Origin of the sequence: Rubrobacter aplysinae, assembly GCF_001029505.1 — a bacterium.
In the GTDB taxonomy this organism is placed as follows: Bacteria; Actinomycetota; Rubrobacteria; order Rubrobacterales; family Rubrobacteraceae; genus Rubrobacter_A; species Rubrobacter_A aplysinae.
Window position 1 is genome coordinate 228,996 of the sequence record NZ_LEKH01000003.1, and the last position, 55,347, is coordinate 284,342.

The following is a 55,347-nucleotide window of genomic DNA, read 5'->3' on the forward strand; positions in this document are numbered from 1 at the left end:
ATAAGGAGCTCCCGGGAGAGGAGACGTCTTATCTCGCGCGGACCACTCTCCTCGTCCCCGGCGGGCTCTACGACTCCACCCTCTATGGCGCGGCGCAGCTCCGCGGCCGAGGCCCGACTCAGGGCGGGGAGCGAGGCGTCGGACTCCTCCACCCCGCCTCCGGCGGTCTCCACCCGCAACTCCACGACGCCGAAGATGCGCTGCACGACGCCCCGCACCGTATCCACGGACTGGACGTGATCCAGCGGTATAGTCCGCTCGCTTTTCTGCAAGACGCCGCGGCGCAGGTAGAAGGCCGGGCCCGAGACGCTGTAGGTCGTGGCGCGCCAGGATAAAAACCCCCAGGCTCCCGCCCCGACCACCAGCACGGCGACCCCGAGCATCACCAGCAACAGGGTGGTGGGCCGGAGCCCGCCGCTAAACAGCGCCGCCACGCCCGGTATCGCGGCGGCCCCGGCCCACTGACGGGCGGATCTCAAGGCGGAGATGATCATGGCCGCCGGGTGCAGGCGGGAGGGCCCGACCGAGACCTCTGCGCCGCTCTCTACACCGGATACACCGCCGGGCTCCGGGCCGGAATCCGGGTCCGCCTCGTGGGGCTCCTCCCTCTCCGGGTGGCTCTCCGGATCAGAGCTCATCCTGCTCCCGGGCAAGCTCTGCTATGCGGTCGCGCACCTCTCCGGCCACGGGCGCGGAGAGCTCCGGAATCTGGTTCGGGCCGGCCGCCGTATAGAACACGACCGTCGCGAGCCCGAGCCCGCGCTCCAGCGGCCCCGTGCGGGTGTCCACGTGCTGGATGCGGGCGAGCGGCACCAGGGTCCGGCTCACCCACACGATGCCGCGCTGCAGGTCCACCTCGTCCGACCGGATCTCGTACCGCCACCGCCGCCACCTGAGGGTCGGTATGGCGACCACCAGGGTAAGTACCGCGAGGGCGGTAAGGGCGGCGGGGATCGTCCACAGGTACAAAGGCGCGCCCGCACCGAAGAAGAGCCCCCCGATAACACCACCGGAGAGCAGCACGATAAGAAGCGTCTGGACCGCGCCCGTGATCCGCCACAGAAGCCGGGCGCGGTGATCTAGCCGCTCGGAGGGCGCGTCCTTCAACCCCCGCCCGAACCTCCCGAGCCTACCGAACCGCCGGAACCGACAGAGGCCCCCGGAGACAGCGCGACCCCGAGGCCCACCTGCTCCAGATCCCCCATCCCCTTGGCCGCGAGCTGGCCGCAGGCGGCGTCTATGTCCTCGCCCCGGCTCGGGCGCAGCGTGGCCGAGAGCCCGAGCTCCTTGGCGCGCCCGAGAAAGGCGCGGGCACCGGCGCGGGAGGTCGCGGCGTACCCGGTATCCGTCCAGTTGAAGCGCAAGAGGTTCAGATGATACAGCGGGTGATCCAGAAGCTCCGCCAGCGCCGTGGCGTGCTTCATGGAGTCGTTCACCCCTTCGAGCAGCGTGTACTCGAAGAACAGCTTGCGGCGGGTCTCGTCCACGAAGTAGCGGGCGGCGTCCATCACCTCCGGGATGGAGTGGCGGGAGGCGACGGGCATGATCCTCTTCCGCTCCTCCTCGAAGGGGGTGTGGAGCGAGATCGCGAGGTGAAACTGCTCGGGCTCGTCGGTGTAGCGTCTTATCTTGTCCACCAGCCCGCTGGTCGAGACGGCGATGGAGCGCGCCGCGAGGTTAAGTCCACCGGAGTCGTTCAGGACCCGCAGCGACTCTATGAGCTCGTTGTAGTTCAGGAACGGCTCACCCATGCCCATGACCACGACGTTCGACACCCGCTCGGGCGCGATGTCGCGGGAGACGGTCAGGACCTGCTCGGCGATCTCACGCCGCTTGAGGTTGCGGCTGATCCCGAGCAGCCCCGTGGCGCAGAAGGTGCAGGCCATCGGGCAGCCGATCTGGGTGGAGATACACACCGTGTGACGGCCCCCTTCCGGGATCATGACCGTCTCTATGGAGTGGCCGTCGTGGGTCTCGAAGAGGTACTTGCGGGTGCCGTCGGTGGCCCGGGCCACGCCCTTTAGCGAGAGCACGGTCGCCGGCGCCTCCTCGTTTAGCGCGGCGCGCAGGTCCTTTGGGAGGTCCGTGGCCTCCTCCCAGTCCCGCGCCAGCCCGACAGTCAGCGCCCGGTACGCCTGTCCGAGCCGGAAGCCGGGCTCCCCTCTCTCGGACAGCACCTCTCCTACCTCCGGCAGAAACTCTTCGATCCTCGATGAGACCTTCGACACGTCTGAAACACGCTCCTCGGCGCCCGGCCCGGGGATCTTTCGAACCCCCCGGCGGCGCGGCCTACGATATTAGATACATTCCGACATTCCAGGCACATCCGGCCACCCGCAAGCGAAACGGGCCCGGCACGTCCTGCAGTTCCGCGCGACTCCGCGCAATCCTACAGTTCAATTATAAAGGCGGGGCCAAAAGTGTGGCGATCCAGGCGTGGGCCGCCAGGACTTTAGGGGTTAGAATTCGCTCCCCCGGATATAACGGATGTGGATAACGGAGCTGACGGAGTAGACTCCGGCCGGGGGCCGTTGGAGAACGAGACGAAAGGCCGGCGAGCCACGGGCCAGTTGCCGCAGATCCCGCTAAACCTGAATACGCTCGACCTGTTCATAATCCTGTTCGCGGTCCTGCTGGTGATACGCGGCGCCCGCACCGGGTTCCTGGCGGGGGCGTTCTCGCTCGCCGGGGTCGCGCTCGGGGCGATACTGGGCTCCCGGCTCGCGCCGATGCTGCTCTCGGAGACGGAGGACCCGCTTTTCAGGGCCGCGATCACGCTCGCCTGCATCCTGGCTTTCGCGGTGCTCGGGGACGCGCTGGCGCGCTCGGCCGGACGCTTCGTGCGCGCCCGGCTCACCGGCCCGACCACCTCTGCAGCCGACGGCGCGGGCGGGGCCGCGCTCGGGCTCGCGCTCTCGCTGGTGCTCGTCTGGGTCGGGGGGCTCTTCGCCCTACAGTTGCCGCCGCTGGCGACCCTCCAGCCCTCGATAGAACGCTCCCAGATCCTCCAGACCCTCAATCAGCGCATGCCCTCTCAGGTGGTGGCCCAGGCCGTCGCCCAGTTCGACCCGCTGCCGGAGCTGCAGGGCCCGCACGCGAACGTACCGGACCCGGCGGCGGGCATCGCCCGCGACCCCCAGGTTCTCCAGGCCGCGGACAGCACCGTGCGGGTGACCGGGGTCGCCTGCGGCTACGGAGTCGGGGGCTCGGGCTGGGTCGCCGCCCCGGAGACCGTGGTTACCAACGCCCACGTCGTGGCCGGTGAGAGCGTCACCCGCGTGCAGGTGGCGGGCTCGGGCCCGAGCCTGTCCGCCGAGGTCCGGGAGTTCGACCGCAGAAACGACATAGCGATACTCCACGTCGAGGGGCTGGACGCCGCCCCGCTGCGGACCGCCGTCCCGCGCCCCGGCGAGTCCGCGGCGGTCATAGGCTTCCCCGAGAACGGGCCGCTCGACGTGCAGCCCGGACGTACCGGCGACACCCGGCGGGTACTCTCGGGCAACGCCTACAACCAGGGGCCAGTAGAGCGCGACGTTACCAGCTTCCGGGTAAACGTCCGATCCGGCAACTCCGGAGGACCGGTGGTGAACGGCGAGGGCGAGGTGGTCTCGACCATCTTCGCCAGCCGCGCCGACTCGGGCGAGTCCGGCTACGGCATCCCGCCGAGCATAGTCAACAGCCGGCTACAGGAGGCAGATAACCGCTCCGGCCCCGTCTCCACCGGCCCCTGCGCCGCGTAAAAGCGGTCAGCCGCAACGGTCAGCCGTCGGCGGAATCCCGTCAGCAGATCGGGCACGGATCGGGCACGGATCGGGCACGGATCGGGAGTACGCCTGCACGGTCTCACTGTGAACGCCGGCTGCTAGTGCGGGTTTGGCGAATCGACGATGAGCATACGGATTTCCTCGGGCAGGTGTTCGATCTGCCACTCGCGCTCACCTTCGGCCTCAGCGTCCCCCTCCGCTCGGGCGGCTCGCAGGGCGTAGGTAGCAGCCTCCGGGGCGTGATCGGCCATGTGGGCGCTCCCCACGGCGTGGCCCGTAGCTCGCGCGGCATCTCGCGCCACACCTTCAGGAGCATCCCGCGCGGCCCCGTGCGCCTCGGCACTCGCCGCCCGTGCCTCGCCAACGGTGGCCTCCCCGCGCACCCAGGCTCGCGCCGTGTAGATCGCCCTCCGGGGCCTGTCGTCCCGCGGACGCTTCCCGCTGAACAACGGCAGCACTCGCTCGGCGCAGTCCGCCGCCCAGGTTGCGAGCAGAAGATGCTCGTGCGGTCCAAGCGGTCCCCCGCGATGAGCCGCCTTGAAGCGTTCGTGCCTCATCGCCGCCGGACCGCTTTCTAGCCCGACTCTTCGCGGATGATCTTCTCCAGGGCGACGCGGCTGCGGCGGAGCTCGGCCTCCACCGTGGCCAGTCGCGAGAGTGAGGACTCGGAGAGCCGGTCGCGGTCCACCTCCTCCCGCACCGAAGTCGCCGCCTCGTCCATCGCGGTAAGGGCGCTCTGTAGCGGGATCAGGTCGCTCTCGTTACGTTCGTCTCCGCGTTCCATGTCTCCTCTACCAGAGCTCCCGGCCGGCGCGGCGACTGGAGCTCCGGTTGATCTTCTCCGCGCCGCGATACGCGTCGTAAACCGCCCACACCCACACTATCGGCAGCAGCACCCAGCCGATGAGAATCGCGGTCAACGCGCCGTTTATCATCTGCACCACTATAATGATGATGCCTTTCAGTATCTGGCCGTTGTAGATCTGACCCAGACCGTTTATCAGCGCGCTCAACACCGCGGCTAACCCGGCACTCTTCATAACAGCCTCCTGTCTCATCCTGTATCTTCCGCCGCCTCAATATACGAGCGTATACGCCGACTCCGGCTAACCGTTGCGCTCGTAACGCTCCAGGTGGAGCTCCTTGAGGCGCTCGTACTCCGGGTCCGCCGTCACCTCGCCCCACTTGTCCCGGAAGATCTCCGCCGCCCGCGCCTTTTCCGCGCCCTCCTCTTCCCGGGGCCGGCTCTTGTTGCCGCCGACGTGCTTCGCGTAGCGTCTGGCTCTTGTATAGCCCATCTGCAAGAACTTCCGCGCGACGTCCATCCCGACGAAATCCTCCGCATCCCGATACCCGAGATACCGCTCGTGGATGCGCTCGGAGGCCCGCCGCGCCGTCTCCTCGTCCTTGAAGCCCCACAGAGGCAGAAGCTCCGACTTGTACGGCTCGGCGTGGAACACGCCCTGCTCGCCGCGCCCTACCCGGTACTCCTCCGGATGCTCCCGCAAGTCTATACCCTCGAACCTGTAACCCATTCCGCAAGTCTAATCCAGAGGACCGGGCTCCTCCCGACATTTTTCCTCCACTCCCGTAAAACAGCATCGTCACCGTTGACACAATCGTACGGCCAGATAAAATAAACGGTACAGTATAGTTTATAAAAGGAGACCATCGAGTTGGGTAGGCCGGCAGGCGGGGTCGAGAGCAGGACGGAGGCCAAGCGGGGTCAGATCCTGGCCGGGGCCAGGAGGGTGTTCTTGCGAGGAGGTTTCGCGGCGGCGAGCATGGACGTGATCTCCGACGAGGCGCAGGTTTCCAAGCGTACCCTGTATTCCTATTACCAGAGCAAGGAAGAGCTTTTCACGGACGTCCTGCGAGGGCTCACCGTCGAGAACCCGCGAACCCGGGTACTCGGTTTCGTGCAGGGTGTACGGCCGGGGAGCTCCGGGGAGTTACGGGAGGCACTCTCGGGTCTGGCGGAAAAGCTGATCGCGACCATGATGGACCCGGACTATCTGGCTTTGCTGCGCACCATCATCGCCGACTCCCACCGCTTCCCGCAGCTCGGTGAGGTCTTCCGCTCCACGGTCCCCGAGGTAGGGATCAGGGCAGGCAGCGACATGATCCGGCGCTCCCAGGAGAATGGGGTGGCGGTCCAGGGCGACCCGGAGGTCATGATGCGCATGTTTATAGGGCCGCTGCTCACCTATGCCCTGACCGGGGGGTTGCTCAATCCCGGAGAGCCGGAACCACCCGCGCCAGAGAAGATCGAGGAGATAGTCGGTCTGTACATGAAGGCGATCTCATACGAGAGAGAGCCGGAGAGGAGCGAAGAATGACCACTACCGACGTACTTATCGTCGGAGCGGGGCCGACGGGGCTTACGGCGGCGAACGTGCTCCAGAAAAGCAGGGTCGAGTTCAGGATCGTGGACAAGACGAGCGGTCCCGTAAAGGAGAGCCGGGCGCTGGGGGTTCAGGCCAAGACCCTGGAGCTATTCGACAAGCTCGGCCTCGCGGATCGGGCGGTCGAGGAAGGCCAGAGGATCGGGGCAGCGGAGATGCTCAAGAGGGGTAGACCCGTCGGGAAGCTCTCTTTCTTCGAGGATGATCGGGGAGGCCGCAGCCCCTATCCATTCGCCCTCATCTACGAGCAGAATCGCATCGAGCGGCTCCTGATCCAGGGCCTAGAAGAGTCCGGAGGGGGAGTCGAGTGGGGCACGGAGCTTCTTTCCGCGACCCAGACGCCGGGCGGAGCCACGGCGGCCGTCCGTCGGCCCGACGGCTCGGAGGAGACCATTGAGGCGGGCTGGGTGATCGCCGCGGACGGGGCGGGCAGCCCGATCCGTCACTCCCTGGGCCTGAGCTTCGAGGGCGGCACCTACGAGGAAACCCTGTTTCTGGCGGACGTGGAGCTGGAATGGGAACTCGATCCGCACCGGCTGTATCTGGATCTAACATCGGGAGGCTTCTACGCCTTCTTCCCGATGCCCGGCAAGAACCGCTTCCGAATCGTCGGGGGCGTGCCGGAGAACCTGGAAGGCAAAGAGGCGTTTACGAGCCGGGACATCCAGGATCTCCTCGACAGGCATAGCGGCGTACAGACCAGGGTCACGGCGACCCACTGGAGCAGCGTGTACAAGATCCACCGCAGAATGACCGAGCGGTTCCGCGTCGGGCATACCTTCCTCGCCGGGGACGCGGCCCACATCCACTCCCCCGCGGGAGCCCAGGGCATGAACACCGGCATCGGCGACGCCTACAACCTGGCCTGGAAGCTGGCGCTCGTGACGAAGGGCGAGGCTCGTGAATCACTCCTCGACTCCTACGAGGCCGAGAGGATGCCCTTTGCCCGCGCCATACTGAACGGCTCGGACCGGGGCTTCTCCCTCCAGGTCACGAAGAACCCGCTCGCAAAAGGAGCCAAGCTCTTCGTGCTCCCCCTGCTCTTCCGGCTAGTCTCTGCGGTACCGCCTCTGAGCCGCCGAGCTTTCTGGTTCGTCTCCCAGCTCTGGACGCAATACCGCGAGAGCCCGGCCGTTTCCCGGAACGATTCGGCAAGTAGAGGACCCAGAAGACCTAGAGGACCCAAAGCCGGCGAACGCGTCCCCTACGGCTTCTTCGAGTCTGGCGCCGAGTCCGGCGAGAGCATCTTCGAGAGCCTCCGGGGCACAGATCATCATCTGCTGCTCTTTGAAGGAGAAACGCCGGATGGAGCCCACCTGGACGCCGCCCGGGAGGAGTTAGAGAGTCTGCTAGGCCGTTACGAGTTTCCGGTCCACGTCCATCAGGTGGACTCGGGGAACAGGCAACTGCACCGGAGGTACGGCCTCCGGGGGCCGGAACTATTCCTCATCCGGCCCGACGGCCACATAGCCTACCGGGGAAGGGTCTCGGACATCGTGGGCTTGAAGCTGTACCTCGACCGGTTCTTCCTCGAGAGCCGGGACATCGCCGGGCGGAGTAGGCCGCAGACGGCCGGGGAGAGCTTGAGGGCATGAAGAAACGAAGTAACCGAAAATGCCGCTAACCACGCTCCTACTAGACAGAGCCCCGTCCGGCTCCGGCGCGGCAGGCGTGGACCGGCCGCCGCGAGGGCCCCGGGAGGTAAAAGAGCGGACCCGGAGTGTAGAGGTGCACACAGGGGTGAACGGGGAGGTTGAATAGTAGAGGCTCTTGGTGGAATATCCCGGGCATGAGTACGGATCAGAAGACCCAGAGCCAGCAGATACTGTTCACCCGCGGCGTCCCCCCCGCCGAGGCGCTCCCCGCCGAAGACCTGGGCGAGTGCTTCGACTCCGTCGTCCGCAACGACACGAGCGTCGTCCTCCAGTACGGCCAGCAGCGAGGCTACGCGCCCCTCCGCAAACAGCTAGCGGAGGAGTACGGCGTCTCCGACGACGAGGTCCTCGTCGGCAACGGCTCGTTGCAGCTCCAGGACCTCCTCTCGAAGCACCTCGTAAACGAGGAAGATGCGGTCTTTACCGAGCAGCCGAGCTACGACCGCTCCATCCTGACCTTCCGGCGCAACGGCGCGCGCGTAACCGGCATCCCGCTGGAAGAGGACGGGATAGACGTCGAACGGCTGGAGAGGGCGCTGGAGCGCGAGGTCCCGGCGTTCTTGTACCTCGTGCCGGACTTCCAGAACCCGACCGGCGCGACGCTCTCGCTCGAGAAGCGCCGCAGGGTCGTGGAGCTGGCGGAGAGGTACGGCTTCTACATCCTGGAGGACATCCCGTATCGTAAGCTCCGGTACCGGGGCGAGGACCTGCCGCTTTTGCGCGAGCTGGACTCAGCAGGCCGCGTAATCACGGTAAGCTCGTTCAGCAAGCTCCTCAGCCCCGGAATGCGGGTCGGGTTCATGATCGGCTCGAAAGGGCTAATAGACGACCTCACCGGCCTCGCCGAGAACACGTACCTCGCGCCCGTCCTCCCGACCCAGGCCGCAGTCTCCGAGTACATCGGGCGCGGCATGCTCGCGCCGAACGTCGAGAGCCTCAAGGAGCTGTACCGCCCGCGCTGGGAGGCGATGACCTCCTCCGTGAAGCAGGAGCTTCCGGGCGCGACGATGTTTACGTCCAACGGCGGGTTCTTCGTCGGCGTGATGCTGCCGGAGGACGCGAACACGCAGAACCTGGTGGGCCGCGCGAAGGAGCAGGGACTCGTCCTCACGCCCGGCGAGTCGTTCTTCGCCGACTCGGACGACGGGGAGCCGCCCCGCGGCGAGCGGTTCGTGCGGCTGCCGTTCTGCGCCGTTACGACGGACCAGATCGAGGAAGGTGTAAGCCGCCTCGCCGGGCTGGTGTAGCCGCACCTGTATCGGCGGACCGGGCTACTCCCCGGTCTGCCGCGATTTTCTGCCGTAGAGCCTGGTAAGGGGCGCGGCGCTCACGCCGTGGACGACTATGGAGGCGGTGATGAGCAGGCTGCCGACGGTCCACGCCTCCTCGACGCCGGTCTCGCGCAGGGCGAGCGTGGCGTAGAAAAGGGCGGCGACGCCTATCGGGCCGAACCAGCCGAAGAACAGTACGTCCTTGCGGTCCCGCAGACCGGATACCAGCGGCGAGAGCGCGGCGAGCGCCGGGAGCCGGCGGAGGAGCAGGATGCCGACGACCAGCGCGGGGGCGACCCAGCCGAGATCCCACCATCCCCCGAAAGGCAGCGACATCCCGAGCAGCGCGAACACCGGCAGCGTGAAGAATGAGTTGACGGCCTCCTGCTCGGACTCCTCCTCCACGCGGTAGCTATCCTCTACGGCCATGCTAAAGGCCAGCCCGGCGGCGAACACCGCGAGCACCCCGTCGGTGCCGAGCAGCTTTGCCCCGCCGAGCACCGCGACCGAGAGCGCGATGGTGTACGCCAGAAACGAGGTCCGCTCGACCATGCCGCTGGCCTCTGCCTTCTCTAGCAGCCAGCCGGCCCCGTAGCCGATAACCGCACCGAGAACGACCGCGCCGGTCACCTCCCACAGCACGACCTGTAGCACCCACTCCCCGAGCGCCTCGCCGGCCGGGCGCTGGAGCATCAGGATGGAGATAAAGACCAGCGGGTAGGCCAGACCGTCGTTCGCCCCGGACTCGCCGGAGAGCAGGTGCCGGACGCGGCCCGGCAGGTTCCTGTCGGCCACGCCACCGGTAACGATGCTGCTGGCGATCACGGGGTCGGTCGGCGTGACTACGGCCCCGATGAGCATCGCCGCCCAGAACGGTAGCCCGAGCAACAAAAACGCGAGAAGCCCGCTGGCGAGCCACATCAGGACCATCACCGGCCCGAGGAGTAACGCGAGCGGCCGCCAGTGCTCCAGCACGTAGCGGCGCGGCAGCCTGAGGGCGATGCCCATGAGCGAGATCCCGAGCGTAAGCCGGGCCGCCTGCTCCAGGATAGCCTCCTGGCTACCCCACGAGGCCACGTCCAGAGCCCCCGTCACGGCGGGGCCGATCAAGACCCCCACAACGAGCGCCACGAGCGGCGTCGAGAGCAGGCTCCGCTTCAAGGGCTCCGAGAGCAGCCCGAGCACCAGCACCAGCATCCCGACCGTGAGCAGGGCTATGTTCAAAGAGCTCAAGTAACGCCGCCTCCACGACTCTGTTTACCGGGACCCATAAGGAAAGTGCGATCCTACACCAGCAATCGGAGCCACGGAGGTATGTTCTCCCGTAGCCCGGACCGCCAAACACCCGGCTGGGCTCGGATGAATTCGGGTAAAAGACCCGTATCGGGGTTTTGTAGGGATTTATGGGGCCACACTGTGAAAGCTTTATTTGCCGTGCCCGCCATATACGTTTACATTACCTTTGTGTAGAAACGAGTTTTTGAGCAAACCAGCGGTCGAGACTACGGGTCTTGTCCGGTATAGCGACGAGCTAGGGGAGTTAGGGTTACATGTACAAAGAGGTCTACGTCCCGGTAGATAACTCCGACTACTCCAACCAGGCGTGCGTCATAGGGGTAGACGTTGCGCGCAGGTTCGGCGGCAGGGTCGCCGGCAGCCACGCCTACGCCGCAAAGATGCACGACGTGCGTTTCCGGCAGATGGAGTCGGGTCTCCCGGAGGAGTTCCGCGACGAGGACGAGATGAAGCGGCAGCGCAAGATCCACGACCAGCTCATCACCAAGGGCCTCGAGATCATCACCGACTCCTACATAGACGTACTCGAGCCCCTGTGCGAGAAGCACGAGGTCGAGCTCGTCCGCCGTTCCCTGGAAGGCAAGAACTTCAAGGTCATCGCCGACGACGTGAACGAGGGCGACTACGACCTCGTCGTCATGGGCGCGATGGGTATGGCAGCCGTCAAGGATACGGTGCTTGGTAGCGTGACCGAGCGTGTCAGCCGCCGGCTGCAGAGCGCGGACTGCCTGATCGTCAAGGACCTCGACCGCAACCCGTTCGACCACATCGTCGTCACCGTGGACGGCTCGCCGAAGTCGCTCGGCGGCCTCAAGCACGCCATAGATCTCGCGAAGGAGTTCGGTGGCACGGTCGAGGCCATCAGCGTGTTCGACCCGTACTTCCACTACGCGATGTTCCACTCTATCGCCGGGGTGCTTTCGAGCAAGGCGCAGAAGGTTTTCCGCTTCAAGGAGCAGGAGAAGCTGCACGAGGAGATCATCGACTCGGGTCTTGCAAAGATCTACACCGCCCACCTCGAGGTCGCCCGCAAGATCGCCGAGGACGAGGGCGTGGATCTCAAGACCACTCTCCTCGCCGGCAAGCCCTTCGAGCAGACCTACAAGTACGTCGAGGAGGTGCAGCCCACGACGGTCGTGATGGGCCGCATCGGCTACCACTCCGACGACGAGATGGACATGGGCTCGAACGCCGAGAACATGATGCGCTACCTGCCGGTAAACGTCATGGTTACCAACTTCGAGTACCAGGCTCCCGACCTGTACACCGCCGCCGAGCACATGACCTGGACCAAGGAGGCCCTGGAGCGGATGGACCGCATCCCCGGCTTCGTGGTCGGCATGGCTACGGGCGCGGTGCTGCGCTACGCGCTGGAGAAGGGCTACACGGTCATCACCGGCGGCGTCATAGACGAGGTCATCGAGAATATCCTCCCGCCGGGTGCTATGGACTCCATGCGCGCCGTCGGCGACGAGATGCGCCGCCGCGAGGCCGAGGGCGAGGACGGATCGGTAGACTCCCTGTTCCAGGACTTCGACGAGCGAACCGCGAACAAGAACGCCGCGAATGGGACCAACGGCAACGGCTCAAACGGCAACGGTCACAAGTCAGAGAAGGAAGAGTTCCTCGCAAACGGCGCGGGCGGCTACGGCCAGTCCGAGTACGAGGGTGATGTGGTCGGGGTATCGGAGGAGGTACAGAACGAGATATCCCGCGCAGCCCAGGGCCACGACCGCTACGAGTGCGATAACTGCCGCTACGTGGCGAAGGGCATGCCCGCCCAGTGTCCGGTCTGCGGCATGGACCCGACCCACTTCCACGCGGTTGACGCCGAGATCACCCAGATCCAGGGCGACGAGAGCCTGGAGACCTCGAACGTCTACGACGGCCGCGAGCTGCTGTGGACCGACGACGCAAAGCGCCTGCTGGACTCGCTAGAGGCCTGGCAGGAGAAGCGCCGCGTCATGGCCCGCGTCGAGAAGAGCGCCCTCAAGAAGGGCTACACCACGATCACCCGCGAGTACGTCGAGCAGTGCTACCGCGAGGAGACCGGCCGCGACTACTACGAGACGACATCCGGCCCCACGAGCACCGACGCCCACGCCTACCCCCAGCGCGACACAAACGGTAGCAACGGCAGTGCGCCAGTGGTAGAAGAGACGAACGGCAACGGCTCCGCCCCGACCGGCTCGGCCTGCCCGGTAAGCCACGCCAAGGAGAAGGTCGAGCAGGAGACCGGCGCGAGTTGCCCGGTAGACCACTCCTCGTTCGCAAAGGCCGGAGCCCAGGTCCCCGAGGGCGGCTCCAAGGAGTTCGCCTGGACCGGCGACGCCATCGAGCGGCTGGAGCGCGCGCCGAGAGGCTTCATGCGCAACATCTCCCGCAACATGACCGAGAAGCTCGCCCGCGAGCGCGGCGTACAGGAGATAGACCTCCCGCTCGTCGAGGACTCGCTGAGCGGGGCGCGCGACACGATGGAAGACGTTATAACGGGTCAGATCTCCATCGCAGACCTCGCCAAGGACCACGGCCAGTCCGTCGAGGGCGAGAACGGCGAGGCCCCGCACCCGAACATGACCGTCACCATGGTCTGCCCAACCTGCACCGAGGAGCTAGAGGGCGTCCAGCCCCCCGAGGAGTGCCCGGTCTGCGGAGCCCCCGGCGAGGAGTTCGAGGCCAAGGAGCTATAACGCGGCCGCGATAACGGCAAACCACAGAGCCCCGGCCCACAGGATGGGTTCGGGGCTCTTTCAACGGAGCGAGAGAGGCACGAGTTGGCGCAAACCCACAAGGTCACCTTCAAGCAGAGCGGCATCACCATAGACGTGGCCGAAGACGAGTACATCCTCGAAAAAGCCGAGGAAGCCGGCCTCACCCTCCCCTACGACTGCCGCAGCGGAACCTGCGTCACCTGCTCCCAGATGTGCCTCTCCGGCGAGATAGACCAGGACATGGCCTTCGCCATCGACGATGACGACGCCGAGCAGGGCTGGCGACTCATCTGCATCGGCAGCCCGCTATCTGATGTGGAACTAGATATTTAGGCGTTTGCAGAAAGTAACAGACTATTACGCTGCTCCCTGCACCATCTCTAGAGCATCGCGATAGATGAATGGAACCCAATAAGTAGGAACTTCTTTAGCTTTACGTTTCTCAAAGAACCCAATTTCGACAAGTTTTTCGGCCATTGAAGAGGCTTCTGTCCTATCAACCTCCCAAACTTTCATTAAGCTTTCGACAGTCTGTTCAGTCTTCTGCCCATCTAAAAGGTTTAGCCAAGGTTCAAGTGTAGGATGCTCAGCACAAAGAGTCTGCTCAAATCTAACTCTAGAAACCGGCTTCAAAGCTTCTTTCAAAGCACCTCTCTCAAACAACGCTTCTTCTGGAGGTTCTTCTAACCCAGTCTCTAATCTCTGCAATTGCTCTTCCCTCGCAGAAGATAAGAAATGTATCAACTCGCGAGGGGCAGTCTGGTTTATGGGGTCTCCTGTACGAGAAATTATCCATCCAAGAGTGTCTGGATTCCTAGAACCTACATCAACTTGTCTAGGAAACAAACGATAGAAAAATTCTTCTTGCCTTTGTGAATCGCTCAAGACTTCATCAAAATTTACGTTGTATGCTTCTCGGAGCGTGGTGTTATGTAGCAGTCTGCGAATTACTAGATTTAGCAGATTAGTTTTGTCCCACTTTATCGTAGTGCTTTTGGTTATATGGCTTGCTTCGCGGAATCCTTCTCCTCTAATCCTCTGCCATATATCGCTGCGTAGAAAAATTTTAAGCGATATACGACTGTACTGTATTAGGTCTAAGTAGACTCTAAAGAGCGCGCGCAGAGCGTTACGCTCTAGCTCCTCAGTTTCTGCGAAAGCTACATCTAAGCGATCAAGAAGTAGCCATAAGTTGATATCGTTCTCTTTTAGAGTCGCCTCTGCTCGTTCAAGCAAGTCATCAACTGAAATCAATCCAAAATCTCTATGTTCTGCACTAGGTTCACGAAATATAATCTTCCCGGAAAGCCCTACTGGTGTTCCAGTAACTGGATCAATACGAAGTCCCCCTTCCAACGACTCTGCTTTGAACAAGCTTCGCACGTAATCTAAGGCAGAACGTAGTCTTGCTCGCAAAGTTACTTGTTTTTGCAGAAGTCCAGCATCCTCTAAAGCACTCGTGATCTGTTTTGCATCATCGTTGTATATCCCATAGTCTCGAAGATGATCTGCGATTAATGACAATAAGTAGAGTTTCCACAACTCTCGCAGTTCCCTCTCGCTCGTAGGAGGATCTTCTGTGAGAGAACCAAAAGCCGTTGCTCCGCGAGGATTCTCGGCTGGTACGATCATTACCCCATGCTCGTCAAACAGGCGATCTTCACGATAATTAAGCAATGCATATATAGCGCTTTTCCCGGCTCCCTTAGTACCGTAGACTATGTCTACTTCTCCTGTATATATTCTGCGCCACTGATCAGTCTCAACAAAGTATTTACCTAGCTCATCTACTTCTTCCTCGGCTACCCGCTTTCCAAAGGTCGTGTCTTGAAGAACTTGCTCTTTAGAGACTGGAGCCATAGTTTTCCCTCCGATGCCTGCTCATCATTTCCTGGTGGCACATTATAAAAGCGATCGGAAGCATGTCCGTAGCCGACCTGCTGTACAGCTTCCCAGGGCAGGTCGCGGTAAGCAGGCCAGCAGTGATCTTCTCGCTTTACATATCGTCCAGGATCGACCGGATCTTGCGCGAGTAGGCCGGGTCGGTGGCCCAGGCTCCGCCACCGAGCTGGCTGATCCTCTTTACCCACCAGCCCCGGTTCTTCTGGGCGGCGCGGGCGTCGTAGAAGCGGTCGTGGGGTTTACCGATTGGCTTCTTGCCGGTGTAGGCGGCCATGTGGTTTACGTGCATCCTGACCCCGGCGCGGGCGGTTCTGGGGCGTTCGAAGTCCCGTGGCTCGTCGCCGACGATACCGCCCTTCTTTATGCCGGCCATGTTCCAGGGCTTTGAGTCGCCGCCGTAGCGGCCCTTTCCGGTCTCCAGGATGGACTGGGCGACGAGCACGTCGGGGGCGATGTTCCTCCGAGGCGCGAGGTCATAGTAGATGGGGATGGTGCGCATTATGTAGCGGGAGGCTCCGACGGAGCGGGCGTATCTCACGGCTTCTCTCTGGGTGTACCTCGGGGCTCCGAGCATGGCGTCCGGGCCGCGGGTGCGCCGCGTATTGGTGCCGGAGTCGCCGCTGGTCTGACGGGGCGTCACGCGTACCACTCTAACGGCGTCGGCGATCACGTACCCTCTCCCCCTAGCGTTGCGGGAGACGAAGACCTTGTTGTTGTCGCCGCGTGCGATCCTGTGTACGCCGAGCTTTACCCACCGGCCCCCGGTCCGGCGTTGGTCCACGCGCTTCCACCGCATGCCGCTCGTGGTGCGCACGCCGAAGGCGGTCCCGGCGTTGTAGCCGCGGTTGGCGGGCCAGCGGGCGTACACGGCGTAGCGGGCGGTGGCGGGTATCCTAACCTTGTAGCGGGCCGGGCGAGCCTTTGCGGGGCGGGCGTAGGCGTAGCTCTTGCCAAAACGCTCTTTGCTGTAGGAGCTGGTCCTCCACGCGCCGGGAGCCTGGAAGCGATTATCCTGGGCGTTGTCCACGGTCATCGAGTACGGCCTGCTCTCGGCACTCTGTGCGGTCAGCAAGGCCACCACCGAGGCCACGCCGACTGCGAGCAACACCACCACCAGGCTCTTTGCGCTCCGCTCCACTCTCTTCCCCCTCCGGCTCCCGGACCACCCCCGGCGGTCACCCTGCAGACGGGTATATATCGGCCCGGCGGCGGAAAGACTTTAGCGTTTGTCTGATGCCCGGCGAAAAATCTTTGCGGGACTCACGAAAGAGTCTCTGCATCACGCGCTCTGGTAGATGGGTGATAGGACGAGACACGAGCCAAAAGCTGCCACTGGCAAGGCCGGGGAGTAAAGAGAGTAGCTTCCTGTAGCTCGGTGATGAGGGCTGCGGTGCTCCATCGAGCACGGAGGTCATTGGCTGCTCTCCCCTACCTTGAAGTGGCTCTGGAGAGCCTGCCTCTCTGGTCTAATATACCGGCCTTCTTCTGATATCTACCACGCCGTCCAGAGCCCCAGGCGTAGAGCGCCATCCCCGCTATCATGGAGACCACGAAGGCGAACACCGGCGTGAGCCCGGTCGAGAGCGCCGCCACCGCCGGGCCCGGACAGAAACCGGATAGCCCCCATCCGAGGCCGAACGCCGCGGCGCCTCCCAGAAGACGCCCGTCCAGGGCGGTCTTCGCGGGCAGCGCGAACCCGCTCGCGAGGACCGGACGAGGGCGCTTGAGGATAAAGAAGAACGCCGGAACCGTGACCAGGAGCGCCCCGCCCATTACGAACGCCAGCGTGGGATCCCACCGACCGGCGAAGTTCAGGAAACCTATTACCTTGGCCGGGTTCATCATGCCGGACAAGGCGAGGCCAAGCCCGAACGTGGTACCGGAGATCAAAGCTACCAAGATCCGTAACATTACTATCCCCTCCCTTCTCGGAGTCACTCAGAAAACGTGCTGTGTAAAGAAAACGGTGAGGCTCGCCACCGCGAAGAACACGGCCGTGGCGGAGATCGAACGCCACGAGAGCCGCGCTATGCCACACACGCCGTGGCCGCTGGTACACCCGGAGCCCAGACGTGTGCCGAAACCCACGAGGAGCCCCGCCACCACCAGGACCGGCAATGACGCCTGGATCTCTACCGCACTACCGTCCGTTGCGATGAGGTAACCCGCCGCACCGAGCACCAGGCCGCCGGCGAAGGCCGCGCGCCAGCCAACTTCGGAGCCCTGGGGCGTGAGCAAACTGCCCAGGATGCCGCTCACGCCGCTGATCCGGCCGTTCATCAACAGCAGTATCGCCGCCGCCAGGCCGATGAGCATCCCGCCGGCGAGCCCGCTGAAAGGGGTAAAGTTCTCCAAGCTATCTCCTCTTCGCAAACGGTATCTTGGTTGGTTCTGGTGTTTCTGGTGTTTCCGGTACGCGCCTTTCGGCACGCGTCCGGTACGCGCAGCCCGCTACCCATCCCCAAAGTCGCGGATGGGCCTATCTTCTATGTTTTCCGGGATTTCTAGGACATGTTCGCCTTCAAGGACTCCGCGAGCTGGTAGACCGGGTTGAGCTTCTGCGGGTTATCCCGGTCCATGTAGTCTACGAACTCTTCCTTGCTCGCGAACCCGAGCTTGGCGTTCTCCCTCTTCTGATCTCCGAGCGTCGTATAGCTGCGGCCGTTATAGTCGTGTCCGGGCCAGACTTCGAGCTCGTCCGGCAGGCTCCTCAAAGTGTGGTACAGCGTGTGGTACTGCTGGGTGGCGTTGCCGTTTAGAAGGTCCGTACGGCCACAGGAGCCTATTAGCATGGCGTCCGCGGTCAGCAGCCTCCCCGGGACCAACACGCTCATTAGATCCTTGGCATGTCCCGGCGTGTACAAGAACTCCAGCGTAAGCTCCCCGAGCTCCAGCCTGTCGCCGTCCTCGAGCCGGACGTCCACCCCGGAGGCCGGCGCCTTCTCGTGCATGACGAGCTTCGCCGTAGTCTTGGCCTTCAGCTCCTTCGCGCCGGAGACGTGATCCGCGTGAGTGTGCGTGTCTATAAGATAACGTGGCCTCAACCCATGCTCGAAGAGGTAGTCGAGCATCGGCTCGACCATCTCCACCTCCGGGTCAATAAGCGCCGCCAGCTTCGTCTCCGGGTCGGCGACCACGTAGCCCAGGCACCCGCGCGGCACCCGGAACTGCTCGAACAGATAGTCTCCAGAGCCTCCAGATGGACGCCCGTTCGAGCCGTCTGTCCGCCCCACGGCCGCCGTACCCTCTGATCCCTGGGTCATCAACCCACCTCCTTGGCGAGAACTTTTATCAACTACATGCCGATATAATAATATACAAGCTAATGATGTCAAACTCCTTGAGGACATATACATCGCTGTATAATCATATATACGCTGACCGGTTGCTACGTGGTATCGAGCGTCCCGGATGCGAGGGTTGAGCACAAGAAGTTTTGAGATTTCGAGATGTTGTTTTGAGATGTTGAAAGGGCGGTAGATTCGGGTGGCGGAGACTAGCGGGGAACATAAGATGAGTTCGGGGCAGCGTTTGCCGGAGGAGGCGCTAGAGATACTCGCGGAGAGGTTCAAGGTTTTCTCCGAGCCGATGCGGCTGAAGTTGATCTACGCGCTAATGGACGGGGAGAAGACCGTCTCCGAGTTGATGCAGAGTACGGGCGGGATGCAGGCAAACGTCTCCAAGCACCTGGGTATGCTGCTCGACGCCGGCGTGGTCGGCCGCCGCAAGCAGGGTCTACAGGCATACTACCGGATCGTGGACGCATCCATCTACGAGATGTGCGAGACGGTCTGCGGTTCCCTGGAGGAGCGGCTCGCCGCAGACCTCGAAGTCTTCTCCTCTTTCAGGCGCACGCACGAGCAGCCCTCCATCCCGGAGACCCGGGAGTAACGATTGCCTCTGCCGCTCCGTAGGCCCAGGATCGGCAAGATTTGGCAAGAGGCGTCCAGAGACGGCGGAGGCGGAGTGATAGGAAAGCTCTTCAGGAGGGATGAGCTCGGATCTGAAACCCGTCTCCTCGGCACACCCCGCGCCCGGCAAGGGTCGAAGGTCGTCTCCGCCGGCGTTTTCTCATCCCGCTCGATGTCGGCGCGCCGGTTGGCGAACACGGCGGAGACGACCGGGGCGAGCAGGCGCGGCGTCTCCGCGTGGGCGATCTCTCCAACCTCCTCTTGCAGCAGGTTGGCGGCGAGGGTCCGGTCTGCACCCCACCGGGTAGGGTTGCCTGATCGTCCCGGACCTTCAGTTCCCGCGCGTTGCCCGTACCCGAATCCCGGACTCGCCGTTTGAGAAGCCCGGCCATCCGCGGGCTTTCTCCGGCGGCGTACGCCACGTCGCCACCGAGTGCGCGGGCTACTTCGATAGCCAGAATCCCGCCGCCAGTCCCATAGTCCACGACGGTCTCGTCTCCCCGAAACCAGAGCAGCTCCCCAAGACGGGAGTTTGGCAGAAAGCGCTGACCCGCGGGGTCCTCGGGCTTGTGGGGTTCCTTGTCAGGTCCGTGATTCATGGAGGATACTCCTTCACGCACTCATTTAGGGAGAGCAGGCGAGGCGGCGAGAGTGGGGAAGGCTAACCGCCGTTCGACCGCGCATACTCTAGCGCCTTATGCTCCAGTTCGTGGCTCCTCAGTCCTACCCTGGAGGCTATCTCGGAGGCCTCTTCGTAGCTCTTTTCTTCTTCCAGGATCATGTATGGCAGCAGCAGGGCACCGACCCGGTTTGCGCTGGAGCAGTGGAGGAGTATGGGACGGCGTGCGGGGTCGTCCATGATCTGCCGGAAGCGGTCGAAGATTTCATCCCGCAGCGTATCCGGCGTAACGGGGAGGTTGATGTATTGCATACCGGCCTCTCGTACCGCCTCTGGCTCGTCGAGACCACGGTTCTCCTCGGGGGCGCGGAGATCCAGCACCGTCCGGTAGCCGGCTCCGGCAAGACTCTGTAGGTGCTTCCGCGAAGGCTGTCCGGCGGTCGCCACCCCCTCGATAGGACACATGGAATACTCCAACCCGGGTGCTATCTCCGATATGTCTCTCATAAGACGGTCTCCCTTCTCGAATTTCCTCGGATTTCCTCGAACTTTCTTGAACTTCCTCTAACATGCCCTGGCTTCGTCTAATAACTGGAACCCAACCGCTACGCGCACCGCTCTCACCGCCACTAGAGCACGGCGCCTCCGTTCTGGAGGAGGATAAAGCCCCCCATAACCACCAGGAAGACCGCGAAAGCCTTCTTGAGGCTCTGCTGCGGGATGAAGCGCACCAGATAGGCGCCGGCGAAGCTCCCGGCGATGGCGAGCGCGGTGAAGAGCCCCATGAAGGCCCACGGGATCTCGACCTGCCCCAGATATCCCACGAACCCGGCGGCTGACTTCATCGCGATGACGAGCAAGGACGTACCCACGGCCACCTTCATCGGCACCTTGCCCAGCAGGACTAGCGCGGGCACTATGAGGAACCCGCCTCCTACCCCGACGAGTCCGGTTAGCACGCCCACCGCTAGCCCCTCGGGCACGATGAGCCCCAGAGACATGCCTTTGGAGACTTTAGAGGAGCCTGACTCTCCGGCACCATCGGCGTCATCAGCACCATCGGCCCCGTCGGCGGCGCCGGATGCCGTGTCGCGGAACATGAAGACCGCCGCCGCGATCATCACGCCGGCGAAGAGTATGAGCTGGGCCGCACCGGAGAAGAAGACCGCGAGCCTCGCTCCAAGATACGTCCCGCCCATCGCCACCGCCCCGAAGATCAGGGCTACACGCAGATCCACGCTCCCGGCCCGCCAGTGCCCGTAGGCCCCAAAGAGGCTCGTGATCCCAACCACCGCCAGGCTCATGGCGATAGCCTCTTTAGCCCCGAAACCCAGAACATATACGAACACGGGAACGGCCAGAATCGAGCCGCCACCGCCGAGCAACCCGAGTGAGAGCCCGATCAAGACCGCCAGCACCAACCCGACAACATTCACCATATCTGAGCCTTTCGCCATGCTTACGCCGTGGCTCACAGCCCTCCCAGGGCCGCGAGCCCACCTCATTTATACAACTACATAACTATATAGTATAGTAGAGATATTGGTGAGGCTTGCAGAGGAGAGCAGTGGCCTACAGCGATGAGCAGTGAAAGGAAGCTCTGGGAGAAACAGGCCGGGTCGAGGCTCGATGGACACCTGGCTATCGATCATCGGCCTCCACCATATTTGTCAAATACCCCCTATGGGTATATTATGACACTGCAATATAGTAGTAAATCGTTCGTCCATCAGGAGGTAGGAGATGACTGTCGAGAAGACGAGCTACACCGTATCCACCGAGACCTCGCTCTCGTTCGAGGACGCAGTGGAGGAGGCCCGAGGGCTCTTGCAGGAGGCGGGCTACGGCGTGCTATCCGAGATAGACGTCGCGGCCAAGCTAGGGGAGAAGCTCGGCGTGGAGCGCGAGCCGTACAGGATCCTGGGCGCCTGCAACCCGGCGCTGGCGCAGCAGGGGCTGGACGCCGAGCCCGAGCTCGGGGCGCTGCTGCCGTGCAACGTGGTCGTGTACGAGCTTGGGGGCCGCGTGCACGTCTCCGCCGTCGAGCCGCAGGCCATGCTCTCGGTGGTGGGCAACGAGGATCTCGACCCCATCGCCGGGCAGGTCAGGGAGGACCTCTCCCGGGTGGTCGAGCGGGTAGGCGAGACGGGCGAGAGGAGGTAGACCAGTGTTCTTCCGGGAAGTTCTCAACGAGGACCTCGGCTGCGCCTCGTATCTCGTCGCCGACGGAGGCCGGGCCGCCGTGGTGGACCCGAAGTGGGAGATACGGGATTATCTGGAGATAGCCGCGGAGAACGGCTTCACGATCTCCGACATAATAGAGACCCACAACCACGCCGACCACGTCTCCGGCAGGGGACGTCTGGCCGAGGCGACGGGGGCCACGATCCACATCTCCAAGGACGCCGGCGTGGAGTACGATCACGAGCCCCTCTCTGACGAGGATGAGGTGGAGGTGGGCGCCGCGCGTATCGCGGTGGTCGCTACCCCCGGTCACCGCCCCGAGCACGTCTCGCTGTTGGTACGCGACACCTCCCGCTCCGAGGAGCCGTGGCTGCTTCTGACGGGAGACTCGCTGTTCGTCGGAGATCTGGCCCGCCCCGACCTCGCCGTGGAGGCCGAGGAGGGTGCGCACGGTCTCTTCCACTCGCTGCGCAGGATCGAGGATCTGGAAGACTTCGTGGAAGTGCGGCCGGCCCACATCGGCGGCTCCCTGTGCGGCGGGCCGGGGATGAGCCAGAAGCCCGACTCCACCATCGGCTTCGAGCGGCGCTTCAACCCGTACCTGCGCATCGAAAGCGAGAGCGACTTCGTTGACACCTTGACCGCCGAGCAGGCGCCCCAGCCGCCGAACCTGGAGCGCATCGTCGAGCTGAACCGCGGCCCGCTGCTTACGGAGGCCGCCCAGGTTGATCCCCTGCTCCCCCGGCGCGTCGAGGAGCTAAGCCGGGACACCCGGAGCGGCGCCGTCGTGATAGACGGGCGTGACCAGCGCGAGTTCGACGCGGCGCACGTGCCGGGTGCGATCAACGTGACCATGAACCAGTCCGGCGTCGGCACCCGCGCGGCCTGGGTGATCGACCCGGGCGCCGAGGTTATAACCGTCGCCGACGGCGACGAGGAGGCCCTGAAGATGGCCCGTATGCTGGAGGCCGTCGGCTTCCGCAGCGTTAGAGGGTATCTGGCGGGCGGCATCATCACCTGGCGCGCCAGCGGGCTCGAAACCTGGTCCACCCCCGCCCTGAACGTCGCCGAGCTCGCCGAGCACCTGAAGAATGGCGAGGTGACGTTGCTGGACGTGCGCAGCGAGGCCGAGTGGAAGAGCGGGCATGTGGAGGGCTCGATCAACGTCCCCTACCAGAGCCTCAGAGACGAGGTCCCGCAGGAAATAAAGAACGCAGATAAGCCGCTCGCCGTCGCCTGCTCCGGCGGCATCCGCAGCGCCACGGCAGCCTCCCTGCTCAAGCGCGCCGGGATAGAGGGCATGGAGCACGTGGCCGACGGCGGCGTCAACGGCCTGCCGGAGGCCGGTGTTGAGCTGAAACGGTAGAAAGAAACTGGCAAGGAGGTATCGAGATGGGCGGAATGAACGCAATGAACGGCGCGATGGGCGTGTTCGGAGGGTTCGGGATACTGATCTGGATAGTTATCATCGCCTTAATAGTGTGGGCCGTGGTCCGTCTGACCCGGGGCCGTACAGATAACGAGGACGGAGACTCGCGGGAACGTAGAGACCCGGCGGAGGATACCCTGCGCCAGCGTTACGCCCGCGGGGAGATCGACACCGAAGAGTACGAAAGCGCTCTTACAACCCTGCGGGGCGGGCGTAGAGAACGCAATGGCTCCTCCTATTAACCGGCGAAGTATACCTATGAAAAGGCTAAATCGTCAGGAGTTTCTCAAGCTATCCGGCATGAGCGCCGGTGCCCTGGCTCTCGGCGGCTGCGGCGCTCTCTCGTCCGGGGATGGCAGGCCCCGACCCGGCGTGCCGGCGGCTACCCCGACGGGACGGCTCCGGGAGTACACGTTGGAGGCCGCGCCGATGGAGGTCTCCCTGGGCGGGAGGACGGCGCGCACCTGGGGCTACGAGGGCGGCCTGCCGGGGCCGGAGTTAAGGGTTACCGAGGGCGATACGCTACGTGTGCGACTAAAGAACCGCCTCCCGGAAGCAACCACCATACACTGGCACGGCCTGGAGCTGGTCAACGACATAGACGGAGTGCCGGACGTCACCCAGGCGCCGGTGGCGGGCGGGGAGGATTTCACCTACGAGTTCGAGGTCCCGCACGCCGGAAGCTACATGTACCACTCCCACGTCGGGCTCCAGCTCGACCGCGGTCTGTACGGTCCCTTGATCGTCGAACCTAAAAAAGAGGACCTCTCCTACGACCGCGAGTACACCCTGGCGCTGGACGACTGGCTCGACGGCGTAGACGGCGCCCCGGAAGACGCACTCGAAAGGCTGAAGAGCAGCGGCGGAGGCGGCATGGGCGGAGGAATGATGGGCGGCATGGGTAACGGCGGCGGAGGAATGGGCGGAGGTATGGGCGGAGGTATGGGCGCGGCGCGGGTACCGTACCCTATATACCTGATCAACGGCCGCACCGGCGACGACCCCGCCACCCTGAAGGTCCGGCGCAACCAGCGGATACGCCTGCGTCTCTTGAACCCGGCCTCGGACACCGTCTTCCGCGTCGCCGTCGCCGGACACGGACTCACCGTCACCCACGCGGACGGCCTGCCGGTCGAGCACGTGGACGTGGACACCCTGAGAATCGCCCCCGGCGAGCGCTACGACGTGCTCGTCGAGACCGATAACCCGGGCGTCTGGCAGATCGCGGCGGTTCCGGAGAACAAGGATGGCCTGGCCCGCGCCGTGCTGCGCTACGAGGAGAGCGGCGAGTCCTCCCCACCCGCTCGGGACGCCCGCCCGCAAGAGCTAAACGGCAGGCTTCTCTCCTACGAAGATCTGCGGAACGCGGCCGGCGAGTCATTTCCCGAAGATGGCCCGTTCGGCGGTCCGGAGCGCACGCACGAGCTAACTCTCTCCGGCGGCATGGGAGAGTACGTGTGGACCATAGACGGCCAGGCCTATCCGGACGCAGAGCCTTTGCCGATCCGCCGCGGAGAGCGGGTGCGCTTCAAGCTCAACAACAGGAGCATGATGGCCCACCCCATGCACCTGCACGGCCACTTCTTCCAGCTCCAGAACGGCACCGGCAACGGCCCCTTCAAGGACACCGTGCTCGTCGATTCCCACATGGGAGGCGTGACCTTCGACTTCGTCGCCGACAACCCCGGAGACTGGTTCTTCCACTGCCACCTCGCCTACCACCTGGAGACCGGGATGGCCCGCGTGGTCTCCTACGAGGGATAGAGTCAGGGCATTAGAGCCAGATCAGGGCTCTCCAGGTGAAGTAGGCCGCGCTCAGCAAGAGCCCCAGCCCAAGGATCACCTCTACGACTCTACCAAGGCCCAAGCTCCGGGTTCTGCTCACGAGCGAGGCGCCGAAGGTCCCGGCGGCGACGAGCACCACGCCCTGACCCAGCCCGAGCATCAGCATGGCGGCGGCTCCAGTCAGGGGACTGCCGCTGGCGGCCACCGCCGCGAGCAGGGCCGGTAGTATAAGTGCGCAGCTCGGGCACCCGGCGAGCCCCGAAGGTATGCCTATCAGATAAGCACCCAGCATACCGCGACGCAGCATACCCTCCGGATGCTCGGAGAAGTAACTCGGGGCCAGCGGCCCGCGCAAGAGCAGGCTCAGGCGATGTACCGGCACGGCGAAGCGTACTATTCCTAGGGTACGCAGGCCCATGATCCACAGCACCGGCGCGAGCAGCGCGTACCACAGCCAGATGGAGCCATTGAGCGCGGTGAGCAGCGCCAGACCAGCCACTCCGAAGAGGACGCCGAGCGTCACGTACACGGTGCAGATCCCGAGCACGAAAGCCCCGCTCAGGACGGCGGCCCGGGATTTGGAGAGCTTCGCCTCACCGGAGACGTAGCCCACGATCACCGGGACGAGCGGGTAGCTCAACGGGGTCAGCCCGAGGGCAACGCCCGCCGGTAGCACGAGCAACGCGGCCGCCAGCGACCCGCCTTCCAGAAGGTTCAGGCCCCACCCCAGGTAGGGCTCAAGCCACAGCAGGAGGCTCGCTATGAGGTCCAGTAGGTCAGTCGTCACTCGTCCTGCTCTTTCGGCCTAGCCGCGCCGGTGGAAGCTGTACGGCTATTCTTCTCTGGAGAGTCACCCCGGCCGCGCAGGATAAGCGCGATTATGACGGCCGCCACGAGCACGGTAAGACCCCAGGAGATCCAGGCCGGCACCCCGGAGAGCGCCTTTTCCGCGGTGTAGGCAAGTTCCTCCGTACCGAGCGCCGTGTACATCCCGGAGAGCGCCGAGGTCCCCTCGTACGCTATGAACACCACCCCCAGCACCACGAACATCAGACCTGAGAACAGGTTCGTGCTGTGTACCTTGAGAGGCCCCAGAGAAACCTCCCGGCCCCGCAACCAACCACGGTTCCCGAGGTCGAGGCGCTCCCACAACGCGGCCAGGGCCAGCAGGGGAGCGGCCATGCCCAGGGCGTAGACGGCCAGTAGCCCCGCCCCGGCGAGTGCGCCGCCCGAGGAGGCGGCCACGGTCAGGACCGCGCCCAGTATCGGGCCGGAGCAGAAGCCGGCGAAGCCGTAGACGGCGCCTAGAGCGTAGGTGGAGGCGGCTCCGCGGCCTTTGATCTTCGCCTGCAGCCTTGCCACCGGGCCGAAGCCGAAGCCCCCGCCCAGGATCTGGAACACGCCCAGAGCAACGATCAGCAGCCCCGCGGCGAGGATCAGGGTCTGGCGCTGACCGTAGAAAAGAAAGCTAATGGCCGAGATCCCGGCCCCAAGCGGCACCAGCGTGGTCGCCAGCCCCGCGTAGAAGACGAAGGTTCGACGAATGAGCTGTCCGCCCTAGAAAGCGTAGGCGAAGAAGGCCGGCAACAGCAGGGCGCTGCACGGTGAGAGTAGCGTCAATACCCCGCCCAGGAAAACGACGAGCAGAGAGGCCTCAGTCACCGGAGATCCCGGCCTCTGCGGCCTGCGCGGCGGCCTCTTCTATGACCCGCTCGAACTCCTCCTTGGGCTGTGCCCCCACTATGGTCTGGCCGTTTATGATGAACGTCGGGGTGCCCGTTATGCCCATCCCTTGCCCCTTCTCGAAGTCCCGGGAGACGGCCGCTTCATGCTCGCTGGAGGTCAGGCTCTCCTCTACCTTGCCGGGGTCTATGCCCACCTCTTCGGCGAGGCTTTTGAGGTTGTCGTCGGAGAACGCGCCGCTGTTCACAGAGTCCTGGTTCTCGTAGAGCGCCTCGTGATACTCCCAGAAACTGCCCTGCTCCTGGGCCTCGCGGGCGGCGAGGGCGGCATTTACCGACTCCTGGCCGAGATAGGGGAAGTCGCGCCACTGTATATTGAGTGTTCCATTCTTCACGTACTCTTCGACGAGATCGGGCTCCACCTCGCGGGCGAACTGGCCGCAGTACGGACACTGGAAGTCCGAGTACTCGACCATCGTGACCGGCGCATCCTCGTCGCCGAGGGTCGGCGGTCCGAGCGTATCACCGCGACTCGTATCAGAGCCAGCCGCGCCCGCGCTCACTGCATCCGAGCCCGCGTTTCCGGAGCTCATGTTTTCGGAGCCGGCCGGATTCGCGCTCCCGAGGGCGAAGTACGCGACGCCCGTGGCGAGGATCACCGCCAGCGCGAGTCCGCCCAGCATCATCCATCCTTTGCCTGCTTTGCTACCTGAGCGCAGCTCCTCGTTGCCTCTACCAGGCTGCCCGTTTACGCCCTCGTTGATCCCATCGCCAGCCATGCTCTCCTCCGATTCGCTCTCCGATCCTGCTCTCGAATGCTCGGTAAGGCGTTAACGGCTACCAGCCGCCGGCTCTCACCTCGTTGTAGCTGCCGCCTTCCGTGGGCGGCGGGAAGCTGTACAGATCTTCGTGCAGGAGGCCGCTGCGCAGCACCTCGCCGTCTTCCTTTACCGTCTTGTAGGTGCTCCACTTGATGCCGCGGTCCAGGTCCCGGAAGTCCTGCTCGGAACGCATCTTTACCTTCTTACCGGTTGGCTGGCCCCAGATCTCGGCCACCAGGAAGCCGTCGTCCGTCACGTACTCCCGGAGCTCGACCTCAGAGTCCGTGTTGTTCTTGAGCTTCATGTCCAGCTCTTCGGTGCCGCCATAGCCGAACCACACGGTGGCGTCGAAGCCGGGCCTTATGTACGGCAGCGTCGTGTAGTGCGGGTTGCGCTCGACTATCTCTAGCCCCGCGTACTGGGCGGCCATGTAGATCGTGGAGGTGGATTGGCACAGGCCACCTCCGTCCGCTACGGTCTCCCCGCCTTCGGCGAAGACCTTGGCGCTCTTGTAGTCCAGGGGCTCGACGTGATCGTTCATGGAGAACACCTGGCCCGGCTCTAGCACCGTCCCGTCCACCGCCTGCGCGGACAGCCTGAGGTTGTACTTGCGGGCAGGATTATCGCTGTAGCGGTAGTCCGTGCGGTACTCGCCGATCTTCTGCCGCTCTTTTTCGGAGGCCTGCTCCCCGGAGTTCTCCCGCGAAGCCCCGGCTCTATCTTCAGGTGCCGTGTTCTCTGCAACCGCCCCGGTCCCGCCAGGCTTCTCACTCGCCCGGGCGACGAAGCCGAGCCCGCCGAGACCGGCCACGCCCAGCGCGGCCCCGCCCCAGGCCGCTTTCCTCAGGAACCGCCGCCGGGAGACCGCCGTGCCGTACGGGTTGGTTTGTCTGTCTGTGCTGCTCATAACCTATCCTCCTGCTGTGTATATGCTGCTCCAGCTCTTGCATGCCTTGCATGCCGCTCGCACCGAACCACACCGTCGCGCCCAAACCAGGCCGGATGCAGGGGTGCTCGGCGGAGTGCGGCGCACGCTCGGCTATCTGTACTATCTGTAGCCCGGCGTCGTCCGCCGCGTTGTACGGCGTCGAGGACTTCTGGCACAGTCCACCTCCCGCCTCGGTAGCAACGCGAGAGGACGACACCGAAGCCGGCGACCAGCGAGGACGCTAGAGAACGTCTGCCTGGACACTGGTCACACCCTCTCCGCGCGGATTATGAGGCGTCCGGTGTCCGGCCCCGCCGCCATCAGCTTCGGCGTTATGTCCCACCAGGTCGAGCGCGCCACGGAGTCCGTGCAGGTCTGTAGCGTGACCAGATCCTTGCCGGTCACGGGCTCTGTAACCCAGGACTCCGAAGGGCCGACGGCGAACTTTTCCGTGACGCGATACTCGTAGAGGCTCCAGTTCGCATCCCTGAGGTAGACCGGGTTCCCGGTCCTCATCGCCGGCAGGTTGTAGAACTGATAGTAGCTCTCCCGTCCCGGATAGCCGATGCGGTGCCCCGTGATGTAGGGGTTCGCCCCGCCTTGCCAGGGATGGGCCGTGCTCGGCAGCTTCATCGCCCCGAGAGCCATTAGCTGCTCGGAGTCGCCCTCCCTTACCGTGTGGCCCCGGATACCGAGCCTCGGTATGTACATCCACATAGTCGGATCCCTGGGCGGCTCCGGTTCCTCCTGCTTCTCCTCGGCCTCGCCTTGATCCTCATCGGCTGAATTCTCTTCCTTATCCGCCTCCTCCTGACTCTCGCCGGAACCTTCTTCATCCGGCCCGGCTTCAGGCTTATCTTCTTGCCGGCCGGATTTGGCGGTACGCTCGGTAACAGGTGATCCTGGAGCGCCGGGATTTCCCGTGCTCTGGCCCAGGAGCTCCACGGGTCTTCTGAAGCCAATCAAGGCTCCGGCGCCGAGTAGCCCGGCTAGAACGGCTCCGCGCGAGTAACGCAACCGGGTGTCTGCCGGGGGCTTCTCGGATGATCTGGACTGCTCACTAGACGCGTTTTTAGACTTTTTAAGCAAGTTCGTATACCTCCCGAAACAGAGAAAGTCCGCTCGCCTGACCTTCGAGAAGGGCACGATCCAGCGTGCTCCTTCCCAGGCGGCGGGCGGTTTTGAGACCGGGAGGTCTTTTAGACTATTATTATCTGCAGGGCTCTAAGTAAAGAGAAGCCATGCGGCGGCGGTCTGTAGCGGCGCTTGAGCCTGACCGGCACCCGGTGGCCGATCCCGAAACGGTATACGGGGAGCTTACGCCAGATCTTGTACAGAGCGCCACTCGCCGTGGCGGCGACCGCTGTGAAGATAACGGCGCACAACTTTACCGCCAGCTCCATGACGGAGCCCGCCGACCCTGATCCCGATCCGAGCTCTGCGTCGGCCTTGTTGAGCGCGCCGACCACTATGGCGAACGCGGCCCAGAGAACTATAAACAAGATGAGCACCTTGTATATATGTCCACGCGCAAACTGCATGATCCCTCGATGATATACGTTCGGGCGGCCGCAAACAAATCTAAACAAATCTAGAGTCCGGGCCAGGATCAAACGACCCGGACTGCGTCGCCGCTAACGCCGCTAAGGTCGCTTGGCGTGTGTTCAGGCCTCACATCTCTGCGATTATCTCTGCAATAAGTGTTTGCTAGTGCTCCTGGGACCCCGCCCTGGCAATATCCGCCAACACGTTTGCACGAGGCGCTCGGGGAACCAAGACCTCAAGCCAATCAGGAAGGCGGACAAGGGCTTCGAGGACCACGCTAACCGGGCGAAAGCGCGCGGGCATTCGCCGCGACACGCTCCTTCCGCCGCGAGCGTGACGGCGGCGCTCCGCCCGATGCCCTTGCTTCCCCGTTTACCGGCGCGGCCTTATCGTCGAGTGCGAGCCGCGACGTATCTACCGGGTGTAGATACCGGCGAGATGGGCTAAGACCGGGCTATGCCTTCGATCACGGCGGCCATATCCTCGCCGCCGTGGCCGTCCTCTATGGCGCCGTCGAAGTAGCGGGCGACGGCCTCCGCGATGGCGGGTTCGAGGCCGCCGGAGCGGGCCGCGTCCATTACGAGGCCGACATCCTTGCGGGCGAGGTCGGAGGTGAAGCTCGGCGGGTACTCGCCCTGGATCATCATTCCGCCCTTCGACTGGGCGTAGGGCGCGTCGAGGGGGCCGCCCTGGATGGTCTCCAGAAAGCTCCGCGGGTCCACGCCGGTCGCGCGAGCCAGTGAGATGGTCTCGCCGAGCAGGCCGAGGAGGCCCGTGATCCAGTTGTTCACCACGAGCTTGAGGCGGCTCCCGGCTCCGGCCTCCCCGAGCCACAGGTGCTTCGCGCCGACGGCGTTAAATACGGGGGCGCACCGCTCCTCGGCATCTCCGGGACCGGAGGCGAGCACGACGAGCTGACCCTGCTCGGCGGGCTCTCTGGTGCCGAGTACGGGCGCGTCCACGAATCTCACCCCCCGGTCGGCGGCCAGGCGCGCCAGACGCTCGTTCCCCTCTACCCCGACGGTGCTGGTCTGGATCCAGACCGCCCCCTCGGCCAGCGAGTCTATGGCTCCCCCAGAGGCCGCCTCTGCGACCGCGTCGGCGTCGGCGAGCATTGTCAACAGGAAGTCCGCCCCGGAGGCCGCCTCGCCGGGGCTATCCGCCACGGCCGCGCCTTCTCCGGCGAGCGGCAGGGCTTTCTCCGTGGTGCGGTTCCAGACACGCACCCCGAAGCCCGCCGAGAGCAGGTTGCGGGCCATCGGTGCGCCCATGATGCCGGTGCCTAGAACTGCTATCTCCGTCACTCTAATCCTCCTGGTCTCGTCTCCGGCCGTAACGCAACGTCACACAACGTTACACGTCTCTACCCGACACGGAGACGAGGATAAACGAACCGTAAACGGTGCTCCAGAGCGGTACAGCTTGGCGAGAGCCGGTGGCCGAGGGCCTGAGCGCCGGCGTTCTTCGGCGACGGCACCCGCGTTCCCCGGCGCATCCACGAGCTATCCTGGGGAGCGCTCCGGTCCGGGCGTGGCACGACCCCGCTCACCGGCGGGCCGGAGCTTTTTCGGATGAAGCTTCCGGAGAGGAGTCCGCCGATAGCCGGCTGCGGGAGATGAGGGGACGGCCGCTACGCGTCGCCGGGCGGGGCCGGCCCCCGCTCGCCCCTGTCCTGGTCCGTACCGCCGTACCCGGCATCCCGGCGACAATAACCGGTATCCACGGCGCGGACTTCCGCCGCACGCCGGAGCTGTCCCGGCTGCCGGGCTACCTGCTCACGCTGGCTAACGGGGACACGATCCGCCTCGTCCCCCCTCCTTCCCGCTACCCGAGGCGGCCGGCTTCTAGTGCCGTTTCTTTCTCTTTCTGCGCCTTCTCTTTGCGCTTTTCTCAGCCTGGCTCTTTGCGGGGACCGTCTTTGCGGGAGCCGTCTTTACAGATGCCACGGGAACAGTCTCCGCCACCGCCGCCGTGGCGAGCGACTCGGGGGTGGCTATGGCGGCGCGGGGCATGAGCCGGTTGGCGCCGAGGTTCTGCGCCAGGGTCACCGCGTTGGATGTAACCCAGTACACGAAGAGCCCGGCCGGGAATCTCGCGATAAACACGGTAAACACGAGCGGCATGAGACGCATCATCCGGCGTTGGCCGGCAGGGACTCCCCTGGAGGAGAGCTCGAAGGAGGCCAGCATCAGGCAGGCCGAGAGCGCGGGCAGCAGGAAGTAAGGGTCCGGGCTGGTGAGGTCCGTAAACCACAATAGGCCGCCGTGGGCGAAGCTCGGCAGGTGCTCGTTGTGGTCCCGGATCACGTGATACATCGTGATGAACACCGGCATCTGCACTAGCAGCGGCAGGAACCCGGCCATCGGGTTGACGCCGTGCTCCCGGTACAGCTCCGCCAGAGCCCGCTGCTGCTCGCCCGAGTCCTTGTGGCGGGACTTTATCTCCTGCATCTCCGGCCTGAGGCTCTGCATCGAGCGCGCGTTCCTTACCTGCTTCACCGTGAGCGGCAAGAGCACCGTGCGCACCACGAGGGTAAGCGCCACGATGCTCAACCACCACGGGGCACCGGATTCGTGGAGCAGCTCCAGCGCCCCGCCGAGCGCGTGGGTCAGCGGGGCGAAGAGCCTCCCCAGTAGATCCAGCACCGGCTAGTCGCGGCGACTGGCGCGCGCAGAACTCGCGGGACGCGCAGGGTCGAGAGCGCCGTCCGAGAAGAACCTCCTCAGCGTCTCCCGCTCCTCCTGGATCAGGCGCGGATCGCGCACGATCTCGTTCAGCTCGTCCCTGTTGCACTTGCGCTGGACGTACTCTTCCTTGAGCACGTCTTCCAGGCACACGCCCTGGTGGACGCGGTGGACGACGTACTCCCGCACCCGGTCTTCCCGGTCTTTGCGGCTGTTACCCCGGAACATGCGCTCCAGGAGTCCCTCGCGATTTTCCGAGTGTTCTTGCATGATTTGGCCTCCGCTCATTGGTCTTCCGAATACCGTAAGTGTGGTAGATACCGCCGCGTCCGCCGCCCGCCTCTCGGAGCCGGACAACGGAAAGGGGGTATTACAGCCGGAAAACCTCTAGCGCGGAGAGTGGTGGTCTCGAAGGTAAGAGCGGTAGTAAGGCGGGGAGCCGCCTCGACTCCAGCAGACGCCGCTCGCCGACCCTCGCGGCCAGCCCGGCGCCCAGCAGCATGCACAGGCTTACCAGGAACAGCCCCAGCGCGAGCGTGGTGAGGTGCTCGGAGTCTACCGGAGCAGCACCCTCCATGTCCGAGGCTTCGGCGAAGGCCGGCAGATGCTGCCCGACGACCGCCTCATGTCCCACCGTATGTCCCGCCGCGACCGGGCCGGAACCGTCGCCTCCCCACTCTCCGGCCTGCTGCAGCGAGGCCCCGCCCAGTAACAGCAGCAGTATCGCCACCACGAGAACCAGGAGCATCGTGCTCCGGGCCGGGCGGTTGGAGGTGCTGTAGTATAACCTGTTCACAGGGCTCATGGTATCAATGTATCATCGACCGGGGCAACGTGGTAGAGCCCGGTTGCTTACGTTCACTTACGTTCGCCCGGGCTTACTTGAACCGGTACTGCCGGTACATTCCGGCGCTCTCGTCCACGTCGGCCTCGGTAACGTGGTTCCGGCCCCGGCTCCTCACCCGGTCCTCGATGCGCTTGCGGATGTAGCGCCGCATCAGAAACGGGCTGCGCTTTATGCGGCGGTCGGCCTCCGGGTCCCAGGTGATGCCGCCGTTGTCGCTCTGCGTTTCCCCCTGATCCGCCATATCCGAAGCCTCCCTCCACTATCGCTTTACGGGAGTTATTCTACTACTATCTCCCGGTCCGGCGGCCTGCCGGACCGGGCGGTAAAGCATCTAACAGCCCCACGCGGCGGCTACGCTAGAATCACTTGGGTACTTGGAATGAGCGCGTCACGATCCTGGCCCCGACGGTGTCTGCGGAAGGCGTCTTGCGAGAACCAACGGAACTGCGAGAACCAACGGGGACCGCGCTCGAGACGCGGGGCATAACCCGACTCTACAAGGGGACGGGCCGCGGCGTGTCGGACGTGAGCCTCTCGGTGGCGCCGGGAGAGATCTACGGTCTCATGGGGCCGAACGGCTCGGGTAAGTCGACCCTCCTGCGCCTGCTCTCGACCTCTCTAGCGCCGGACTCCGGCGGCTTTACCGTCTTCGGCGACGACGCCCTCACCGCCAAGCGCAAGGTGCGCTCGCGCATGGGACTCATGGTTGACAAGCCGACCCACTACGGCGACCTATCCGGCTGGGTCAACGCGTACCTCTTCGCCCGACTCTACGGCCTCGAAGAGAAAGAGGCCGAGAGGTCGCTGGCGGAGCTTTTCGACTACTTCGATCTCGCCGAGTACCGTGACGACCGGGCAAAGGCCTACTCATACGGCATGGGCAAGAAGCTCGGCCTCATAGAGGCGATGGCCCACGGCCCGGATTTCCTGCTACTGGACGAGCCCTCGCTCGGGCTCGACTATACCTCCCAGCTAGCCTATCAGCGCAAGGTGCGCGAGCTCGCCGACGGCGGGGCCGCGATACTCGTGGCGAGCAACCAGGTCGAGGAGGTCGAGACGCTGTGCGACAGGGTCGGGTTCCTGCACGGCGGCAGGCTCGCCGCCGAGGGCACGCCCCAGGAGCTCATCTCGGCGGTCGGCGGCGTGAAGCGCATCGTCTCCACTTTGCGAAACCCGGTGGAGTACGGGGCGGTCGCGGAGGTGGAGGGCGTGGAGCGGGTGTTCACGGAGGGCCGGGATCTCGTGGTGCAGTGCGTCGAGCGGCGCGGCATCGTCGCCGCCGTGGTCGGGGCGATAGTCGAGGCGGGCGGGGACATAGTGGACCTGCGCGTCCGCCAGCCCAGCTTGGAGGACGTGTACGTCAAGCTCACCGGAGAGGCGCTACGGCATGAGGGCTAGCTTATGAGGATCAACCCGCCGGACGCGTACTGGAAGAAGGACGTGGTCGCGTTCTTCGGGCGGCGGTTCGCCTTGATCATAAAGATGATCTACCCCATCGCGCTCATAGTCCCGGTCTCCGTTAGCTCCATCCCGCCGGAGTTCGCGGCGGCGGTGGTCGGGATAGTCGCCATAATGGCCGGCACGTTCGGTGCGGGCGAGACGCTCACGACGGACCTCAACGATGGCATCCTGATGCGGGTCGCCCTTACCCCCGTGAGGCCGCAGCGCATCGTGTTCGAGGTGCTCGCGGTGAACGCGGTGCTCGACTTCCTGCAGCTACTGCCGCCACTCCTGATCGTGTTCCTCGTGCAGGGCACCGCCCCCGTGTGGGCGCTGGCGGCGGCGTTCGGGGTGTTCATGACGCTGGTGGCGGCCAACTGCATCGGCATCTTCATCGCCAACTTCACCACGTCTCCGGCGGACGTCTTGCTGTACGCGACGGCGATTCTGTTTCCCCTGATCTACGTCTCCGGCTTCTTCCGCAACCGCAACCCGGAGGGCGTGCTGGCCGTGCTGCGCGACTTCGTCCCGTTCGCCTACATGAACGACGCCCTGCAGGCGGCCTTCGGGCTCGCGACCTCCACCCCGGTCGCCGCCATCTTCATCTTCCCCACGCTAATCTGCGCCGTAATGGCGGCCGCCGTGTGCCTGACCGGGCCCCGGCTGCTATCTCCCAGGATGTAATACGCCTAGTAGCCGGTCTTCAGGCCGCGCTTGCAGCCCCGTTCGAGTGCCCTGAACCACCGCAGGCGAGAGATGATCCCGGGGCGCGGCCCGAGCCCGGCAGAGCCGGCGCGCGTCTCTACCGCGAGCGTCCCGCCGCGCAGCCGACCCGAGAGGTTCAGCGTGGCGGATCGCTCCATCTCCGGGATCTCGAGGTCGTGGAGGCGCAAGGAGGCCGGGGCCCCGTCCGGCGGGCCTCCGACGCCGAGCGGCCTTACGGTTACGCGCTCGTCGCTCGTGTCCGGGGCGGCTGCGGTCTGTACGGCGGGGTGTCCACCTGACCCGTCTTCCCAGGCTAGCAGGCCGTGCGTCGTATCTTCACGGCGCGTCAGAGGGTGCGGGGTCTCGGCGGGCTCAAGGCGCACGATCAGGCGCGGCAGGTACCACCAGTTCTCGCGCTGCAGGAGGAAGGTGCTGATGATCTCCCGCGACGGCGGGTGCTTGCGGAGCTCATACTCCAGCAGTCTCTCGCGGAAGATATCGCCTTCAGGGTCCGGCTCGACCGTCGCCCGCACCGGTACGGCGAGCGGGCTCCAACCGATGCGGGCCAGCCTGGGGTCGTGGAGCGCGAGGGTAAGCTCCGGGTTTCGCCGTATCATCCGGGCCGTCTCCAGCCGGTTGTAGGCGATGGTAAACGCCGGGGAGTCGTCCAGAAGCAGCGGTATGATTCCCTCGATCACCGGCGCGCCGCCGGAGGGGATGGCGACCGCCCCCAGGATCGCCGTCTGTACGGAGGTGGTCAGGGTCTGGGCGTCGTATCTGTCTACCGGCTCGTCGTGCATACGCCTTGTAGTATCTCACGCCGTAATCTATGATCCAGCTAGGGAAACGCAGGGAAGCGGGTCGGCTAGAGGGTCCGGCCCCATGTAGGAGGAGAGGGATATGCCGGCGATAATCGTCGCGGTCGCGGTGCTCGGGATCTTCTACCTGGGATACAGATATTACTCCAAGTACCTGGCCGAGAACGTGTACAGGCTGGACAAGGACTACGTCACCCCGGCACACGAGTTCGAGGACGGGGTCGACTTCGTACCAACGAACAAACACATTCTCTTCGGCCACCACTTCACCTCCGTGGCGGGTGCGGCCCCGATAGTCGGGCCGGCGACGGCGGTTTTCTGGGGCTGGCTGCCGGCGCTGCTGTGGGTCGTGCTCGGGACGGTCTTCGCAGCCGGCGTCCACGATTTCGGCTCCATCGTGGTCTCGACCCGCAACCGGGCGCAGAACATCGGGACGCTCACCGGCAGCGTTATAAAGCCTCGGGCCCGGACGCTGTTCCTGATCATCATCTTTTTCCTGCTCACCCTCGTGAACGCCGTGTTCGGCGTGGTGATGGCCTCGCTGTTCATCTCGACCCCGGCGGCCGTGATCCCGGCGCTCATCGTGATCCCGCTGGCGATAATCTTCGGGCAGGTGGCCTACCGGCTACGGTGGTCGCTGCTACTCCCCTCGATAGCCGCCCTGATAATCCTGTACGCCACCATCCCGCTCGGGCAGGCGTTCCCGGTCACCATAGACCCGCTGGCGAACGCCGTGGGCCTCGCGCCCTCGACGGTGTGGATCGTACTGCTCTTCACCTACACCTGGGTCGCCGCCCGGCTCCCGGTGTGGCTGCTACTCCAGCCCAGGGATTACCTGAACTCGCACCAGCTCTTCGTGGCGCTGGCCGCGATCTTCCTCGGCATGCTCGTCGGCTTCGAGACCATCGTGGCCCCGGCGTTCAACACCGGAATCCCGGCGGACTCCCCGCCGTGGTTCCCCTTGCTCTTCATAACCATCGCCTGCGGCGCGATCAGCGGCTTCCACAGCCTGGTCGCCTCGGGCACCACCTCCAAGCAGCTGGACAACGAGCAGGACGCCCGGTACGTCGGCTACATGGGCTCGCTCGGCGAAGGCTCGCTGGCGCTCGGCGCGATCCTGGCCTGCACCGCCGGGCTCGCCGCGACCCAGGGCGAGTGGAGCCAGAACTACGCCGACTTCGGAGCGGCTTCGGGAGGCGCGGTCGGCTACTTCACGGAGGGTGTGGGCGGTTTTGTCAGCAACCTCGGGATACCGGCGGCCGTCGGCACTACCTTTGCCGCAGTGGTCGTCATCACGTTCGCAGGAACGACGCTGGACACCAGCGTGCGGCTCCAACGCTACGTGATACAGGAGATCGGGGAGATCACGCGCGTCCGCTTTCTGGCCCGCAGCGCCGCGCTCGGGGCGACGCTGGCGGTGCTGTTCTCCGCCGGGCTCGCGCTCTTCCCGGTCGGTGGCGGCGGGGACGCCGGTTTCGCATTCGGCAGGCTGTGGCAACTCTTTGGCACCACCAACCAGCTCACCGCCGGGCTCGCGCTGGCGATAATAGCGGTGTGGCTGTTCCTGCGGGGCCGCAACCCGCTCGCGGCGATAGTGCCGCTCGTGTTCCTGCTGACGATGACGGTGTGGTCCCTGATCATAAACCTCGGCAACTTTCTCGCCGAGCCGGACTATCTGCTGCTGACGCTGGACGTGATCATCCTCGTCCTCGCCCTGTGGCTCATAGTCGAGGCCGCGGCCGCGATGAACCGGGCGCGCACATCCCGCAGGGAAGGCGCGGAGACACGGGAGTAACCGGGCCGTGGTAGAACCTGCTACAAGGGAACCCGGGAGGTAAGAGGAGATGACACAAACGGGACACACGGCAGACATGGAGCACAGGCTCATACTGGTGCGTGAGGCGGACGAGCAGATGTCCGGCTCGGGCTGCTGCGGCAGGCTCGGCGGCGTGGACAACGAGCTCGGCGACGCCGAGACCTACGCCCACACCCGGCGCGAGATGGAGTCGATGGGCGAGGTCTACCGGGCGCTCAAAGACGAGCTACGGGATTTCGACGAGTACGTGAAGTTCGAGGTGGTTGACCCGCGCAACATGGTGTGGCTCGTACCGGCCATCATGCGCGACGGCCGCCGGCACGGCAGGCAGGTCGGCGAGACGCTAGCCCACGCCCGGCGCGGCATCGCGTACAACTCCGTGATCCTGGACGGCAAGGTGCTCTTCCACGGCAACGTCCCCTCGCCCGAAGAGGCGATAGAGGCGGTCCGCCGGGAGCTTGGTATGCCGGAAAAGTCCCCGGCCTAGCGGTCCGGAGTTTCAGGGTGTCGCCCGAGGCCAGCCGGCTGTCGGCCCTTTTGGACTGGCGCGCCATCTACGGCAAGATAGAGGAGCTGCACCGGGAGTTCTTCGTCAGCAAGTGGCGCGCCGGGATGCAGCGCGAGGCCGGACAGCAGCAGGACGCGCTCATGGCGATGCTCTTCCTGGAAGCGCTCGGCGTGCCGAGCCCCACGAGCTACTACACCCTGGAGCTGTACCCAGAGTTCGTCGAGTCCTTCCACCGCTGGCACCTGCGCATGGGGATACAGACCTTCCCCGATGGCGGCTTCTGCTGTTGATCCTGTCGTTGAGCCTCTGTTGAGCCGCTATTGAGTCGCCGTTGAGTGGAGTTAACGACGAGCGCCGTCTGACCTTCTTCGGCGGCAAGGGTGGGGTCGGCAAGACCACGCTCGCCGTCGCCTACGCCACCCTGCTCGCGGAGCGCGGCGAACGGACCCTGCTAATCTCCACCGACCCGGCTCACTCCACGGGCGATCTGCTCAGGGCAGAGCTCTCGGGCGAGCCGACGAGGGCCGAGGATAACCTGTGGGCCGTCGAGGTTGACGCCGCGGCCGACGCCGAGGAGTACGTGGAGAGGATCAAGCAGGACGCCCGGGGCTCGGTGAGCCGGGAGGTGCTCGATACGGTGGACAAGCATCTGGACCTCGCGAAGTCCAGCCCCGGCACCGAGGAGTCGGCGCTCTTTGATCGGTTCGTGGATCTGATCTCGCTCTGCCCGACAGAGTACGACCGCATCGTCTTCGACACCGCCCCGACCGGCCACACCCTGCGCCTGCTCACGCTCCCGGCGCTGCTCTCCGCCTGGGTCGAGGGTGTGGTGCGCCAGCGGGAGAAGGTCGCCGGGATGGAGCGGATGCTACGCAACATGGCCGGGGACGACTCCGGCGGCGAGGACCCGGTGCTCCAGCGACTGCGCGAGCGCCGCGAACGGTTCCACCACGCCCGACACCGGCTGCTGGAGGATACGACCTTCTACCTGGTCCTGATCCCGGAACGCCTCCCCATAGAAGAGACGGCCCGCAGCCTGGGGACACTCACCGAGAACGGCATCGAGGTCGGGGCGCTGTTCGTGAACCGGGTCTTGCCCGAGTCGGCGGACGAGGGAGAGTTCATGCACGCCCGCCTCGCCCAGCAGCAGGAGTACCTCGCGGAGATAGAGTCCCGCTTTACGAAACGGGAAATCGTGCGGGTCGAGCAGGACCCGCGGGATATATCAGGTCGGGGTCAGCTCGAAACCATAGCCCGCTCTCTCAAGGACGGGATGGGCACCGGATAACATCCCACAAGCCCCTCAGAACCCGCAAGACTCGCAAAGCCCGGGAGGTCGGGAAGGTCGGGAAGGTCGGGAAGGTCGGAAAGCTAGCTTCAGCCCGCCCGGTATTATCGCTATGATCCGCTGTGCCACGAATACCAGCACCAAGGGCTCCGCGCCGTAGCCCCCGTACCAACTCCGTGACCCCGAGCACGACGCGCCCGCCACCCCGCCTTCACCGCCCTGACTGACGTTTACGTCCATGTTACGCCATGATCCACACTCCCACTCTCTGATCATTTTCGGGAGGAGTCTAGGCGGGAGTCGTGAACAAAGTATGAACCGGGGATTAACTTTGCCTTGCGTTGCCTTGCGTTGCCTTGCGTTTCTGCGCGGAGTCTGGGGGAGCACGGCATCTCCGGCGTGGCCCCCGGACGTTTTACCGGATACACTGGAGACCCGTACGGTTCGGGAGCATATACTCCGTGTACTGTCGTCCCGCGCCGCATACGAGTCATGGTCGGTCAGGGAGTCGGGCCTTCCCACTACACCCGCGAATGTTAGAGGAGACACAGCTTTGGTAAGAGAGATCGCGATTCTGAACGTACAGTCTGGAAAAGGCGCGGATCTGGAGGAAGCTTACGGCGGCGTCGCCTCGGTGCTGGAGGAGGCCCCGGGCAATCGCGGAGCCACGCTCCACCGCGGAGTGGAAGACCCGGACTCGTACACCCTGATCGTGGAGTGGGACTCCGTCGAGGATCACATAGCCCTGACCGAGCGTCCCGAGTTCGAGCAGTTTGGCGCCGCGATAGGCCCGTACCTAACCGGGCAGCCCGAGGTCCGGCACGTCGAGCCGGTCTCCGGCTAGGGCCCTCTACCAGGCGAGCGGCACGGTATTGCGGGACCCGCTTTAGAGGACCGGAGCCGGTTGCCGTAAGCGTCATCGGGCCGGGAGCAGGCTCGACCTCCGCATCGTAGGCTCCAAGCGGCACCACCGGGCGAGACGCACTCGATACCGAACCCGGCCTTTCTCATCGAAGCGCGGGGAAGGTTCCCCGGGACGGCGCAGCACCAGGACGCGGGCGCGGCCTTCGACGGGGTAGTCGGGGTCGAGCATGATCTCGGTACTGCGGTTAACGGCACCCGCCTCGAAAACCCACACGAGCGTATCCCAAAAGCCTTAGGGATAGTGTACGGACTGGGCTATGTCGTCTTTCCGGGACAGCAGGACCCCTAAGAACCCCTAAGAACCCCTATAGCCAGGTAGGTGTCTTACGGGGTGGCGGAGCCTATCGGATCGTCGCCGTTCTCGCGGGAGACCACGGAGCACAGGAGGCTCTGCGGGCCTTCCATGTCAGCCCGCCTCCGGCGAGAACGCGGCGGGGACACGCGCAGTGTGCAGCCCGTAGGGGATGCACAGAGGTATGCCGTCGCGCGGGTCGTTGACTATGTCGGCCTCGACGCCGAATACCTCCCGGAGCACCTCCGGGGTCATTACCTTGTGGGGCGCGCCGGAAGTGTGCACCTGGCCCCGGCACAGGGCGACCATATTGTGAGAGTAGCGGGAGGCGTTGTTCAGGTCGTGGAGGACCATGAGAATAGTGCGTCCCTCCTCTGCGTTGAGGCGTTCAAGGAGCTTGAGGACCTCTAGCTGGTGGGCCATGTCTAGGAAGGTCGTCGGCTCGTCGAGGAGCAGGGTATCGGTCTCCTGGGCGAGGGCCATAGAGATCCAGGCCCGCTGGCGCTGGCCGCCGGATAGAGTATCGAGGGCCCGATCTGCCAGCTCCAGGACACCCGTGGTCTCCAGCGCCCGCTCTACGGCCCGCTCGTCTTTCTTCGACCACTGCTTCAGGAAACTCTGGTGCGGGTAGCGGCCCTGGGCGGCCAGCTCGCGCACGGTGAGCCCCTCGGGGGCCTGCGGGTCCTGAGGGAGAATACCAAGGCGTTTGGCGACCTCGCGGGTGGGGAGCTTCGATATGGCTTGGCCGTCGAGATATACTGCGCCGCTGGTCGGCTTCATCAGGCGGGCCATAGAGCGCAGGAGGGTGGATTTGCCGCAGCCGTTCGGGCCGACGACGGAAGTGATCCTGCCCGGCGGTACCTCCATCGAGAGCCCGTCTATGACGGCGGTTTCCTCGTAGGCGAGGCTTACGTCCTCGGTCCTGAGCTTGCTCAACTGGGCTTCTCCTCCGGAGTCGCGGCTGTGGGCTCGGGTGCCGTCACGACCTGGTCTATCGTATCTCGGGGGCGTGGGATCCGTGGTGAGGTCATACTCTCCGGGTTGTATCTGACGCCGGCGGTTCATGTGCTCTCCGTGGTCTCCCTGGTCGTTGTGGTACTCGAACCACCCTCTATGGCCGTGGCGAGCCTCGGGACGAGGTTTTCGAGCGCGAACGGGAGGCTCAGCACGCTGCCGAAGGAGAGCGCCCCGTTCAAGACCTCGTCTTCGAGGAAGATGTCGCGGTTCTCCTGGGCGACGTCGAGCTCCTGGTAGAGCGGGTCTTCCCTTACGGGGCCGAAGCCTATCGCGATCTCGACCCAGACCAGGACGTCGGCGGCGTCGAGGAGGTCCAGGCGCTCGCGGCTGAGGTCTATGAAGAAGGAGTCTCCGGCAAGCTCGGCGATCTCTTCCGGAAGCTCGAAGCCGAGAGAGCTCATGAACCGTCCCCTGACGTCCTCGGTGGTGTACGGGGCCGGACTATATGAGTCCCCCTGCTCGTTCACCCCGACCACGAGCCCGTTCGCGCCCTCGAAGTCCGGGTTCTCCGAGCGAGCCTGCTCGAACTGCGACTCGACCTCGGAGACGAGGTCCCCGGCCTGCTGCTCGCTACCGAGCGCGCGGCCTATCACCCGCGTCTGCTCCTGCCACGGCACGCCGAAGTCCGCGTACTCTCCGGACTGCGGGATGGTCGGGGCGATGCCGGAGAGCGTATCGTACTCCTCGGAGGTCATCGCGGCGGAGATCCCGAGGATGAGGTCCGGCTCGAGGGCGGCGATCTGCTCGAAGTTCAGCTCGGTGGCGGGTAGGACCTCCGGCTGGGCGCCGCCGAGCTCGTCCTGGGCCCAGGGCCAGACCGCGTACTCGTAGTCTCCGTACCATTCCTTGATGCCCACCGGCATCACCCCGAGGGCAAGCACCGGGTCCTGGTCCGTGGTCCCGACGGTGACGACCCTTTCGGGCTCTCCGGTTATCTCGGTCGAGCCGTACTGGTGCTCGATGGTCCGGCTGTCGCCGGAGCCCCCACCGGAGCCCCCGGTTCCGCCTCCGGAACCTCCAGAGTCTCCAGAGTTTCCAGAGCCGCATCCGGCCGCGCCGAGCAACAGGAACCCCCCGGCCGCGGCGAGGAAGTGACGCCGGGTCGGGAGCGGGGAGGCAGCCTCCGCTCGGGAGTGATTGTTTGGCGGTTGCGTTCTTCTGGTGTCTGGCATTCTATGCTGCCTCTCTATTTGTTCCGGTTGCGGTACAGCAGGTACAGGAAATACGGAGCACCCAGCACGGCGGTGACTATGCCGGCCGGGATCTCGGTGGGCGCGAAGAGCACCCGCCCGGCGAGGTCCGAGAGCACCACCAGCGCCGCCCCGGTTACGGCGGCGGTCGGGATCAGGGCCCCCGCCGGGGGTCCGACGAGCCCGCGGGCGATGTGGGGCGCGACCAGCCCGACGAAGACCATCGTCCCCGCCGTCGCGACGCCGGCCGCCGCGAGACCGGCGCTCGCCAGTAGCAGGAGCCCGCGCGAAAGCTCCACCCGGCTGCCGAGACCGGTGGCGACCTCGTCTCCGAGGCCGAGCGCGTTCAGGTGCCGCGCGTGGAGCAGGGCGAAAGGCACCAGCACCGCGACCCACGGCAAGAGCGCCCACAGCTCATCCCAGCCCCGGGCGTAGACGCTGCCGGTCAGCCAGACCAGGGCGCGCGAGAGCTCCTGGACGTTGCCGGAGACGATCATCAGCCACGTCAGCGCCTGCGCCATAGCCGAGAGCCCGATGCCGATGAGGATCAGCCGCATCGGTGAGCTGTGTCCTCTCCAGGCGAGCAGATACAGCAGCAACGCGACCATGAGTGCCCCGCAAAAGGCCGCCGGTGGCAGGTAGACGGACGAGACCGAGGGCAGCGCCACGATCAGCGTGACCGCGACCAGCGCGGCCCCGGCGTTTATCCCGATGATGTCGGGCGCGGCGAGCGGGTTGCGGGTAAGGCCCTGTAGGAGCGCGCCAGAGACGGCGAGCGCGGCCCCGACCGTGAGGGCAACTAGCGCCCTCGGGAGTCGCAAGGTCTCTACTATGAAGGCGTTGCTCGGGTCGCCGGTTTGCAGGCCCAGCAGCGTCCGCGCGACATCCAGCAGGGATATCGGGTACTCCCCGACGGCGAGGTGGGCGACCGTGCCAGCGAAGGCGAGCGCGGCTAGCGCAGAGATCACGGCCACGGCCCGCAGGTCCACCTTCAGAGAGACCGGAAACCACGACGTACGCAGCGTCACCTTGCCGGAGGTAACCTTGCCAGATGGCCGGCGCACTACCGCTTCACCTTGAAGCGCGCCAGATAGATGAAAAATGGTGCGCCGACCAGCGCGGTGGTCACGCCGAGCGGGATCTCTTGCGGGCTCAGCACGAGCCGGGAGGCCACATCGGACCATACGAGGAGCCCGGCTCCAACAAGCGCCGAGTACGGGAGTATCCAACGGTAATCCACCCCGGCGAAGAAGCGGACCAGATGCGGCACGACCAGGCCAGCGAAGGCGATCGGGCCGGCCACGGCGACCGCGCTCCCGGCGAGCAGCACGACCGCCACGCCCGCCGCGGCCTTGGTAAGCGCGGTCCTCTGCCCGAGACCGGTCGCCACGTCCTCCCCGAGCCCGAGAGTCGTAATCTGACGCGCCAGGGCCAGTGCCAGTAGCAGCCCGGCGGTCATATACGGCAGCACCTGCAAAAGCAGAGCGAGATCCCGCCCGGCGACCGATCCGGCGAGCCAGAACCGGATCTGCTCCAGCGTCTGCTGGCTGATTATGAGCACGGCGGTCGTGAGTGAGCTCAGGAGCGTCATCATGGCTGCGCCAGCTATCGTGACGCGCATCGGGCTCATCCCGCCCCGGCCGAGCGAGCCGAGCCCGTACACTACGGCGGCCGTAGCCGCCGCCCCGACGAAAGCGAAGACCGCGTACCCGGAGAGCGACGAGACGCCGAAGATAAAGATCCCGCCCACCACCGCGAGCGCCGCGCCGGCATTGATCCCGAGTATGCCCGGCTCGGCGAGCGGGTTCCTCGTTAGACCCTGCATGATCGCCCCGGCAACCGCGAGGCACGCCCCGACGAGCGCCGCTATGATCGCGCGCGGCACGCGTATGGTACGAATGATCAAGTCTTCCTGGGAGCCGCCGTATTCGGTAAAAGCCCGGATCACGTCCGCCGTACCTATCTCCGCCGCCCCAAAACGCACGCTCGCCAGCAGGCTCAGAGCGAGCAGGGCGAGCCCCACGGGCAAACCCGCCAACAAGGCGTAACGCGAACGCGGCATCGGCTAGAGACACCCGCACAAGCTCTGGTACGTCTGATCCGGATCACACCCGACTTGACGGACAAAGAGCCGGCGCCTAATGTCCGGTGTGCCGTAGATATTGACAATGGTTGTCAGTAGCATCATGGAGGCAACGATACACAATTACGAGATACGGGACAATTGATCCAGATCAAGTCACACCTCTTCCCCGCCTCGTCGCCTCCGGCTGGTAAAGGTGATAGGAGTGATCGGAGGGAGCGCATGGTCAGAAGGTATGCATTGTTGTCGTTATGGGCGGCTACTACGCTCGCGCTAAGCGCTTGTGGCGGCTCGGGAGTTTCGGATAGCGGGGAGACATCCGCAACCCGGACCATCGAGCACGCCGCCGGAGAGAGTCAGGTGCCGGAGAGCCCCGAGCGCGTCGTGATCCTGGACACCGCGGAGCTAGACAGCGCGATAACGCTCGGCGTGACCCCGGTAGGCGCGGTCGAGGCTGTGGAGGGCATGGGCTTCCCGGACTACCTCGGAGAGACAGAGGGCATAGATACCGTTGGCACCATCGCGGAGCCGAACCTGGAGAAGATCGCGGCTCTGGAGCCAGATCTCATCCTTTCGAGCAGCCTCCGCCACGAGCAGATCTACCCAGAGCTCTCGGAGATAGCGCCGACGGTCTTCACCGAGTCCACCGGCGCGTCCTGGAGAGAAAACTTCCGCAAACACGCCGAGGCCCTCGGCATGCGGGACGAGGCCAAAGAGAAGGTCGCTGAATACGAGAGCCGCCTGGAGGAGTTCAAAAACACGGTGGAGGAGCCCCGCCCCACAACATCCATAGTGCGCTTCGTGCCCGGCGACACGCGCATCTATCAGAAGGACTCGTTTATCGGGACGCTGCTGGAAGATGCCGGTCTGCCACGTCCGGAGCCACAAGACGAGGACGAGTTCGCACTGCTGAACGTTAGCGAGGAAGCGATCCCGGACATGGACGGGGACGTGATCTTCACCACCGTCTACGGTGAAGAGGAGAAAACCGCGCAGGCCGGGATTACATCTAGCCAGCTCTGGCAAGAACTCGAAGCCGTCCAGAACGACCGTGTGTACCGCGTCTCGGACGATGTCTGGATGCTCGGCATCGGCTATACCGCGGCCGGGGAAGTTCTGGACGACCTGTTCGGACACGTGCCCGAAGATGGCTCCACGGGCGTTAGATCCACAACGATGGAAGCTACAAGCTCGGGCTAGCTCCGCGCCCAACACCTGTAGCTTGAGTCCGGTGGCTTGAGTCCGGTGGCTTGAGTCCGGTGGCTTGAGTCCGGTGGCTCCGCGCGAGCCTATGTAGAGTCTTAGGCTCCTTCTCGCAACACACGCTCCACCGCGTTTTCGAGGCGCTCGTTGCCGGTCTGGGTGCCGACCACGGCCTCTGACTCTTCGAGGGGCCGGTCGGAGCGGCCGACGAGTACCGTGGGCACAGAGAGGACGCCCAGGCTCTTCGAGAGCTCCTCGTCGGCCACCACCTTTTCGGTGTAACGTCCCTCGTCGAGCGCCCGGCGCAGCGCCTCGCGGTCGAGGCCCGCCAAGCCGCCAATCTCCAGCAGGGTCTCCAGATCATCCAGGTTCCGGCCCTCCTGGAAGAAGGCCCGGAACAGGGCGTCGTGCATCGCCGGGAAGCCTCCCTCCGCGCGGGCGTACTCGGCGGCTTCGAGCGCCCGGCGGCTCCGGGGCTGGACTGGAGGCAGATTTAGCGTCATGCCCAGGGCGCTCGCTATGGGGTAGACGGCAGAGTCCCACACGCGATGCAGATACTCGGCGTCGGGGTCCAGGGTTGGTACCGGGTACGGCCTTAGCTCATAGGCGCGGCGGTCTATCTCGACGCTCTCGCCGTAGGCCTCGTCTATGCGAGCGAGATCCGGCTCCTCCAGGTAGCAGAAGGGGCACACGTAGTCGCTGAACACGGTCAGGCGGACCTTTGTCTGCGCCTCCGAGAGACCGCAGGGATTAGAGGCTCCATCGTTGCCGGAGTTGCCGGGGGCACCAGCCCCACCTGGCTCGTTCGATCGCACGGCCGTGAACTCCTCTCTTTATCTCTCTATGACGGGCTTCCGGGACCACCAACCGTGACGGCCCCGGAGTGTTGTAGCCCGGTAGTAACAGGATGTATGGCGTCCCAATGACGCCTTTACAACCTTTACGGTGCTCTACGGGGTCTTCAGGTCGAGCTCGCTCGTGATCTCGATGCTGTCCTTTATGGAGCGGGCCACGGGACAGCTATCGGCATAGACGGACAGCACACGCTCTATGGCCTCCCGGTGCTCCTCGGCGGCGGTGAGGGTGTAGGTGGTCTTGATGCGTTTGATCACGAGCACCTTACCCTCTAGCTCTATCTCGCCGACCGACTCGGCGGTGAGCCCGGCGTTCTCCAGCGGCACTTGACGCGCTCCCAGCGCGCCGGCAAAGGTGCCGAGCAGTCAGCCACCCGCGGCGGCGACCACGTAGTCCAGCGTCGTGGCGTGGGGCTCCTCCTCGCCGGGCTCTACCCCGTAATGCTCGGCAACCTCGCTGTGGACGCCGAACAGAACCGGCGAGTCCTCGGCGGGGATACGGGCCTGGCGGATCTTGCCCTCGACCGGATCCAACTCGACCCGCGAGACGTATGCCACGTCTGACGTGCTTGCCAAAATATCTCTCCTTTCGAATGCCTCCCGGCGTAGTCTAACTCAAATGGACGGCCGTCCGCGAGACCGGCTAGCGGTTTACCGAGCCCATGTCGGCGTAGCGGTCTCCGGCGGCCGCGCCCCTGGGGGCGGCTTCGTCTATGCGGGCGAGGTCGCTTTCGGAGAGCTCTATATCGGCGGCCCCGGCGTTCTCTTCGAGGTACTTGCGGCGCTTGGTGCCGGGGATGGGCACTACGTCATCTCCCTGATGCAGGAGCCACGCGAGCGCGAGCTGTCCCGGAGTCACGTCTTTTTCGGCCGCGATCTCACGCACCCGGTCGGCGAGGTGCAGGTTCTTCTGGAAGTTCTCGCCCTGAAAACGCGGGAACCTCTCCGCCCGGGTGTCGTCCTCGGGCAGGTCCTCCACGCTCCGGTACTGGCCGGTCAGAAAACCGCGCCCCAGGGGGCTGTAGGCGACGAACCCGATGCCGAGCTCGCGGCAGGTGGGGAGTATCTCGTCCTCCACGTCCCGGGTGAACAGCGAGTACTCGGTCTGTAGAGCAGAGATAGAGTGCACCGCGTCCGCCCGCCGGATGGTCTCCGGGGCGGCCTCCGAGAGCCCGAGGTGACGCACCTTGCCAACCTCGACGAGCTCGGACATCGCGCCGACGGTCTCCTCTATGGGCACCTCGGGGTCCACCCGGTGCTGGTAGTAGAGGTCTATGTGATCCACGCCGAGCCTCTCGAGGGAGGCGTCGCAGGCCTGCCTGACGTACTCGGGACGGCCGTTCACGCCAACCCAGCTACCGTCCTCGCGGCGCTGGTTGCCGAACTTGGTCGCCAGCGTCACCTCGTCGCGCCGGCCAGAGATCGCCCGCCCCACCAATCGCTCGTTGGTGAAAGGCCCGTACATGTCCGCGGTATCCAGAAAGTCGATACCGAGCTCCAGGGCCCGGTGTATGGTGGCCTCGGCCTCGGTCTCATCCGTGGTGCCGTAGAACTCGCTCATCCCCATGCAACCCAGCCCCATCCGGGAGACGGTAAGCCCGCCGAGGTCTCTGTGTCCCAGTCTCTGACTCAATCTCTTCTCCTAACCACGCCTCCGGGGCGCGCTATGCAGAACTCGCAGAGTCTAACGTAGCCCGCCACCGCCAGGCTTTAGAGAATCACCCGGGCCCGGGAAGGCCGGCGGACCCGCCCAGTTTTCGCCGGATCTCCGACGACTCTTCTGCAAAATCTTACGGAATCCCTGCGTAAATCTCTCGGGACGAGGATGACAAACGAAGGCTCTACTTGTTACTATTTACTCAGCAACCGTTCTGGAGGGCGGGCGTTGCAAATTCCATACGCAAAAATGGGTGTGAGGTCCGGTCCCCGGACCATATCGGCCGCCTGCCTCGTAGCGTTGTTGGCGGCCGTGGCGGTCGTGGTCGCGCTCCCGGTGGACTCCACCGGGAGGAGCGTGGCGGCGGTGCTCGTCTTTTGCGCGGCCTGGGTCTTCGCGGTCGTAGGGGCCGGTTACGCGGCCTCGGTAATGACGGTCAGGGAGCGGGTTTTCTGGGGTCTGTTGGGCTCCGGTCTTCTGGTGCGCTTCTCGGGGTACCTGGGCTGGATAGGCTTGCGAGAGACCCCGGTGGTGGCGCAGACTTTGAACGGCGTATCCTACGCCTTGCTCTTCTGCGCCCTGCTGTACCTGGCCTCGCTGGCCCGGCGGCGTCTGGCGTGGGTCTCGGCGCTCGACGCAACCGCTATCGTGCTCTCTTCCGGGGCTCTGGCGTGGACGCTGGTTATAAGGACCTTCTACCCGGAGGCCGGAGCGATGGAGGCTCTGATAGCCGTGTCGCGCCCGGCACTCGACGCCGGGCTGCTGTACATCGGGCTGGTGATACTCTCCGCCAGGCGCAGGCCGCAATGGGCAAACTTCCTGGGCCCCGGTTTCCTGGCTCTGCTGATCTCCTGCGCGGTGCATCTGGGTAACGTGGGCGGCGCCCTGGAGACCGGCGGCTGGTTCGAGATGTTCGGGGCCCTGGGAGCGGGGCTGCTCGGCTGCGGCGCGGTGTACGCGGCCTCCGGGAGCGCGGGGTTCGAGACCCACCAGAAGATAGCGCCCTGGCGCGAGTTCTCGTTCTGGTTCGGGCCGCTGTCCCCGGCGGTACATTTCGGGGTAATCCTGGTCTGGGGCGCGTACAACCAGCCGCTCCCGGCCTACGCGCTGATCGTCGGCACCGGGCTCATGCTCTACTTCGCCTTCAGGATCTCGCTCATGTCCTACATAAACCGGCAGTCGGGGCTCGAAGAGGTGGAGGCCACCCGCCAGGACGAGCGCAACAGTTTGCTAGAGGAGCTGCACGAGACCGTAAAGCAGGGCGTACACGGCGTCTCGTTGACGCTGGACTCCGCCTCCGAGGCCGCCAGGCTCGGCGAAGGCTCGGTGGTGAGTGACCGGATAGGCCGCGCCCGCGACGCCATCCGGGAGGCCGAGTACAGGATATCCCACCCCTACGACGAGCTCCGCTCCCGGCACGGGGAGGACGATCACCACCCGGCGGGCTCTTTCCTGTGCTACCGGCTATCCCGCTTCGAGGAATACTTCGGCATAAAGGCCCACAAGGGCCTCCAGAGCCCGCTAGAGAGCCTGGACGAAGACCAGATGGAGGCGGTGAACCGGATCGCGGTCGAGGCCTTCTGGAACGTCGCCAAGCACTCCCGGGCGCGCAACCTGTACCTCGAAAGCCGCCGGGTGGGCCGGGTTCTCATAGTCCGCATCCGGGACGACGGGAGAGGCTTCGACGCGGCGAACCCTTCCTCGGGAATGGGCCTCCTGCTGATGCGCCGCCGCGCCCGCGAGGCCGGCGCGGACCTCGACGTCATCTCCAAGCCCGGCGTGGGCACCACGGTACAGATCAGATTCCGCCCCAAAAACTTCTAGAAGAACTACTAGACAGGGGCGGCGAGAGACGGCGGAGAATAAGCGAGGCCCCGGAGGCTCGTCGCCGGTGGGCTTCTGGGTTCTTGTACGTTTGTACGCCCGGCTCGTCCAGAAATCTATCCCGGTTTTACCCGGTAGCGCACGTCGGATGGGGCGAAGATTCGCCCTGCCGTGTTAGACAAACTCTCCGGCGGTGGGCGAGAATACCGCCGGGCCACAGGGCACCCGGGAGCCTGTAGAGTCTGAGAGGCCGAGAGACCGAGAGGCTGAAAGGAGCTGTTATTGGCCGAGGAGACGGAGAATAATAGTTTACTGGTCGAGACGGAGGGCCTGACCAAGAGGTACGGGAAGGGGATCACGGCGGTGGACGGCCTGGATCTCGTCGTCGGGCGCGGCGAGGTCTACGGCTTCCTCGGGCCCAACGGTGCTGGCAAGACGACCACGCTGCGGATGCTGCTGGGCCTGATCACGCCCTCCTCCGGCCGGGCCACGGTGGCCGGCTATAGCCCGGGCTCCCCCTCGGGTCTCGCGAAGGTAGGCTCGCTCGTGGAGTCACCCGCCTTCTATCCCTATCTCTCGGGCCGCGACAACCTCAAGGTAATAGCCCGCTACTGCGGCGCGCCCGAAAGCCGGATAGCCGGGGCGCTGGATACGGTAGAGCTCTCCGAGCGGGCGAAGGACAAGTACAGGAAATACTCCCTGGGCATGAAGCAGCGGCTCGGGGTCGCCGCCGCGCTCCTAAAGGACCCCGAGCTCCTCATACTGGACGAGCCGACCAACGGCCTGGACCCCAAGGGAATGGCCGACATGCGGACCCTGATCCGGGGTCTCGGCACCGGCGAGAGGACCGTCCTCCTCTCCAGCCACATGCTCGGGGAGGTCGAGCAGATCTGCGACCGGGTCGGCGTGATAAGCGAGGGTGAGCTCGTAAGAGAGGGCACCGTACAGGAGCTCAGGGGCGGCAGCGAGCTGCTCGTCCGGGCGCGCCAGCCCGCAAAGGCCCGGGAGATAGCCCGCGGTCTGCCCGGGGTGGAGAGCATCAGCGAGGGCCCCGGCGGAGACGGCTCGCTCAGGATCTCGGCCTCCCACGCGGAGGACGGCGACGACGCGACGGCGGACATCGAGCGGTGGGCCGCCTCCATAAACGCCCGGCTCGTGGGTTCGGGGGTGGAGGTCAGCGAGCTCCGGTCCGTGGAGCAGTCCCTGGAAGACGTCTTCTTGGAGCTTACCGGCCAGCCCGCGGAGGGGCCCGCCGGGGACTCTGCCGAAAGCCCGGACGACCGGGAGACGGCCGGCGAGTCTACAGCGTCCACGGCACCCGCAGAGTCCGCAACGTCTACGAATAAAGAGGAGGGGTAGCGTGGCATCCAGCTTCGGCGCGGAGCTCTTCAAGCTCAGGAAGCGGCCCGCGACCTGGGTTATAGGGATCATCTTCGCGGCCGCGACCCTGCTCTTCGGGTACCTCCTGCTGTATCTGGTGACGGTCGCCGTCTCGGGCGGCGGCCAGGGGGCCCCGCAGCAGGGCCTCCCCCCCTTCCTGCTGCCGGAGAGCTTCCTGACGAACGTGCTCGGCACGTTCGCGAACTTCGGCACCGCGCTCGCCCTCATACTCGGCGCACTCGCGATGGGCAGCGAGTACGGCTGGGACACCTTCAAGGTCAGCCTCACCCAGCGCCCGGGCAGGCTCGGCTTCCTGGGCGGCAAGCTCCTCGCGGTCGGGGCCTTGCTGCTGGTGATCACGCTCGCGATCCTGCTCCTCGGCGCGGCGGCGAGCTACGTCATCGCCCTGGCGGAGGATGCGACGGTAGAGTGGCCCTCGGTGCTCGACATCCTGGAGGGTATCGGCGCGGGCTGGCTAATCCTGGCGACCTTCGCCGCGATGGGCGTGGGCCTGGCCGCGCTGTTCCGGGGCACCGCGCTCGCCATCGGTATCGGGCTGGTGTACGTCCTGGTGCTGGAGAGCCTGTTTATAAGCCTCGCCTCCCAGAACGAGACCATCTCGAACATAGGCAAGAGGCTCCCGGCGAAGAACGCGCTCGACCTCTCGGGCTCCTTCGGTCAGACGCCGCAGGCCCTCAGCGGCGGGGCGCAGGGGAACACGGTAGAGCCGGGTACCGCCGTGCTCACGCTCGGCATCTACGCGGTCGCTTTCCTCGCGTTGGCCGTGCTGCTCTTCAGGAGCCGCGACGTAACCTAAGCGCCGTAGAGCGGTGTAGATCAGCTCATAGTGGTATGAAGGGTGCTTTCGGTGAGGGACCGGGCCTCGAAGGCCAGGGGGAGGCTCTCTAGGGGCCGTCTTCGGGGGCGCGCTCGCGGTAGCGGTTTACTATCGGCATGCGGCGGTCGCGGCCGAAGGCGCGGCTGGTGACCTTGATGCCGATGGGCGCCTGGCGGCGCTTGTACTCCGCCGCGTCCACCAGGCGCGCTATGCGGTGTACGTCGGCGGCGTCGAAGCCGGAGGCAACTATCTCGGCCTCCCCCTTGTCGTCCTCCACGTAGGCTTCGAGGATGGGGTCGAGGATCTCGTAGGGCGGCAGGGAGTCCGAGTCGCGCTGGTCGGCCCGCAGCTCGGCGGAGGGTTCCTTGCGTATCACGTCCCCCGGCACGACCTCGCGGCCCTCGGCCTCGTTGACGTGCTCGCAGATGCGGTACACGAGGGTCTTCGGCACGTCCTTTATGACAGCGAAGCCGCCGGCCGAGTCGCCGTAGAGGGTGGAGTACCCGACGCTCATCTCGCTCTTGTTCCCGGTGGATAGCACGATCCAGCCAAACTTGTTCGACAGCGCCATGAGGATGTTCCCCCGGATGCGGCTCTGGAGGTTCTCCTCGGTCACGTCCTCCGGCAGCCCCAGAAACACCGGGGCGAGCATGTCCCGGTAGGCGTCGAACGCCTCGCCTATCGCCACGGTCTGGGTGTCCATGCCGAGGCTCTTCGCCTGCGCGGCGGCGTCGGTGTTCGAGGCCCCGGAGGTGTACTCGCTCGGCATCAGGACGCCGGTAACGTTCTCCGCTCCGAGCGCCCGGACGGCCACCACGGCGGCCAGCGAGGAGTCTATACCGCCGGAGAGCCCGAGCACGGCCCGCGAGAAACCGTTCTTGGCGAAGTAGTCCCTCAGCCCGAGCACGAGCGCGGCGAGCACCTCCCCCTCTTCGGAGTGCGAGGGCTCTACCCGGGGCTCGACGGGATCTTCCTCCTCAGTGCCCTCCATCTCCTCCAGAGGTTTGCTTTCCCTGGGCACCCCGATGACCGAGAGGTGGTCGGAGGTTTCCTTGCGGGGGCGCGGATCGTGCAGACGGCGCACGAGCGCCTCCTCGGGGTGGAGGTCGGCGATCAGGAGGTCCTCCTCGAACTGCCGGGCGCGGCAGACGAGGTTCCCGCCGGGGTCAAAGACGGCGGAGCGCCCGTCGAAGACGAGCTCGTCCTGGCCGCCGACGAGGTTGCAGAACAGCACGTAGCAGCCGTGGTCCGAGGCCCGGACGCCGAGCATCCGCTCCCGGTACAGCCCCTTCAGCCGGTGATACGGGGAGGCCGAGACGTTCAGCAGCACACTCGCCCCGCCGAGGGCCTGCTCGCGCGCCGGGCCGACCGGGTACCAGATGTCCTCGCACACGCTTACGCCGACCAGCGAGCCGCCGAGTGAGAGTGCGGCGGTCTCCTCGGCCTCGCGGAAGTAGCGGTTCTCGTCGAAGACGCCGTAGTTGGGCAGGTGGCGCTTGTGGAATCGGTGGAGCACCTCCCCGCCAGAGAGGACGGCGCAGGCGTTGTAGAGGTCGCCCGCGAGGTCCACGAACCCCACTGCGGCGACGACCCCCGGCGGCACCCGGCCCGCTAGCTCCTCCAGAGCCCGCAGGTTGTCCTGCACGAACGCCGGCCGCATCAGCAGATCCTCGGGCGGGTACCCCGTGATGGTCAGCTCCGGAAAAGCGACGAGCTCGGCCCCGGCCCGGACGGCGTCGTCCAGGGCGCGGGCGGCCCGCTCGGCGTTGCCCCACACGTCGCCGACCGTGGTGTTGATCTGTGCCAGGGCGACCCTCATACGCCCAATATACCAGCGAGCCCGGCGCGGCGCGGCCAGTGGGCCGGTGGGTCTCCGGCCACATCACCGGGCGCATTACCGGGCAATCCTCGGCCCCGGAGCGGGAAATCACTGGGACGAGGGGTTAGGGTAAATCGACATTTGAGATAGCATCACTTCACTCGCGGACAAGAGACCGAGTGAGGTAGAGATGCCTAAACGCTACGAGCTTACAGACAAGCAATGGCACCAGATAGAGGATCTGCTACCCGG

General features: G+C 65.1%; 59 protein-coding genes and 1 pseudogene (1 of these 60 cut by a window edge). 22 read left to right on the forward strand and 38 right to left on the reverse strand.

The features are described from left to right. The 3 genes in view from ABD53_RS05020 to rlmN are tightly spaced (each overlapping or abutting the next) and all read right to left on the reverse strand, a layout consistent with a single transcriptional unit that may run on beyond the window. A protein-coding gene (locus ABD53_RS05020) for a PH domain-containing protein (protein WP_047864639.1) crosses the window boundary here: on the reverse strand, positions 1 to 638 show its 5' end (the start). The gene continues 937 nt to the left of window position 1, outside the view; only the first 638 of its 1,575 coding nucleotides appear in the window; it begins with the start codon at positions 636 to 638; the stop codon falls past the left edge of the window. Next, the gene (locus tag ABD53_RS05025) at positions 628 to 1,107 is read right to left on the reverse strand and encodes a PH domain-containing protein (protein ID WP_047864640.1); all 480 of its coding nucleotides are present in this window, start codon (positions 1,105 to 1,107) and stop codon (positions 628 to 630) included. The genes ABD53_RS05020 and ABD53_RS05025 overlap by 11 nt, the downstream gene beginning before the upstream one ends. Beyond that, positions 1,104 to 2,228, reverse strand: a complete 1,125-nt coding sequence (rlmN, locus tag ABD53_RS05030; RefSeq protein WP_053057696.1) for a 23S rRNA (adenine(2503)-C(2))-methyltransferase RlmN — start codon at positions 2,226 to 2,228, stop codon at positions 1,104 to 1,106. The genes ABD53_RS05025 and rlmN overlap by 4 nt, the downstream gene beginning before the upstream one ends. A 261-nt stretch (positions 2,229 to 2,489) precedes the next feature. Here rlmN and ABD53_RS05035 point away from each other — a divergent pair, with 261 nt between their 5' ends. Then, entirely contained in the window at positions 2,490 to 3,740 is a 1,251-nt protein-coding gene (locus ABD53_RS05035; RefSeq protein ID WP_084709320.1) for a MarP family serine protease, read from the forward strand. 122 nt (positions 3,741 to 3,862) lie between these two features. On the opposite strand, the gene ABD53_RS05040 is transcribed toward ABD53_RS05035, so the two are convergent. From ABD53_RS05040 to ABD53_RS05055, 4 genes are read right to left on the reverse strand one after another with little or no spacing between them, the layout of a single operon-like run. After that, positions 3,863 to 4,321, reverse strand: coding sequence for a putative immunity protein (locus ABD53_RS05040; RefSeq protein WP_047864642.1), 459 nt, complete (start codon positions 4,319 to 4,321; stop codon positions 3,863 to 3,865). A gap of 17 nt (positions 4,322 to 4,338) precedes the next feature. After that, positions 4,339 to 4,548 (reverse strand): hypothetical protein, encoded by a 210-nt coding sequence (locus ABD53_RS05045; protein WP_047864643.1) that lies wholly within the window; start codon positions 4,546 to 4,548, stop codon positions 4,339 to 4,341. Between the two features lie 7 nt (positions 4,549 to 4,555). Next, positions 4,556 to 4,822, reverse strand: coding sequence for a hypothetical protein (locus tag ABD53_RS05050; protein WP_047864644.1), 267 nt, complete (start codon positions 4,820 to 4,822; stop codon positions 4,556 to 4,558). Between the two features lie 48 nt (positions 4,823 to 4,870). Continuing rightward, on the reverse strand, positions 4,871 to 5,299 hold the full coding sequence (locus ABD53_RS05055) for a DUF4385 family protein (protein WP_047864645.1): 429 nt from the start codon (positions 5,297 to 5,299) through the stop codon (positions 4,871 to 4,873). A 141-nt stretch (positions 5,300 to 5,440) separates the two neighbouring features. Here ABD53_RS05055 and ABD53_RS17420 point away from each other — a divergent pair, with 141 nt between their 5' ends. The 3 genes from ABD53_RS17420 to ABD53_RS05070 all read left to right on the forward strand — a co-directional run bounded on the left by ABD53_RS17420 (position 5,441) and on the right by ABD53_RS05070 (position 9,071). Then, on the forward strand, positions 5,441 to 6,103 hold the full coding sequence (locus tag ABD53_RS17420; protein WP_047864646.1) for a TetR/AcrR family transcriptional regulator: 663 nt from the start codon (positions 5,441 to 5,443) through the stop codon (positions 6,101 to 6,103). Then, on the forward strand, positions 6,100 to 7,764 hold the full coding sequence (locus tag ABD53_RS05065) for an FAD-dependent monooxygenase (RefSeq protein WP_053057697.1): 1,665 nt from the start codon (positions 6,100 to 6,102) through the stop codon (positions 7,762 to 7,764). The genes ABD53_RS17420 and ABD53_RS05065 overlap by 4 nt, the downstream gene beginning before the upstream one ends. Before the next feature lie 194 nt (positions 7,765 to 7,958). Next, positions 7,959 to 9,071, forward strand: coding sequence for an aminotransferase-like domain-containing protein (locus tag ABD53_RS05070; protein WP_047864647.1), 1,113 nt, complete (start codon positions 7,959 to 7,961; stop codon positions 9,069 to 9,071). Between the two features lie 24 nt (positions 9,072 to 9,095). On the opposite strand, the gene ABD53_RS05075 is transcribed toward ABD53_RS05070, so the two are convergent. Then, positions 9,096 to 10,328, reverse strand: coding sequence for a cation:proton antiporter domain-containing protein (locus ABD53_RS05075; protein WP_200900283.1), 1,233 nt, complete (start codon positions 10,326 to 10,328; stop codon positions 9,096 to 9,098). A gap of 317 nt (positions 10,329 to 10,645) precedes the next feature. On the opposite strand from ABD53_RS05075, the gene ABD53_RS05080 reads away from it, so the two are divergent. Further along, complete coding sequence (locus ABD53_RS05080; RefSeq protein ID WP_053057698.1) at positions 10,646 to 13,081, forward strand: universal stress protein; 2,436 nt, start codon at positions 10,646 to 10,648, stop codon at positions 13,079 to 13,081. Between the two features lie 84 nt (positions 13,082 to 13,165). Next, positions 13,166 to 13,435: a 2Fe-2S iron-sulfur cluster-binding protein gene (locus tag ABD53_RS05085; RefSeq protein WP_047864648.1), complete on the forward strand. Its 270-nt coding sequence runs from the start codon at positions 13,166 to 13,168 to the stop codon at positions 13,433 to 13,435. 24 nt (positions 13,436 to 13,459) lie between these two features. Here the strand turns inward: ABD53_RS05085 and ABD53_RS16435 are convergent, their stop codons facing one another. From ABD53_RS16435 to ABD53_RS05105, 5 genes are all read right to left on the reverse strand, one after another. Beyond that, positions 13,460 to 14,962 carry a P-loop ATPase, Sll1717 family gene (locus ABD53_RS16435; RefSeq protein ID WP_084709321.1) on the reverse strand — a complete coding sequence of 501 codons (1,503 nt, stop codon included), beginning with the start codon at positions 14,960 to 14,962 and terminating at the stop codon, positions 13,460 to 13,462. Positions 14,963 to 15,098: 136 nt separating this feature from the next. Further along, on the reverse strand, positions 15,099 to 16,142 hold the full coding sequence (locus ABD53_RS15725; protein WP_053057699.1) for a golvesin C-terminal-like domain-containing protein: 1,044 nt from the start codon (positions 16,140 to 16,142) through the stop codon (positions 15,099 to 15,101). A gap of 290 nt (positions 16,143 to 16,432) precedes the next feature. Next, positions 16,433 to 16,915 (reverse strand): DUF6691 family protein, encoded by a 483-nt coding sequence (locus tag ABD53_RS05095; RefSeq protein WP_200900284.1) that lies wholly within the window; start codon positions 16,913 to 16,915, stop codon positions 16,433 to 16,435. Between the two features lie 27 nt (positions 16,916 to 16,942). Next, on the reverse strand, positions 16,943 to 17,359 hold the full coding sequence (locus ABD53_RS05100) for a YeeE/YedE family protein (protein WP_047864649.1): 417 nt from the start codon (positions 17,357 to 17,359) through the stop codon (positions 16,943 to 16,945). Positions 17,360 to 17,508: 149 nt separating this feature from the next. Then, a complete protein-coding gene (locus ABD53_RS05105) occupies positions 17,509 to 18,267 on the reverse strand; it encodes an MBL fold metallo-hydrolase (protein ID WP_053057700.1) in 759 nt (252 codons plus the stop codon). 250 nt (positions 18,268 to 18,517) lie between these two features. Here ABD53_RS05105 and ABD53_RS05110 point away from each other — a divergent pair, with 250 nt between their 5' ends. Next, positions 18,518 to 18,895 (forward strand): ArsR/SmtB family transcription factor, encoded by a 378-nt coding sequence (locus ABD53_RS05110; RefSeq protein ID WP_047864650.1) that lies wholly within the window; start codon positions 18,518 to 18,520, stop codon positions 18,893 to 18,895. Positions 18,896 to 19,576: 681 nt separating this feature from the next. On the opposite strand, the gene ABD53_RS05115 is transcribed toward ABD53_RS05110, so the two are convergent. Both ABD53_RS05115 and ABD53_RS05120 read right to left on the reverse strand, forming a co-directional pair. After that, positions 19,577 to 20,041 carry a fused DSP-PTPase phosphatase/NAD kinase-like protein gene (locus tag ABD53_RS05115; protein ID WP_053057701.1) on the reverse strand — a complete coding sequence of 155 codons (465 nt, stop codon included), beginning with the start codon at positions 20,039 to 20,041 and terminating at the stop codon, positions 19,577 to 19,579. A gap of 122 nt (positions 20,042 to 20,163) precedes the next feature. After that, the gene (locus tag ABD53_RS05120; protein ID WP_047864735.1) at positions 20,164 to 20,970 is read right to left on the reverse strand and encodes a sulfite exporter TauE/SafE family protein; all 807 of its coding nucleotides are present in this window, start codon (positions 20,968 to 20,970) and stop codon (positions 20,164 to 20,166) included. Positions 20,971 to 21,277: 307 nt separating this feature from the next. On the opposite strand from ABD53_RS05120, the gene ABD53_RS05125 reads away from it, so the two are divergent. Genes ABD53_RS05125 through ABD53_RS05140 form a run of 4 tightly spaced genes read left to right on the forward strand, consistent with a single transcriptional unit; the run spans position 21,278 to position 24,911 of the window. Further along, the gene (locus ABD53_RS05125; protein ID WP_047864651.1) at positions 21,278 to 21,697 is read left to right on the forward strand and encodes a DUF302 domain-containing protein; all 420 of its coding nucleotides are present in this window, start codon (positions 21,278 to 21,280) and stop codon (positions 21,695 to 21,697) included. Between the two features lie 4 nt (positions 21,698 to 21,701). Beyond that, the gene (locus tag ABD53_RS05130) at positions 21,702 to 23,084 is read left to right on the forward strand and encodes an MBL fold metallo-hydrolase (protein WP_047864652.1); all 1,383 of its coding nucleotides are present in this window, start codon (positions 21,702 to 21,704) and stop codon (positions 23,082 to 23,084) included. Positions 23,085 to 23,110: 26 nt separating this feature from the next. Further along, positions 23,111 to 23,389 (forward strand): SHOCT domain-containing protein, encoded by a 279-nt coding sequence (locus ABD53_RS05135; protein WP_200900285.1) that lies wholly within the window; start codon positions 23,111 to 23,113, stop codon positions 23,387 to 23,389. Between the two features lie 16 nt (positions 23,390 to 23,405). Then, complete coding sequence (locus tag ABD53_RS05140) at positions 23,406 to 24,911, forward strand: multicopper oxidase family protein (RefSeq protein ID WP_152670593.1); 1,506 nt, start codon at positions 23,406 to 23,408, stop codon at positions 24,909 to 24,911. Between the two features lie 10 nt (positions 24,912 to 24,921). Here the strand turns inward: ABD53_RS05140 and ABD53_RS05145 are convergent, their stop codons facing one another. The 12 genes and pseudogenes from ABD53_RS05145 to ABD53_RS05195 form a co-directional block, all read right to left on the reverse strand. Next, on the reverse strand, positions 24,922 to 25,719 hold the full coding sequence (locus ABD53_RS05145) for a cytochrome c biogenesis CcdA family protein (RefSeq protein WP_047864654.1): 798 nt from the start codon (positions 25,717 to 25,719) through the stop codon (positions 24,922 to 24,924). Next, entirely contained in the window at positions 25,716 to 26,477 is a 762-nt protein-coding gene (locus ABD53_RS05150; RefSeq protein ID WP_200900290.1) for a cytochrome c biogenesis CcdA family protein, read from the reverse strand. The genes ABD53_RS05145 and ABD53_RS05150 overlap by 4 nt, the downstream gene beginning before the upstream one ends. 109 nt (positions 26,478 to 26,586) lie before the next feature. Continuing rightward, complete coding sequence (locus ABD53_RS05155) at positions 26,587 to 27,393, reverse strand: DsbA family protein (protein WP_053057702.1); 807 nt, start codon at positions 27,391 to 27,393, stop codon at positions 26,587 to 26,589. Between the two features lie 58 nt (positions 27,394 to 27,451). Beyond that, positions 27,452 to 28,342 (reverse strand): VanW family protein, encoded by an 891-nt coding sequence (locus ABD53_RS17615; protein ID WP_053057703.1) that lies wholly within the window; start codon positions 28,340 to 28,342, stop codon positions 27,452 to 27,454. A gap of 70 nt (positions 28,343 to 28,412) precedes the next feature. Continuing rightward, positions 28,413 to 28,580, reverse strand: a pseudogene (locus tag ABD53_RS17620) (VanW family protein); the annotation flags it as partial. Positions 28,581 to 28,630: 50 nt separating this feature from the next. Continuing rightward, complete coding sequence (locus ABD53_RS05165; protein ID WP_152670594.1) at positions 28,631 to 29,329, reverse strand: class E sortase; 699 nt, start codon at positions 29,327 to 29,329, stop codon at positions 28,631 to 28,633. Positions 29,330 to 29,562: 233 nt separating this feature from the next. Continuing rightward, a complete protein-coding gene (locus tag ABD53_RS05170) occupies positions 29,563 to 29,904 on the reverse strand; it encodes a hypothetical protein (RefSeq protein ID WP_047864656.1) in 342 nt (113 codons plus the stop codon). A gap of 447 nt (positions 29,905 to 30,351) precedes the next feature. After that, positions 30,352 to 31,212 carry an NAD(P)-dependent oxidoreductase gene (locus ABD53_RS05175; RefSeq protein WP_084709324.1) on the reverse strand — a complete coding sequence of 287 codons (861 nt, stop codon included), beginning with the start codon at positions 31,210 to 31,212 and terminating at the stop codon, positions 30,352 to 30,354. A 540-nt stretch (positions 31,213 to 31,752) separates the two neighbouring features. Continuing rightward, on the reverse strand, positions 31,753 to 32,553 hold the full coding sequence (locus tag ABD53_RS05180) for a YidC/Oxa1 family membrane protein insertase (RefSeq protein ID WP_053057704.1): 801 nt from the start codon (positions 32,551 to 32,553) through the stop codon (positions 31,753 to 31,755). Positions 32,554 to 32,556: 3 nt separating this feature from the next. Then, positions 32,557 to 32,862, reverse strand: coding sequence for a hypothetical protein (locus ABD53_RS05185; RefSeq protein ID WP_047864657.1), 306 nt, complete (start codon positions 32,860 to 32,862; stop codon positions 32,557 to 32,559). A gap of 100 nt (positions 32,863 to 32,962) precedes the next feature. After that, positions 32,963 to 33,388 carry a hypothetical protein gene (locus ABD53_RS05190; protein ID WP_152670596.1) on the reverse strand — a complete coding sequence of 142 codons (426 nt, stop codon included), beginning with the start codon at positions 33,386 to 33,388 and terminating at the stop codon, positions 32,963 to 32,965. Positions 33,389 to 33,470: 82 nt separating this feature from the next. Continuing rightward, a complete protein-coding gene (locus ABD53_RS05195; protein WP_047864659.1) occupies positions 33,471 to 33,680 on the reverse strand; it encodes a PCP reductase family protein in 210 nt (69 codons plus the stop codon). A gap of 125 nt (positions 33,681 to 33,805) precedes the next feature. On the opposite strand from ABD53_RS05195, the gene ABD53_RS05200 reads away from it, so the two are divergent. Together ABD53_RS05200 and ABD53_RS05205 are read left to right on the forward strand one after the other, a co-directional pair. Next, on the forward strand, positions 33,806 to 34,837 hold the full coding sequence (locus ABD53_RS05200; RefSeq protein WP_152670597.1) for an ABC transporter ATP-binding protein: 1,032 nt from the start codon (positions 33,806 to 33,808) through the stop codon (positions 34,835 to 34,837). Between the two features lie 3 nt (positions 34,838 to 34,840). Beyond that, entirely contained in the window at positions 34,841 to 35,563 is a 723-nt protein-coding gene (locus ABD53_RS05205) for an ABC transporter permease (protein WP_047864661.1), read from the forward strand. Between the two features lie 5 nt (positions 35,564 to 35,568). Here the strand turns inward: ABD53_RS05205 and ABD53_RS15735 are convergent, their stop codons facing one another. Next, complete coding sequence (locus ABD53_RS15735) at positions 35,569 to 36,384, reverse strand: hypothetical protein (RefSeq protein ID WP_053057705.1); 816 nt, start codon at positions 36,382 to 36,384, stop codon at positions 35,569 to 35,571. Positions 36,385 to 36,484: 100 nt separating this feature from the next. Here ABD53_RS15735 and ABD53_RS05215 point away from each other — a divergent pair, with 100 nt between their 5' ends. The 5 genes from ABD53_RS05215 (at position 36,485) to ABD53_RS17200 (ending at position 40,858) form a co-directional block, all read left to right on the forward strand. Beyond that, the gene (locus ABD53_RS05215) at positions 36,485 to 38,197 is read left to right on the forward strand and encodes a carbon starvation CstA family protein (RefSeq protein ID WP_047864662.1); all 1,713 of its coding nucleotides are present in this window, start codon (positions 36,485 to 36,487) and stop codon (positions 38,195 to 38,197) included. Between the two features lie 49 nt (positions 38,198 to 38,246). Then, entirely contained in the window at positions 38,247 to 38,705 is a 459-nt protein-coding gene (locus ABD53_RS05220; protein WP_152670598.1) for a hypothetical protein, read from the forward strand. A 17-nt stretch (positions 38,706 to 38,722) separates the two neighbouring features. Continuing rightward, entirely contained in the window at positions 38,723 to 39,016 is a 294-nt protein-coding gene (locus ABD53_RS05225) for a cory-CC-star protein (protein ID WP_200900286.1), read from the forward strand. A 41-nt stretch (positions 39,017 to 39,057) separates the two neighbouring features. After that, positions 39,058 to 40,014: an ArsA family ATPase gene (locus tag ABD53_RS05230; RefSeq protein ID WP_047864664.1), complete on the forward strand. Its 957-nt coding sequence runs from the start codon at positions 39,058 to 39,060 to the stop codon at positions 40,012 to 40,014. A gap of 553 nt (positions 40,015 to 40,567) precedes the next feature. After that, a complete protein-coding gene (locus ABD53_RS17200; RefSeq protein ID WP_047864665.1) occupies positions 40,568 to 40,858 on the forward strand; it encodes an antibiotic biosynthesis monooxygenase family protein in 291 nt (96 codons plus the stop codon). A 72-nt stretch (positions 40,859 to 40,930) separates the two neighbouring features. Here the strand turns inward: ABD53_RS17200 and ABD53_RS16820 are convergent, their stop codons facing one another. From ABD53_RS16820 to ABD53_RS05255, 5 genes are all read right to left on the reverse strand, one after another. Further along, positions 40,931 to 41,152: a hypothetical protein gene (locus ABD53_RS16820; protein ID WP_152670599.1), complete on the reverse strand. Its 222-nt coding sequence runs from the start codon at positions 41,150 to 41,152 to the stop codon at positions 40,931 to 40,933. 192 nt (positions 41,153 to 41,344) lie between these two features. Beyond that, the gene (locus ABD53_RS05240) at positions 41,345 to 42,166 is read right to left on the reverse strand and encodes an ABC transporter ATP-binding protein (protein WP_047864666.1); all 822 of its coding nucleotides are present in this window, start codon (positions 42,164 to 42,166) and stop codon (positions 41,345 to 41,347) included. 125 nt (positions 42,167 to 42,291) lie between these two features. Next, positions 42,292 to 43,419 carry an iron-siderophore ABC transporter substrate-binding protein gene (locus ABD53_RS05245; protein WP_084709327.1) on the reverse strand — a complete coding sequence of 376 codons (1,128 nt, stop codon included), beginning with the start codon at positions 43,417 to 43,419 and terminating at the stop codon, positions 42,292 to 42,294. Between the two features lie 14 nt (positions 43,420 to 43,433). Beyond that, positions 43,434 to 44,459, reverse strand: a complete 1,026-nt coding sequence (locus tag ABD53_RS05250; RefSeq protein ID WP_407690105.1) for a FecCD family ABC transporter permease — start codon at positions 44,457 to 44,459, stop codon at positions 43,434 to 43,436. Between the two features lie 41 nt (positions 44,460 to 44,500). After that, entirely contained in the window at positions 44,501 to 45,499 is a 999-nt protein-coding gene (locus tag ABD53_RS05255; RefSeq protein ID WP_047864667.1) for a FecCD family ABC transporter permease, read from the reverse strand. Between the two features lie 243 nt (positions 45,500 to 45,742). Between ABD53_RS05255 and ABD53_RS05260 the strand changes: the two genes are divergently transcribed. Next, a complete protein-coding gene (locus tag ABD53_RS05260; protein WP_047864668.1) occupies positions 45,743 to 46,720 on the forward strand; it encodes an ABC transporter substrate-binding protein in 978 nt (325 codons plus the stop codon). Between the two features lie 101 nt (positions 46,721 to 46,821). On the opposite strand, the gene ABD53_RS05265 is transcribed toward ABD53_RS05260, so the two are convergent. From ABD53_RS05265 to ABD53_RS05280, 4 genes are all read right to left on the reverse strand, one after another. Beyond that, positions 46,822 to 47,538, reverse strand: a complete 717-nt coding sequence (locus tag ABD53_RS05265) for a DsbA family oxidoreductase (protein ID WP_084709328.1) — start codon at positions 47,536 to 47,538, stop codon at positions 46,822 to 46,824. Between the two features lie 135 nt (positions 47,539 to 47,673). Continuing rightward, a complete protein-coding gene (locus ABD53_RS05270; RefSeq protein WP_084709329.1) occupies positions 47,674 to 47,943 on the reverse strand; it encodes an OsmC family protein in 270 nt (89 codons plus the stop codon). Further along, positions 47,944 to 48,153, reverse strand: a complete 210-nt coding sequence (locus ABD53_RS05275; RefSeq protein WP_047864670.1) for a hypothetical protein — start codon at positions 48,151 to 48,153, stop codon at positions 47,944 to 47,946. A gap of 67 nt (positions 48,154 to 48,220) precedes the next feature. Continuing rightward, positions 48,221 to 49,198: an aldo/keto reductase gene (locus ABD53_RS05280; protein WP_407690106.1), complete on the reverse strand. Its 978-nt coding sequence runs from the start codon at positions 49,196 to 49,198 to the stop codon at positions 48,221 to 48,223. Between the two features lie 264 nt (positions 49,199 to 49,462). Here ABD53_RS05280 and ABD53_RS05285 point away from each other — a divergent pair, with 264 nt between their 5' ends. From ABD53_RS05285 to ABD53_RS05295, 3 genes are all read left to right on the forward strand, one after another. Further along, entirely contained in the window at positions 49,463 to 51,058 is a 1,596-nt protein-coding gene (locus ABD53_RS05285; RefSeq protein ID WP_160309632.1) for an ATP-binding protein, read from the forward strand. A 282-nt stretch (positions 51,059 to 51,340) separates the two neighbouring features. Next, positions 51,341 to 52,417: an ABC transporter ATP-binding protein gene (locus ABD53_RS05290; RefSeq protein WP_084709330.1), complete on the forward strand. Its 1,077-nt coding sequence runs from the start codon at positions 51,341 to 51,343 to the stop codon at positions 52,415 to 52,417. A 1-nt stretch (position 52,418) separates the two neighbouring features. After that, positions 52,419 to 53,255: an ABC transporter permease subunit gene (locus ABD53_RS05295; protein WP_047864672.1), complete on the forward strand. Its 837-nt coding sequence runs from the start codon at positions 52,419 to 52,421 to the stop codon at positions 53,253 to 53,255. Positions 53,256 to 53,343: 88 nt separating this feature from the next. On the opposite strand, the gene ABD53_RS05300 is transcribed toward ABD53_RS05295, so the two are convergent. Then, positions 53,344 to 55,095, reverse strand: a complete 1,752-nt coding sequence (locus tag ABD53_RS05300; RefSeq protein WP_047864673.1) for an NAD+ synthase — start codon at positions 55,093 to 55,095, stop codon at positions 53,344 to 53,346. Between the last annotated feature and the right edge of the window lie 252 nt (positions 55,096 to 55,347).

Bases quoted from the DNA above. Each gene is read 5' to 3' on its own strand.
- ABD53_RS05215 (WP_047864662.1), top strand. From the start codon at position 36,485: ATGCCGGCGATAATCGTCGCGGTCGCGGTGCTCGGGATCTTCTACCTG.
- ABD53_RS05195 (WP_047864659.1), bottom strand. From the start codon at position 33,680: ATGGCGGATCAGGGGGAAACGCAGAGCGACAACGGCGGCATCACCTGG.
- ABD53_RS05155 (WP_053057702.1), bottom strand. From the start codon at position 27,393: ATGGCTGGCGATGGGATCAACGAGGGCGTAAACGGGCAGCCTGGTAGA.
- ABD53_RS05260 (WP_047864668.1), top strand. From the start codon at position 45,743: ATGGTCAGAAGGTATGCATTGTTGTCGTTATGGGCGGCTACTACGCTC.
- ABD53_RS05110 (WP_047864650.1), top strand. From the start codon at position 18,518: ATGAGTTCGGGGCAGCGTTTGCCGGAGGAGGCGCTAGAGATACTCGCG.
- ABD53_RS05070 (WP_047864647.1), top strand. From the start codon at position 7,959: ATGAGTACGGATCAGAAGACCCAGAGCCAGCAGATACTGTTCACCCGC.
- ABD53_RS05245 (WP_084709327.1), bottom strand. From the start codon at position 43,419: ATGCCAGACACCAGAAGAACGCAACCGCCAAACAATCACTCCCGAGCG.
- ABD53_RS05140 (WP_152670593.1), top strand. From the start codon at position 23,406: ATGAAAAGGCTAAATCGTCAGGAGTTTCTCAAGCTATCCGGCATGAGC.
- ABD53_RS05220 (WP_152670598.1), top strand. From the start codon at position 38,247: ATGACACAAACGGGACACACGGCAGACATGGAGCACAGGCTCATACTG.
- ABD53_RS05105 (WP_053057700.1), bottom strand. From the start codon at position 18,267: ATGACCCAGGGATCAGAGGGTACGGCGGCCGTGGGGCGGACAGACGGC.
- ABD53_RS05135 (WP_200900285.1), top strand. From the start codon at position 23,111: ATGGGCGGAATGAACGCAATGAACGGCGCGATGGGCGTGTTCGGAGGG.
- ABD53_RS05065 (WP_053057697.1), top strand. From the start codon at position 6,100: ATGACCACTACCGACGTACTTATCGTCGGAGCGGGGCCGACGGGGCTT.
- ABD53_RS05095 (WP_200900284.1), bottom strand. From the start codon at position 16,915: ATGTTACGGATCTTGGTAGCTTTGATCTCCGGTACCACGTTCGGGCTT.
- ABD53_RS05080 (WP_053057698.1), top strand. From the start codon at position 10,646: ATGTACAAAGAGGTCTACGTCCCGGTAGATAACTCCGACTACTCCAAC.
- ABD53_RS15735 (WP_053057705.1), bottom strand. From the start codon at position 36,384: ATGCACGACGAGCCGGTAGACAGATACGACGCCCAGACCCTGACCACC.
- ABD53_RS05050 (WP_047864644.1), bottom strand. From the start codon at position 4,822: ATGAGACAGGAGGCTGTTATGAAGAGTGCCGGGTTAGCCGCGGTGTTG.
- ABD53_RS05255 (WP_047864667.1), bottom strand. From the start codon at position 45,499: ATGCCGCGTTCGCGTTACGCCTTGTTGGCGGGTTTGCCCGTGGGGCTC.
- ABD53_RS05040 (WP_047864642.1), bottom strand. From the start codon at position 4,321: ATGAGGCACGAACGCTTCAAGGCGGCTCATCGCGGGGGACCGCTTGGA.
- ABD53_RS05170 (WP_047864656.1), bottom strand. From the start codon at position 29,904: ATGCAGTTTGCGCGTGGACATATATACAAGGTGCTCATCTTGTTTATA.
- ABD53_RS05185 (WP_047864657.1), bottom strand. From the start codon at position 32,862: ATGCAAGAACACTCGGAAAATCGCGAGGGACTCCTGGAGCGCATGTTC.
- ABD53_RS05205 (WP_047864661.1), top strand. From the start codon at position 34,841: ATGAGGATCAACCCGCCGGACGCGTACTGGAAGAAGGACGTGGTCGCG.
- ABD53_RS05115 (WP_053057701.1), bottom strand. From the start codon at position 20,041: ATGAGAGACATATCGGAGATAGCACCCGGGTTGGAGTATTCCATGTGT.
- ABD53_RS16435 (WP_084709321.1), bottom strand. From the start codon at position 14,962: ATGGCTCCAGTCTCTAAAGAGCAAGTTCTTCAAGACACGACCTTTGGA.
- ABD53_RS17615 (WP_053057703.1), bottom strand. From the start codon at position 28,342: ATGAGCAGCACAGACAGACAAACCAACCCGTACGGCACGGCGGTCTCC.
- ABD53_RS05055 (WP_047864645.1), bottom strand. From the start codon at position 5,299: ATGGGTTACAGGTTCGAGGGTATAGACTTGCGGGAGCATCCGGAGGAG.
- ABD53_RS05300 (WP_047864673.1), bottom strand. From the start codon at position 55,095: ATGAGGGTCGCCCTGGCACAGATCAACACCACGGTCGGCGACGTGTGG.
- ABD53_RS05045 (WP_047864643.1), bottom strand. From the start codon at position 4,548: ATGGAACGCGGAGACGAACGTAACGAGAGCGACCTGATCCCGCTACAG.
- ABD53_RS05125 (WP_047864651.1), top strand. From the start codon at position 21,278: ATGACTGTCGAGAAGACGAGCTACACCGTATCCACCGAGACCTCGCTC.